The 50,091-nt window shown below is 49.3% G+C and carries 40 protein-coding genes and 3 tRNA genes; 13 read left to right on the top strand and 30 right to left on the bottom strand.

What is annotated here, in order from left to right; genetic code table 11:
- Positions 1-230: 230 nt before the first annotated feature.
- Positions 231-752, top strand: a complete 522-nt coding sequence (locus CHL74_RS08255) for a helix-turn-helix domain-containing protein (protein ID WP_094880692.1) — start codon at positions 231-233, stop codon at positions 750-752.
- Positions 753-1,015: 263 nt separating this feature from the next.
- Here CHL74_RS08255 and CHL74_RS08250 read toward each other — a convergent pair whose 3' ends face one another.
- Positions 1,016-1,819, bottom strand: a complete 804-nt coding sequence (locus tag CHL74_RS08250) for a hypothetical protein (RefSeq protein WP_094880691.1) — start codon at positions 1,817-1,819, stop codon at positions 1,016-1,018.
- A 189-nt stretch (positions 1,820-2,008) separates the two neighbouring features.
- Between CHL74_RS08250 and CHL74_RS08245 the strand changes: the two genes are divergently transcribed.
- The 3 genes from CHL74_RS08245 to CHL74_RS08235 are packed head-to-tail and all read left to right on the top strand — an operon-like array spanning position 2,009 to position 4,960.
- The gene (locus CHL74_RS08245) at positions 2,009-3,283 is read left to right on the top strand and encodes a replication-associated recombination protein A (RefSeq protein WP_094880690.1); all 1,275 of its coding nucleotides are present in this window, start codon (positions 2,009-2,011) and stop codon (positions 3,281-3,283) included.
- Positions 3,284-3,341: 58 nt separating this feature from the next.
- The gene (locus CHL74_RS08240; protein WP_094880689.1) at positions 3,342-4,298 is read left to right on the top strand and encodes a D-2-hydroxyacid dehydrogenase; all 957 of its coding nucleotides are present in this window, start codon (positions 3,342-3,344) and stop codon (positions 4,296-4,298) included.
- Positions 4,295-4,960, top strand: coding sequence for a trimeric intracellular cation channel family protein (locus CHL74_RS08235; RefSeq protein WP_094880688.1), 666 nt, complete (start codon positions 4,295-4,297; stop codon positions 4,958-4,960). The genes CHL74_RS08240 and CHL74_RS08235 overlap by 4 nt, the downstream gene beginning before the upstream one ends.
- Before the next feature lie 122 nt (positions 4,961-5,082).
- Here the strand turns inward: CHL74_RS08235 and htpG are convergent, their stop codons facing one another.
- Positions 5,083-7,140 (bottom strand): molecular chaperone HtpG, encoded by a 2,058-nt coding sequence (gene htpG / locus CHL74_RS08230; RefSeq protein ID WP_094880687.1) that lies wholly within the window; start codon positions 7,138-7,140, stop codon positions 5,083-5,085.
- 188 nt (positions 7,141-7,328) lie between these two features.
- On the opposite strand from htpG, the gene pflA reads away from it, so the two are divergent.
- Positions 7,329-8,051 (top strand): pyruvate formate-lyase-activating protein, encoded by a 723-nt coding sequence (gene pflA / locus CHL74_RS08225; protein WP_094880686.1) that lies wholly within the window; start codon positions 7,329-7,331, stop codon positions 8,049-8,051.
- Between the two features lie 35 nt (positions 8,052-8,086).
- Here the strand turns inward: pflA and CHL74_RS08220 are convergent, their stop codons facing one another.
- From CHL74_RS08220 to CHL74_RS08210, 3 genes are read right to left on the bottom strand one after another with little or no spacing between them, the layout of a single operon-like run.
- On the bottom strand, positions 8,087-8,485 hold the full coding sequence (locus tag CHL74_RS08220; RefSeq protein ID WP_094880685.1) for an FKBP-type peptidyl-prolyl cis-trans isomerase: 399 nt from the start codon (positions 8,483-8,485) through the stop codon (positions 8,087-8,089).
- A complete protein-coding gene (locus CHL74_RS08215; protein ID WP_094880684.1) occupies positions 8,482-9,216 on the bottom strand; it encodes a class I SAM-dependent methyltransferase in 735 nt (244 codons plus the stop codon). The genes CHL74_RS08220 and CHL74_RS08215 overlap by 4 nt, the downstream gene beginning before the upstream one ends.
- Positions 9,217-9,219: 3 nt before the next feature.
- Complete coding sequence (locus CHL74_RS08210) at positions 9,220-10,518, bottom strand: M18 family aminopeptidase (RefSeq protein ID WP_094880683.1); 1,299 nt, start codon at positions 10,516-10,518, stop codon at positions 9,220-9,222.
- Positions 10,519-10,724: 206 nt separating this feature from the next.
- On the opposite strand from CHL74_RS08210, the gene CHL74_RS08205 reads away from it, so the two are divergent.
- Positions 10,725-12,020, top strand: a complete 1,296-nt coding sequence (locus CHL74_RS08205; RefSeq protein WP_176452204.1) for a glycoside hydrolase family 28 protein — start codon at positions 10,725-10,727, stop codon at positions 12,018-12,020.
- A 124-nt stretch (positions 12,021-12,144) separates the two neighbouring features.
- Here CHL74_RS08205 and CHL74_RS08200 read toward each other — a convergent pair whose 3' ends face one another.
- From CHL74_RS08200 to CHL74_RS08120, 17 genes are all read right to left on the bottom strand, one after another.
- The gene (locus CHL74_RS08200; protein ID WP_094880681.1) at positions 12,145-13,785 is read right to left on the bottom strand and encodes a hemin receptor; all 1,641 of its coding nucleotides are present in this window, start codon (positions 13,783-13,785) and stop codon (positions 12,145-12,147) included.
- Positions 13,786-13,828: 43 nt separating this feature from the next.
- Positions 13,829-14,794, bottom strand: coding sequence for a hypothetical protein (locus CHL74_RS08195; protein ID WP_094880680.1), 966 nt, complete (start codon positions 14,792-14,794; stop codon positions 13,829-13,831).
- 205 nt (positions 14,795-14,999) lie between these two features.
- Positions 15,000-15,073: transfer RNA gene (locus CHL74_RS08190), tRNA-Arg, on the bottom strand.
- A gap of 32 nt (positions 15,074-15,105) precedes the next feature.
- Positions 15,106-15,182, bottom strand: a tRNA-His gene (locus tag CHL74_RS08185).
- A gap of 735 nt (positions 15,183-15,917) precedes the next feature.
- A tRNA-His gene (locus CHL74_RS08180) sits at positions 15,918-15,994 on the bottom strand.
- A 233-nt stretch (positions 15,995-16,227) separates the two neighbouring features.
- Positions 16,228-16,629, bottom strand: a complete 402-nt coding sequence (gene secG, locus CHL74_RS08175; protein ID WP_094880679.1) for a preprotein translocase subunit SecG — start codon at positions 16,627-16,629, stop codon at positions 16,228-16,230.
- A 27-nt stretch (positions 16,630-16,656) separates the two neighbouring features.
- Positions 16,657-17,481, bottom strand: a complete 825-nt coding sequence (locus tag CHL74_RS08170; RefSeq protein ID WP_094880678.1) for a hypothetical protein — start codon at positions 17,479-17,481, stop codon at positions 16,657-16,659.
- 40 nt (positions 17,482-17,521) lie between these two features.
- A complete protein-coding gene (locus CHL74_RS08165) occupies positions 17,522-17,986 on the bottom strand; it encodes an LptE family protein (protein ID WP_254923250.1) in 465 nt (154 codons plus the stop codon).
- Between the two features lie 62 nt (positions 17,987-18,048).
- The gene (locus tag CHL74_RS08160) at positions 18,049-19,335 is read right to left on the bottom strand and encodes a sigma-54 interaction domain-containing protein (protein ID WP_094880676.1); all 1,287 of its coding nucleotides are present in this window, start codon (positions 19,333-19,335) and stop codon (positions 18,049-18,051) included.
- Positions 19,336-19,396: 61 nt separating this feature from the next.
- The gene (locus CHL74_RS08155) at positions 19,397-20,392 is read right to left on the bottom strand and encodes a lysylphosphatidylglycerol synthase transmembrane domain-containing protein (RefSeq protein WP_094880675.1); all 996 of its coding nucleotides are present in this window, start codon (positions 20,390-20,392) and stop codon (positions 19,397-19,399) included.
- On the bottom strand, positions 20,382-21,620 hold the full coding sequence (locus tag CHL74_RS08150) for a PdxA family dehydrogenase (protein WP_094880674.1): 1,239 nt from the start codon (positions 21,618-21,620) through the stop codon (positions 20,382-20,384). Before CHL74_RS08150 ends, CHL74_RS08155 begins: the two co-directional genes overlap by 11 nt.
- 72 nt (positions 21,621-21,692) lie before the next feature.
- Positions 21,693-22,631, bottom strand: coding sequence for a DUF4837 family protein (locus CHL74_RS08145; protein ID WP_176452203.1), 939 nt, complete (start codon positions 22,629-22,631; stop codon positions 21,693-21,695).
- The gene (gene rlmN, locus CHL74_RS08140; RefSeq protein WP_094880672.1) at positions 22,618-23,673 is read right to left on the bottom strand and encodes a 23S rRNA (adenine(2503)-C(2))-methyltransferase RlmN; all 1,056 of its coding nucleotides are present in this window, start codon (positions 23,671-23,673) and stop codon (positions 22,618-22,620) included. Before rlmN ends, CHL74_RS08145 begins: the two co-directional genes overlap by 14 nt.
- A 127-nt stretch (positions 23,674-23,800) precedes the next feature.
- Positions 23,801-25,423 carry a hypothetical protein gene (locus CHL74_RS08135; RefSeq protein WP_094880671.1) on the bottom strand — a complete coding sequence of 541 codons (1,623 nt, stop codon included), beginning with the start codon at positions 25,421-25,423 and terminating at the stop codon, positions 23,801-23,803.
- A 38-nt stretch (positions 25,424-25,461) separates the two neighbouring features.
- Entirely contained in the window at positions 25,462-26,685 is a 1,224-nt protein-coding gene (locus CHL74_RS08130; protein WP_094880670.1) for an AAA family ATPase, read from the bottom strand.
- Positions 26,686-26,821: 136 nt separating this feature from the next.
- Entirely contained in the window at positions 26,822-27,733 is a 912-nt protein-coding gene (locus CHL74_RS08125) for a dihydroorotate dehydrogenase (protein ID WP_094880669.1), read from the bottom strand.
- Positions 27,721-28,497 (bottom strand): dihydroorotate dehydrogenase electron transfer subunit, encoded by a 777-nt coding sequence (locus tag CHL74_RS08120; protein ID WP_094880668.1) that lies wholly within the window; start codon positions 28,495-28,497, stop codon positions 27,721-27,723. Before CHL74_RS08120 ends, CHL74_RS08125 begins: the two co-directional genes overlap by 13 nt.
- A 195-nt stretch (positions 28,498-28,692) precedes the next feature.
- Here CHL74_RS08120 and CHL74_RS08115 point away from each other — a divergent pair, with 195 nt between their 5' ends.
- Positions 28,693-29,778, top strand: a complete 1,086-nt coding sequence (locus CHL74_RS08115) for an agmatine deiminase family protein (protein WP_094880667.1) — start codon at positions 28,693-28,695, stop codon at positions 29,776-29,778.
- Between the two features lie 44 nt (positions 29,779-29,822).
- Positions 29,823-30,710 carry a carbon-nitrogen hydrolase gene (locus CHL74_RS08110; RefSeq protein WP_094880666.1) on the top strand — a complete coding sequence of 296 codons (888 nt, stop codon included), beginning with the start codon at positions 29,823-29,825 and terminating at the stop codon, positions 30,708-30,710.
- 78 nt (positions 30,711-30,788) lie between these two features.
- Here CHL74_RS08110 and CHL74_RS08105 read toward each other — a convergent pair whose 3' ends face one another.
- Positions 30,789-31,391: a riboflavin synthase gene (locus tag CHL74_RS08105; RefSeq protein ID WP_094880665.1), complete on the bottom strand. Its 603-nt coding sequence runs from the start codon at positions 31,389-31,391 to the stop codon at positions 30,789-30,791.
- 453 nt (positions 31,392-31,844) lie between these two features.
- Here CHL74_RS08105 and CHL74_RS08095 point away from each other — a divergent pair, with 453 nt between their 5' ends.
- The 4 genes from CHL74_RS08095 (at position 31,845) to CHL74_RS08080 (ending at position 35,388) form a co-directional block, all read left to right on the top strand.
- Positions 31,845-32,060 (top strand): DUF4492 domain-containing protein, encoded by a 216-nt coding sequence (locus tag CHL74_RS08095; RefSeq protein WP_094880663.1) that lies wholly within the window; start codon positions 31,845-31,847, stop codon positions 32,058-32,060.
- 77 nt (positions 32,061-32,137) lie between these two features.
- The gene (locus CHL74_RS08090; RefSeq protein WP_094880662.1) at positions 32,138-33,700 is read left to right on the top strand and encodes a cytochrome ubiquinol oxidase subunit I; all 1,563 of its coding nucleotides are present in this window, start codon (positions 32,138-32,140) and stop codon (positions 33,698-33,700) included.
- A 50-nt stretch (positions 33,701-33,750) separates the two neighbouring features.
- The gene (locus tag CHL74_RS08085) at positions 33,751-34,854 is read left to right on the top strand and encodes a cytochrome d ubiquinol oxidase subunit II (protein ID WP_094880661.1); all 1,104 of its coding nucleotides are present in this window, start codon (positions 33,751-33,753) and stop codon (positions 34,852-34,854) included.
- 132 nt (positions 34,855-34,986) lie between these two features.
- Complete coding sequence (locus tag CHL74_RS08080; RefSeq protein WP_094880660.1) at positions 34,987-35,388, top strand: hypothetical protein; 402 nt, start codon at positions 34,987-34,989, stop codon at positions 35,386-35,388.
- A gap of 667 nt (positions 35,389-36,055) precedes the next feature.
- Here CHL74_RS08080 and CHL74_RS08075 read toward each other — a convergent pair.
- From CHL74_RS08075 to CHL74_RS08050, 5 genes are all read right to left on the bottom strand, one after another.
- On the bottom strand, positions 36,056-39,058 hold the full coding sequence (locus CHL74_RS08075) for a choice-of-anchor J domain-containing protein (RefSeq protein WP_094880659.1): 3,003 nt from the start codon (positions 39,056-39,058) through the stop codon (positions 36,056-36,058).
- A gap of 464 nt (positions 39,059-39,522) precedes the next feature.
- Complete coding sequence (gene thrC, locus CHL74_RS08070) at positions 39,523-40,824, bottom strand: threonine synthase (protein ID WP_094880658.1); 1,302 nt, start codon at positions 40,822-40,824, stop codon at positions 39,523-39,525.
- A gap of 35 nt (positions 40,825-40,859) precedes the next feature.
- Positions 40,860-42,083 (bottom strand): cofactor-independent phosphoglycerate mutase, encoded by a 1,224-nt coding sequence (locus CHL74_RS08065; protein ID WP_094880657.1) that lies wholly within the window; start codon positions 42,081-42,083, stop codon positions 40,860-40,862.
- 51 nt (positions 42,084-42,134) lie between these two features.
- Positions 42,135-44,570: a bifunctional aspartate kinase/homoserine dehydrogenase I gene (thrA, locus tag CHL74_RS08060; RefSeq protein ID WP_094880656.1), complete on the bottom strand. Its 2,436-nt coding sequence runs from the start codon at positions 44,568-44,570 to the stop codon at positions 42,135-42,137.
- Positions 44,571-44,854: 284 nt separating this feature from the next.
- Positions 44,855-46,090: an anaerobic sulfatase-maturation protein gene (locus CHL74_RS08050; protein WP_094880654.1), complete on the bottom strand. Its 1,236-nt coding sequence runs from the start codon at positions 46,088-46,090 to the stop codon at positions 44,855-44,857.
- Between the two features lie 151 nt (positions 46,091-46,241).
- Between CHL74_RS08050 and CHL74_RS08045 the strand changes: the two genes are divergently transcribed.
- Positions 46,242-47,816 (top strand): NAD(P)/FAD-dependent oxidoreductase, encoded by a 1,575-nt coding sequence (locus CHL74_RS08045; RefSeq protein WP_094880653.1) that lies wholly within the window; start codon positions 46,242-46,244, stop codon positions 47,814-47,816.
- A gap of 73 nt (positions 47,817-47,889) precedes the next feature.
- Here CHL74_RS08045 and CHL74_RS08040 read toward each other — a convergent pair whose 3' ends face one another.
- Together CHL74_RS08040 and CHL74_RS08035 are read right to left on the bottom strand one after the other, a co-directional pair.
- Entirely contained in the window at positions 47,890-48,993 is a 1,104-nt protein-coding gene (locus CHL74_RS08040; protein WP_094880652.1) for a putative glycoside hydrolase, read from the bottom strand.
- A 54-nt stretch (positions 48,994-49,047) separates the two neighbouring features.
- A complete protein-coding gene (locus CHL74_RS08035) occupies positions 49,048-49,980 on the bottom strand; it encodes a glucosaminidase domain-containing protein (RefSeq protein WP_094880651.1) in 933 nt (310 codons plus the stop codon).
- Between the last annotated feature and the right edge of the window lie 111 nt (positions 49,981-50,091).

Raw genomic sequence — 50,091 nt, 5'->3', positions numbered from 1 at the left:
CTTAAAAGAAGGGTTAAGCCGCATGACGGTCTAAAAGCCACTATTCTAAAACGAATCAATTCCTATGAATTTCTGAAACTAAACAATCCTAAATGATTTGACATTGCAAATTAATATTCGTAAATGTTGTGAGTTCTAATAAAAAGTTTTACCTTTGTAAATGTTGGCAAAAGTGCCTCTTCGGGCGCATTTTTGCCCCAAATCAATGAAGACGTAAAATCAAAGCAAAAATGAAGGATCGTATAAAGAAAATAATGGAGAGCCAGAAGATGACCCAACAGGAGTTTTCTGACTATATAAAAATTGCTCCTGCGACGCTCAGCAGCATATTCACCGGACGCACCCGCCCTTCCCTATCTGTAGTGGAAGCCATAAAGAATAGGTTCCGAGATATCTCTACTGACTGGCTCATGTTCGGTGTCGGACCGATGTTTAAGACTGTTGACGTAGCGGCTGATCAGCATGGTAATGAGTCGGCTAAGCGTGGTCAGGACAATGGCTTGACAGTCGATTTCTCGGATGCTCCGTCTGCTTCTTTGTATGGTAATGACGCTCCTCTCCCCTATGGGGCATCTGACGGATCAGACGATCAGATGACGAGTGATGAAGCAGGTATGGAGGCTAATGGCAGTAAGGAAGGTAAGGTTGTAGTGATAAAGAAATGTGACAAACCGCAACGCCGTATATCCGAAATCAGAATCTTTTATGACGACCAGACGTGGGAGACTTTTGTGCCGAAGGAACGTAGCTGAAGCGTAATGCTTTCCCTATAGTGGCGCTTTAGTTTCCCTATAGTGGCGCTTTAATTATCTAAAACATGCCCTATTGATAATTAAAACAAGCTCTATAGATGTTACATAACGCCGTTAGGCTTTATGTGAAAGGCTATATGATATAATTATTGCAAGTTCGGTATGATGATGATATAACAAAAACAAAAGCGGCAAGGACGTTCTTTCTTAGAGTTGTCCTTGCCGCTTTATTATTATAATGTAGATAATTTCTACCGTCAAAATTAGTTGTCGTCGTCGTCCGTTACGTCCTCAGCCTCCAGATAGAGGTCCTCGGGGTCTGTGTCGAAGGTGGTACGATAGCTTTCCTCGGTAAGCTTGTCCTCGTCGAAGTCGTCGTCATCCTCGTCGTCGCCATACTTGCTGTCGGGAAGGTCGTCTTCTTCTTCGTCATCCTCGTCGTCATAGTCTTTGTCGCGTAAATCGCTGTCCTCTTTGTGCATCTCAGGCTTCTCCATTTCGGGCTTTTCCTTGGCGAAGATGGCCTCAACCCATGCGCCCTTCGGAATCTCGAGCACCTCGAAACCGTCGTTTATCTTTTTCTCGTACATACCTCCTGGCTTGTGCAGGCGGTCCTTAGGCAATGTGGTTGTGCTGATGTCGAATCCGCTCTCGATGATGTCCTGAATGCTCTGCGACAGCGAGTCCCATCCGCCGCCGAAGTTGCGCTCCAGAACCTCGATGAGCGTAGTTGCTGAGATATGACGTATGTTCTCGTAAGTGAGGTCTGTCACACGCTTGATGGGGCGCTTCTTGATGGCCCATTTAGTGTGGTCGTTCTCGTCATTCTGGAGAATTCCAACCTTAAAGTCGCGTGCCTCGTACTTCTTAATGACCTCGGGGCGGTCTATCTTGACTTCCTCCATCTCGAAAGCACTGCGGACTACATCAAAATAGTGTCTTCTGTTGTCCTTGAAATCGGCGTCTTTGGATGCGGCTTCCCACATTCTGAAAATGTCGTTCTCTTGAACTTCCCATACGTTACTTTTTGTCAGCGTTTTGAGTGTTAAAGTTTTTTGTTGTCTCATATTATGATTTTGGTTATAATCTGGATAAATGTGGTGCAAAAGTAAATACTTTACTTCTAACTTACAAGTTTTTTATAGACAAAATACCAGGCTGTAATCAATTAATATTAATTCCGCCCTTTACTTTAATCTTATTTTAAGCCAATTCTTTTGGGGGTCTGCAAGATATTGTATAATTTTGTGTGGTATATGAGTGAACCTTTAGCAGAAAGATTAAGACCACGCACTCTCGACGAGTATGTCGGGCAGAAGCATTTGGTGGGCGAGGGAGCTGTCTTGCGTAAGATGATTGATGCGGGACGGATTTCCTCATTCATCCTGTGGGGACCTCCGGGCGTGGGAAAGACCACGTTGGCGCAGATCATAGCCAATAAGTTGCAGACTCCGTTCTATACGTTGAGCGCCGTGACGAGCGGCGTGAAAGACGTGCGCGACGTCATTGAGCGTGCCAAGAGCGGACGGTTCTTCAGCAGCAATTCTCCTATTCTCTTCATTGACGAAATCCATCGTTTCAGCAAGTCTCAGCAGGATTCGCTGCTTGGTGCTGTGGAACGTGGCGTGGTGACGCTTATTGGCGCCACTACGGAGAATCCGTCCTTTGAGGTCATACGTCCGCTCCTGTCAAGGTGTCAGGTGTATGTGCTCAAGCCGCTTGAGAAGGAAGACCTTGAGGAACTGCTCCATCGTGCTGTGTCGACGGACATCGAACTCAAGAAGCGCCATATAGAGCTTCGTCAGACTGACGCCATGCTCCGTTTTAGCGGTGGCGACGCGCGCAAGCTTCTCAACATCCTGGAGCTTGTGGTGGAGGCGGAGAGCGGCGATGATGTTGTTATAACGGACGATAAGGTTGTGGACAGGCTTCAGCAGAACCCTCTTGCCTACGACAAGGGTGGTGATATGCATTACGACATCATATCGGCTTTCATCAAGTCTATACGCGGTTCTGATCCTGACGCGGCTTTATACTGGATGGCTCGTATGATAGAGGCTGGCGAGGATCCGCAGTTCATAGCCCGACGTATTGTGATAAGTGCGGCTGAGGACATCGGACTTGCCAATCCTAATGCGCTTCTGTTGGCAAATGCCGCCTTTGACGCCGTAATGAAGATAGGATGGCCGGAAGGACGCATTCCGCTTGCTGAGGCTGTGGTCTATCTTGCCACAAGCCCGAAGAGCAATTCGGCTTATTGCGGCATTAACGACGCTTTGGCTCTGGTGCGCGAGACCGGCAATCAGCCCGTGCCGTTGCATCTGCGTAATGCTCCGACGTCGTTGATGAAAAATCTCGGTTATCATGACGGATATAAGTATTCGCATGACTATCCAGGCAACTTCGTGGAGCAGCAGTATATGCCCGACGCTCTGACAGACAGGCGTATATGGCATGCGCAGCACTCGCCTGTAGAGGAGAAGTCGTATCAGCAGATGCTCCGTTGTTGGGGCAAGAGGTTTGAGGAATAGCCCATTAAATGATATATAATACTAAAACAAACAGGATAAATAACCAATTAAAGAAAAGATGAAAATAGTAGTTTTAGATGGTCAGGGTGTCAATCCTGGTGACATCTCATGGAAACAGATAGAGCAGTTCGGTACGCTGACGGTATATCCGCGTACTGACAAGAATGACGTGCTCGCTCATGTAGGCGATGCCGAAATAGTGTTGACCAACAAGACGGTCTTTGATGCCTCTACGATAGACGCACTCACAAATACGCGCTATATAGGTGTGCTTGCTACTGGCTATAATGTTGTGGATATGGAGGCTGCGCGTCGTCGTGGCATCGTTGTTACCAATATTCCTGCTTACAGCACGGACAGCGTGGCGCAGATGGTTTTTGCACATATTCTTAATGTCACAAACCATGTCGACCATTATGCACGTGAGTCGAGAGATGGTGTTTGGGGACGTTGCCCTGACTTCTGTTATTGGAACACGCCGTTGGTGGAACTGGCTGGCAAGACCATCGGTATTGTGGGCTTGGGACATATCGGCATGAAGGTGGCTAAGCTTGCCATGGCTTTCGGCATGGATGTCTTCGCTGTTACAAGCAAGGGCTCGGCTTCTTTGCCCGCCGGCATTCAGAAGACCACAATGGACGGAATGTTCGGCGCGTGTGACATCATAACGCTGCATTGTCCGCTTACACCGTCCACACGTGAGATGATTAACAGTAAGAGCCTTTCACAGATGCATCATGGAGCTGTGCTCGTAAATACAGGACGTGGTCCGCTTGTCAACGAAGAGGACGTGGCAGCTGCGTTGGAGTCTGGTCAGCTGGGCGCATATTGTGCTGACGTGATGTGCAGCGAGCCGCCGTCAGTTGACAATCCGCTCTTCTCACAGCCCAACGCTTACATCACCCCGCACGTGGCATGGGCTACAAAAGAGGCTCGTCTCCGACTTATGGATATAGCGGAGAACAATATCCGTTCGTTCCTTAATGGCAATCCCGTAAACGTCGTAAATGTATGATGCCAACAGAGGATTTGTACGGACCTTTGCTTAATGTTATAGAATTTCTGGGTACGTTCGCTTTTGCCATCTCCGGCATTCGTCATGCTGCGGCAAAGCGATTCGACTGGTTTGGAGGATTCGTGTGTGGCGTGGCTGTCGCTATTGGTGGCGGTACGTTGCGCGACCTTCTGCTTGGCGTCACGCCATTCTGGATGACTTCGTCCATATATCTCGTGTGTACGTTTATGGCTCAGGTGTTCGTCATTGTGTTTGCCCGCTCGTTGAAGCGTCTTGACAATACGTGGTTCTTCTTCGATACGCTTGGCTTGGCGCTGTTCACGGTGGCTGGTTTGCAGAAGACCCTCGACTGCGGCTACCCATTCTGGGTGGCTATCATTATGGGTACGATGACCGGTTCGGCTGGCGGCGTGATACGTGACGTGCTGCTCAATAACGTCCCCGTAATATTCCAGAAGGAGATTTATGCCATGGCGAGCATCATCGGAGGCGCCGCATATTGGGGTCTTGTGGAGTGGGGTTGTGATATGACATTATCTGTAATTATAGCTTTCTTTTTAGTCGTTATAATACGCATTCTGGCTGTAAAGTATCATATCTCGCTGCCTGTCCTGCAAGGAGAGGACTTTGATGATACGCAACAAAAGCAGGACAAACAATAAGCTTAATAAAAACAAAAAGCCCTGTAAAGGCAAGGTGAAGAGTTTTTCTTCTTGTTCTTGCCTTTACAGGGCTTAATTGTTTATGTATGTCTCAATACATGTTCATGCGTTTGATAGCGCTTTTACTTAATCATGTCTACAGAGCGCTTGAGGAATGAGTCGAGCGCAGCACCCTTCAGCATGCCGTTCTGCAGCAAGGCAAGGTCGATGAGCTGATGGATGACGTTGTTGCCCTTTGCGTAAGAAGCGATGATGTCGTTCTTCTTGGTACGCTGCTCCTCGATGGACTGTTCGGTTGTCTTCACCTCATCCTTCTCCTCCTGAGTGATTTCCTCAGGCTTCTTGCCGTTCTGAGTCTGATGGAGAGCTGCAAGTCGTGCCTCGAGACCCTTGAGTTCAGATACAACCGGCTTGAGCTGGTCGGCGCATTCCTTGTTCTCGTTCTCGAGTACGTTCTTGATAAGCGGATGGTCGCTGTTGAGCACGAGGTTGTAAGCGTCCGGCATCTGAGCGTAGAATGACATGCCTGCCTGGAACTTGCTGGCTTCCTTCATACGGCGCATATACTCGCTCTGGGTTATAAGTACCGGCAGAGCCTGCTCGCCGAGAGCCTGAACGTCCACGTAGAACTCAGTCTTCTCCACCTTCGGCAGCTGTGAACGGAAAGCCTGTGAGAGGTTGTCCTGATCAGCCTTAGCCAGTTCGCTCTCCTTCTTGTCCTCCTTTACGATGAGGCGGTCCACGATGTCAGCGTCTACACGTGAGAAGCGGGTCTTCTCAAGCTTCTGCTCCAGCATTGATACCATAGGAGTGTCGAGCTGTCCGTCCAACAACAACACGCTGTAGCCCTTTGACTTGGCTGCTTCTATGTAGCTGTATTCTGCCTCCTTGTCGTTGGCGTAGAGATAGATGAGGTTGCCGTCCTTATCGGTCTGGTTGTCCTTGATAAGAGTCTGATACTCCTCGAATGTGAAGTACTTGCCGTCTACGTCCTTCAGCAGGGCGAAGTCCTTAGCACGGTCGTAGAAGTCTTCCTGCGAGAGCATACCGTAGTTGATGAATATCTTGAGATCGTCCCACTTCTCCTCATATTCCTTGCGGTTCTCCTTGAAGATGCTTGCCAGACGGTCTGCCACCTTCTTCGTGATATACTTAGATATCTTCTTCACGTTGGCGTCGCTCTGGAGATATGAGCGGCTTACGTTCAGAGGAATGTCCGGTGAGTCGATAACTCCGTGGAGGAGTGTAAGGAACTCAGGAACGATGCCCTCCACCTGGTCTGTTACGAACACCTGGTTGCAGTAGAGCTGTATCTTGTTGCGCTGCAGCTCAATGTTTGACTTGATGCGGGGGAAGTAGAGTATACCAGTAAGGTTGAACGGATAGTCTACATTAAGGTGTATCCAGAACAACGGCTCGTCCTGCATCGGATAGAGTGTTCTGTAGAAGTTCTTATAGTCCTCGTCCTTGAGAGTGCTTGGGGTCTTTGTCCAAAGCGGCTCCACGCTATTGATGATGTTGTCCTCATCAGTATCAACCTGCTTGCCGTCCTTCCATTCGGTCTTCTTGCCGAAAGCCACAGGCACAGCCATGAACTTGCAGTACTTGTTGAGCAGTTCCTGAATCTTCAGCTTATCAAGGAACTCCTTGCAGTCGTCATCGATGTAAAGGATGATGTCCGAACCGCGGTCTGCTCTCTCTGCGTCCGTAATCTCGAACTCTGGGCTTCCGTCGCAGCTCCACTTGATGGCCTTAGAGCCTTCCTTATAGCTGCGTGTCACGATCTCCACCTTCTTGCTCACCATGAACGAAGAGTAGAAGCCGAGACCAAAGTGGCCGATAATGGCATTGGCGTTGTCCTTATACTTGTCGAGGAAGTCTGTTACGCCAGAGAAGGCAATCTGGTTGATGTATTTGTTGATTTCTTCTTCTGTCATGCCGATACCACGGTCGCTGATGGTAAGCGTACCCTTGTCTGCATCGAGGCTTACGCGTACGGTAAGGTCGCCAAGCTCGCCTTTGAAGTCGCCGCGTTCAGCAAGAGTCTTCATCTTCTGTGTTGCGTCAACGGCGTTTGACACCATCTCACGCAGGAAAATCTCATGGTCAGAATAGAGAAATTTCTTTATAACTGGAAATATGTTCTCGGTTGTTACGCCGATATTACCTTTTTGTGCCATAATTGTTTTATGTGTATTTATTAGTTATTTATTTTTTGTTTATTCCGTTTTGTGCACGTGTAATCATGCATTCGAAGGTATGCAAAATGCGTGCCAAACGATATCGTATTGATTGTGTTGGTATGCCATGTCTTTTTAGTTTTGTCGGTTTCTTGTCAGAGTCGCCGTAATGTGTTAACTTTGCATCCATGATAGGACACATTCATTCTTTAGAGTCTTTTGGAACCGTTGACGGTCCCGGTGTGCGCTTTGTGGCGTTTATGCAGGGTTGCCCCTTGCGTTGTATGTATTGTCACAATCCCGATACATGGGATCCTAAAGGGACATGTCAGTATGAGATGACACCGCAGCAACTTGTGGATGAGGCTCTGCGTTACCGTTCGTTTATAAAGAACGGTGGCGTTACCGTATCTGGTGGCGAGCCTTTGATGCAGGCTGAGTTTGTGAGAGAGTATTTCCGTCTTTGCCATAAAGAAGGCTTGCATACAGCACTCGATACAAGTGGAGCTTTCTGTACGGAAGATGCCTTGCGCGTGCTTGACGAGACAGATCTTGTGTTGTTGGATGTCAAGACTATGGATACTGAGCTTTATCCTAAGCTGACAGGTATCAAACAGGACAATAACCTTGCTTTCTTGGACAAGCTTGAGGAGCGCGGCATAAGAACTTGGATACGCCACGTTGTTGTTCCCGGCGTTACGGATGACGACAATTGGCTCATCCGTCTTGGCGAACATGTAGGGCGTTACAAGTGTGTGGAAAAAATAGAAATCCTACCTTATCATACTCTCGGAACTTACAAGTATAAGAAGATGGGTATGCGTTATAGGTTGGATGGTGTGCCCGCCCTGTCGCTAGAGCGGGCTGTTGAGATTCGTAATATGCTGTCTAAGTTTAAACCTTGTCAATAGTTTAAACGTAACTAAACCTTGCTTAAAGGCTTGCGTCAGGCAATTCCGAGCAGTTCTATCTCGAATATCAGAGTGGAACCGCCGGGGATGCCTGGCTGCGAGAACTTGCCATATCCCATATCGGCAGGGATATACACTTCCCATTTGTCGCCGACGCACATCTGCTGCATTGCCACTATCCATCCTTCTATCAGGTCACACAGGCGGACAGCGAGTGGTGCCCCGCCACGACTTGAGTCGAATTTCTTTCCGTTTATGGTTCGTCCGGTATAGTGTGCCGTGACGATGCTGCGTGGGGTAGGGTGCTTGCCGTCATCGTTGCCTTTCGACAACACCTTATAGTATATTCCTCTTGGAAGAGCATTTACGCCCTCTTCCTTGGCTTTTTCTGCGAGCCAGTCAAGGTTCGCCTTTGCGTATTCTCGTTTGTTCATATTGCTAATGTTATCTTTGCGAGGTAGTCATAGTGGTCGCCTTTCTCTATTATTTCGCATTTCAGACCGCATTGTTCGCATACTGCTTTAAGCATAGTCGGGTCTGTATATAGCCAGTCGAAAGGTTCTCCCTTGACGTTACGATAAACCATCTGATAATCCACCTCTCCGTAATACGGTCCGTTAAGGTCGATGTCGAAGGCTCCGTCCTCGTCTTCGTATATATATTTAAGGTCAGAAGAGTCTATCAGAATCTGTCCGTCCTTACTCATTAGTTGTTTCAGGCGATTAAGGAGATTAGGCAGGTTGCTCAGTTTTCCGGCTATACCCGTGCCGTTCATCAGCAGCAAGATTGTGTCGAATTGTCCGATGAAAGTCGGGCAGAACACATTCGTGCATTCCACATCCTTCACTCCACGTTCCTTCATCACTTCGCAGCTAAGCGGCGATATGTCTATAGCCTTCACGCTTTTGCCTTGTTGTTGCAGTTCCAAAGCATGACATCCGGCACCAGCTCCGATGTCCAGCACGTTGCCGTAAGCTTCCTCCAAGGCACGCTGCTCGGTACGCGGCATGTCCTTGAAGGTTCTGAAAAGGTGAGCCACGGGCATCTCGTCCTCTTCGAACATAGAGGACAAGACGCGTAGCCTTCCTGCTTTCCCCGTCAAGTGAAAGTCGCGTATGGCAGCTCCCATCGGGTCTTGCGATATAGATAGTGTGTCTGTCTGCATTCTTTACTGGTTATAGAATTCTGTGAATGCCTTGACGCAGTATTCGTGGTCTTTCGTGCTTCCAGTCTCGCGGCAACTGTGCATGGCAAGTATGGCGTTGCCCATGTCCACTCCCTTCAATGGTATTGAGGAAGCAAGGATATTGCCGAGTGTGCTGCCTCCGGCTACGTCGCTATGGTTGACAAACTTCTGGCATGGCACTCCAGCCTTCTGGCATATACCGGCAAAGATGGCTGCCGATACGGCGTCGCTTGCATACTTCTGTGCAGCATTGAACTTGATGGCAGGACCACCGCCGAGAACGGGATGGTTTGTTGGATCGTATTTCTCAGGATAGTTGGGATGCCAAGCGTGGGCGTTGTCTGCCGAAATCATAAAGGCACGCTCCACAGCCTGATAGTAAGCCTCCTCCGTATTGCTCTGTGCCAAGGCTATGCGCTTAAGCATGAATGCGAGGAACGGGCTGGCAGCTCCTTGCTTGGTCTGTGAGCCGGTCTCCTCGTTGTCGAAGATGGCAAGCACCTGCGTAGTGTCGCTGTCTTTTGCGGCAAGCAGAGCCTCCAGTCCGGCGAAGCACATCGACAGGTCGTCCAGTCTGCCTGACGAAATCATCTCGTTGTGTACGCCGTATGTGCATGCTGGTGTGGCGTCAGCAAGATAAAGGTCGAAGTCGAGGATGTCCTCTTTGCTTACAGGACGCTCCTTGTTGAGCTCTTCGAGAATTATGTTCATGAGCAGATTGCCTGCTTCCAGCGTGTTGGTTATCTGTCCAAGCAGGGGCAGCATGTCCTTCTGCTTGCTCAGCTTCACGCCGTCGTTCACCTGACGGTTGAAGTGGATGGCGAGATTGGTTATCTGCAGCAATGGGCGCTTCACGTGGATGAGCATGGTCTCAGGAGCCATAACGTCTTCTCCACGTACTATCACGCGACCGGCAAGAGTCAACGGACGGTCCATCCATGTAGACATGATAGGTCCGCCATACACCTCTGTGTTAAGTCTTACCATGCCTCCCTCCGACAGCATCTCGGCGTTTGGCTTTACGCGGAATGTCGGCGAGTCGCTATGGGCGCATATCATGTGGAAGCCTTTATCGGCAATCGACTGTCTTCCGATGCGGAAGGCGTACACCGACGAGTCGTTCTTTGTGACGTAAAGCTTTTCGCCAGCCTTCAGCTCGGGCAATGGCATGCTTGGGTCAATACGGTGGTAGCCGTTAAGCTCCAGTTCGCTCACAATGTTCTTTACTGCCAGGAAATTCACGGGCGACTTGTCGAGAAAGTCTAAAAGACGTTTTATCATAATTTTGGTATTGATATGGTTTCTTGATTGTTTTTTTAGTTTCTGCAAATTTAATGAATTCTTCCTACATCACAAAGGAAGCCTCAGAGGATTTGCTGAAAAAACTGGTCATCGTACGGAATATCTCTACTTTTATATGTAATTTTGTTTTTGCATTATATAGTCATACAAAACAAATCATAAAACTTATAATAAACCTATATCGTATGAATTTTTTGTTAGCAATCGTGGTCAGCATCCTTTCTTATGGTGCTGTGCCGAATGACACAACTGTGAATAATGCCAAAGCAATAAACACAGCCATAAGCGACTGTGCTGACAAGGGCGGTGGAGTGGTGGAGGTGCCGAATGGAACCTTCACAACAGGTAGCGTATTCTTGCGCTCTGGCGTTACGTTGAGGCTGAACGAAGGAGCAGTATTGCTCGGCTCCAGCCGTTTGTCCGACTATTCGTCTCTGGTGACCGACCTCGATCTTTCGCGCTACGAGAGCGGACAGGGAACTGTCAATTATAATAGCGCTACGGATCCACAATGGTCGAAGGCTATGATTTTCGCTGTAGGATGTGTGGGTGCTGGCATTGAAGGTGCTGGCTGCATAGATGGTGGCGACGTGCGCAATCCGCTTGGCGAGGAGCACATGCGTGGTCCTCATACGGTTTTGATGGCAGGATGTCGAGACGTTAAGATGTGCGACTTTAAGGTCAGGCGTTCTGCCAATTATGCTTTCCTTGCTTATCGTCTTGACCGTTCGGCTTTCAGCAATCTCACTATAGAAGGTGGATGGGACGGCATACATATCCGTGGTAGTAAGGATGTCAGAATAGAGAAATGTCAGATCCATACCGGTGATGACGCCATTGCGGGAGGATATTGGGAGAAGATGAAGATAAGCAGATGCGTGCTCAATTCGTCCTGCAACTGCATTCGCATGATAATGCCTTCCACGGACCTTGAGATTGCCGACTGCAATATCTACGGACCGGGACAATACGAGCATATCACTTCGCATCGCACACGTTCTGAACACGCCATCAATCTTGAACCGGGCGCATGGGGAAAGGCTCCGGGACGCATGGATCGCATCTTCATCCGTCGCAACAAGGTGGAGAGTGTGCTCTCGCCGCTTTGCGTGACTCTTGGTGAGGACAACACCTGCGGAACCATCGTTGTGGAGAATCTGACTGCCCGTGACGTTACTCGTATGGCTCTTTCTGTGAAGAGTTGGGGAATGGCTCCTACGGACAAGGTGACATTAAAGCATTGTGATCTTGAGTTCGACGGAATTGACGACCCCGGACTTCCGGCATGGTTCGTTGACAGACCCACAAGCGAATGGCCCGTATTCCCATGTTGGGGAATGTTCTTCCGTAATGTTGGTGAGGTGGATGTGCGTGATGTCACTCTGCGCGTGAAGGGTGGAGAATACAGAAAGGCGTATATGTGTCAGAATGTAGGAAAAGAAAACCTTGCCAAAGGCGTGCGCTTGGCTGACCAGAAATAAGAACTTAGCCGTGCAGAAATAATAAATGCGCATAAAAACAAGAAAAGCCTTCGTCCTGTGTATGAAACCACAAGGGCGAAGGCTTTTCTTTATGTTAATTCAGTTATAAGACTGATGCCGTTTTTTAGAACTTATATCCCAATGTGAGCAGCAGCTGGTTGCGCTTGTTGCTTACCTTAACAGCGTCGCATACGTTGTTATATTCATGTCTGTCGTTGCTAATATTGCTCATGAAAGGATAAAAGTCGCCGTCGGTCTGGCTGTACTGGTAGGCGAGGTCTATTGTCCAGTTGCGGCAGCTGTAGCCTACGCCAGCCGTGATGCGGTTTGTGGCTTTCCAGTTGGTGTAGTCTGTCGTAGAGCTATAGTAAGTGCCGTACGAATTGATGGTGCCGTCCTTATAGCCTTCCTTGTTATACATCGGCGATACGTAGTTATATCCAAGACGTACAGCCCAGTTGCGCTCCGGCTTGAACTCCATACCGAGCTTCAGCGTATGTACGCCCTTCAGCGACTGCTTGATGTTCTGCTTCATAGCCTCATCGCTATGGCTCTCGTCATAATAGTTGCCCCAATAGTCAACGGTTCCTCCGTCGTTAATGCGGATGTCAGAGGTGGAGTAGTATGCATATTCGTACGTGGCGCCGAGTGCCAGATAGTTGCCGACGGTATGTCCGATGCTTGCGCCGAAACGCCAAGGAGTGTAGAACTTAAAGTCGTACGCCTCGTTGATGTCTCCGTAGTCGTGTGCTCCGTATTTCTCTTGGAGCTTGTTGTCCAGGCGTGTATAGTTCTTTGACGTAAGGTCGTACCATGTCGGAGTGTGTACGTAGAGACCTACACGGAACGGCGACTCCTCTACAGGACGGAAGATTATACCTGCCTTGACATCAAATCCAGAACCGGTAATCTTTCTTCTGTCACTTAAGGTTACGCTTCCGATGCTGTTGCTTCCGTCCACAAGGTTCTCGGAGTACTGTGTCGTTGCGTCATAATGCACGTCGTAGAGTCCGAAAGTAAAACCCCAATAGAAGCGGTCATTTGAGTTGCCGCTGATGTTGAAGTTGTATTCTCCGATATATCCTGACGATTCTCTGCCGAAGCTGTAGTCCGTGGCATTATAGAACGTAGGCGAAAAGCCGTCCTTACGGATAAGGAATCCGTCGGTATTGTCGCCAATCATATTGCCGTTCTTGTCAGCAAGGATGCTGTTGCCGTCGCCGAGAATGACGTTGCTGTACAGATAGTCCAGCTGGCTGCAGGTGGCGTCAGGGCTTGAGAGCGTACCGTTCTTGCTGCGAAGCTTATAGATTCCGTTATAGTTCTTCATGCCAGACAACTTGTTCTGCGAAGCTCCGTTCAAGCGTCCGGCTGCAGTAAGAATCTGGTTGAAGTCGCGGCTCTTGTTGTATGTGAAGCCGAAGTTGACGAACGAAGAGCGTCCTGAGCGCATCGAATAGACGAAGCCTGCCTGATCGAAGCTCATCTTGGTCTTGTCAGCGCCGTTAAACTCCTCTGCGTCCGACTGCGAACTGAATCCGAACGATCCGTTTATGACGCTGCGACGGAACATTCCGATACCGGCAGGGTTGGTGCCCATCGTTGAGATGTCGGCACCAAGAGCCTCCATAGCTCCACCCATACCCACGTAACGTGCCGTACCGTTAAGGTCTTTTTGTGCGAGCGGGGCGTTGTCGTATGTCTCTTGTGCCGTGGCTGCCGTAGTAAGCATGGCGGCTGCCATGAGCGAAAATATCTTTTTCATAATATAATATGTTCTTTATGTGTTGAGTGTGTGGTCTGACTGTTTATCTGCGACTGCCGAATCCTCCGCCACGGCTACCGCCGCCGAATCCTCCGCCGCCACCGAAGCTGCCGCGACTGCCACCGAAGCTGCCACGGCTACCTCCGAAGCTACCGCGATTGCTGCCGAATCCGCCTTGGTTGTTGTTGTAAGACGGGCGCTGTGTGGGCTGCTGGTTCTGGTAACGGTTGTTGTTGTCTTCGAAAGAAGAACGGCGCTGACCGAAGCCATTGCGTGAGCTGTTGTTGTTTCTGTTGCTGTTAAAGCTTGAGCGTTCGCCCTTCGATCCGAACGAGCTGCGGTTGCCATAGAAGCGTCCGCCACCGTTCGAGTGGTTGCGTGTGCCGGAAGGACCTTTGTAAGCATAGTGCCATGTCGGACCATACCATCCGCCGCCCCATCCGTAATAGGGGTATCCCCATCCGTAGTAACCATAGAACCACGGGTTGTGCCATCTGCCGTACCATCCGGTGTAATATGGTCCGTACCATGGGTCGTACCAAGGATCGTACCAGCCATAGTAACCGCGCCAATATGGAGAACCATAGTAGCTGCCGTAGAAAGCCGGATCCCAATAGAAGTCGTCAAATCGTCCCATGCGGCGAGAGTAGGCGAAGTCTGAGTCCTCGTCGTAATAGCGTTCCGAGCCGGGATAGATGGTTATGGTGGAGTCGAGGTCGGCAGTTCCGTACGTGCCGTCACCCTCATGAAACTCTATGACGTCGTTGCCGAGCGAGTCAGTACCTATCTTCTGATAATAGCTCTTCAGCTTTCCGCGTCTGTTGTATTCGTCTACGTTACGTGGGCTACCGCAATAGTAAGCCGGTCTGTCGTATACGTCTCTATCTATTTTTACGGGCGCATCCTTCGAACTCTTTTTCGGTGTGAAATAGAGGTCGTCGTCCTGGGCTGCCATCGTAAGAGGCATTGCGCCCATGAGGACCGAAAGAAATAAAAACCGTGTCGTCATAATCATTATAGTTTATGATTGTCTTTGTTTGTATCTATTTTATCAACTGCAAATTTAATGCTTATTCTATTGCAAAATTAGGGAAAAACCCTAAAACGCAGTAGGTTTTCCCCTAATTTTATATTTTTTACACAATTGGATTACGCTTTTGGCATAAATGCAAAAAAAAAGAGCTTTACGTAATGTAAAGCTCTTTTTAAACTTGTGACTCCGGCAGGATTCAAACCTGCAACCTTCTGATCCGTAGTCAGATGCTCTATTCAGTTGAGCTACGGAGCCTTAAAGTTTTGTTTATGCTGTATGCATTTTGTTGGGGTGGCAGGTGGGACTCGAACCCACGACATTCAGAACCACAATCTGACGCTCTAACCAACTGAACTACGGCCACCATGTTGTGCTTCGAGAACCATTCTTCCTTTGTTGAAAAGCTTTGTTCTTAAAAGCGAGTGCAAAGGTATAGCTTTTTCTTTAAACCTCCAAATGTTTTCGCAAGTTTTTTCGTTTTTATCGCTATTTTTTTTGTTTTAGCCCCTTTTTATCCAAATATACCAGTCTTCTTGCCTTAAAACATGTCCTTATATCTACCATGCAAATATTGTTCAAGTGGTAAAAACCTGTTACAAAATAAAAATTGATTATAGAGTCCTGGTTTGCTGTTTTTACGGTGTTCTGCTGTGCAAACTGCACCCGAGCTTAACGATAGCGCCACTTTTACACTCCAAAAGTGCCACTATTAGACAGTAAAAGAGGCTCTATTGCATGATAATAGTGGCACTATTGGAGTGTAAAAGTGGCGCTATTGCAGCAAAAAGTGGCTCATTTGCGGGTCTGATTTTATAACGTTTCGTCAGAAAACCGCATAACTTACTGTGTATAAACACATTGTCTCCAAACGCTCAAAACTCAAGAATTTCGCACCAAAGATTTTGTTGTGCGCTCAACTCATAGTATTGAGCATCAGAAATGCAAATATTGTCTTCGGCAGAACCTCTATATATGGCCAGATTACTAAATGATGTCAGTCTTTTATCGGGTGAACCCAATCATTCTTAGAATATGTTTGAGGAATTTATAGCAAAAAAATAAGCCTTGCAAGAGATGGGTCTTGCAAGGCTTGTATTGTTGGGGTGGCAGGTGGGACTCGAACCCACGACATTCAGAACCACAATCTGACGCTCTAACCAACTGAACTACGGCCACCATGTTATGTGTGGAATGACGAATGTTTCGTTTTGTACGGTGTTTCGTTATTTCCGAGTGCAAAGGTAATAATAAAATTTTAAATACTACGCTTTTTCTGCATTTTTTATTCAAAAAGTTCGCATTTTGTATGTCTGTATACGAAAAAACCTTTGCATACAGCTGCTTAGAGCATATGCAAAGGTTCTTTTTATCTCATGTTTCTCCCTTTGAAGGGGACGTTTTATGTCTGCTTACTGTGCAGGCTGTGCGGGTGTCTGCTGTGCGGGAGCCTGCTGAGCGCCCTGTGCTGGAGCCTGCTGTGCACCCTGTGCCGGCTGCTGGTTAGCGCCGAATCCCGGTGTGTTGTTAGGATTGGTGGTCTGGGTTTCTGTTGCAGCCTTTTCCATTACGCTTGTCTCTGATGTTGAAACAGGAGCGACGTATGCGCAGATGATGCTGAGCACAACCATAGCGGCAGCGAGTCCCCATGTTGCTTTTTCCACGAAGTCTGTAGTCTTGCGCACGCCCATGATGGCGTTTGAAGATGAGAAGTTAGATGCGAGACCGCCTCCCTTCGACTCCTGGATAAGGACGATGCCTATCATCAGGATAGAGGCTATCACGATGAAGATTACGAATAAGATGTAAACCATTTTTGTTATTTGTTTTTGTTTTTATTATTATTTTTCTTGCTCTCTGGAAGGGGTGTCTGTTGTTGCTTCTTGCGGCTTTTTGCCCTTTTCGTTGAGTATAAGTTTCCTTAAGAAACGAATTTGGTCTGCAAAGTAAGCATTTTTTTTTGGATAATTCAAATTTAATCGTTGAATAATTTCAAGTGCCTTTGAATATCTTCCTTGTTTTATGTATATTTTCGCCAATGTCTCCGTGAAATAGCCTTCGTCGTAGTCGTTTTGCTCGTTTTGCTTATCTTCTTCGTCTTCGGTTTCGGGCTTGTAGGTTGGCTTGTCCTGAAGTTGGATTTTTCCTCCGTTGTCGTTTATGAAACTGTCTATCAGGTCCTGACCCTTCATCTGCGGTCTGTCAGCTTCCGTTTCCTTGTCTTCCTGACTTTCCGTCTTGAGCAGGTAAGCCACGTAGTCCACGGCTGCGTCTGCCGGGGTAGGCTTCCGTCCTGTGTCGTCGTCTTCGTTCTGCGAGTCTTTAGGTGTCGACTCTAAGTATTCGTTGATGATTGACAGGGTTCGGTTGTTGCTTTGTTCGCTTCGTTGCGCCTCTCTTGCTTCCTCTTCCATCTTTTCTGCGGCTGTCTTGATATGGTAGTGTGACGCTTCCACAAGATTGAATAGAGTCTTTCTGTCTGTTATGTATATGGCTGCACGTCTTAGCTCGTCATCGAAGGACGTCTCGTGCAGCAGATACATGTTCTGCAGAAGGAGGAGACGGGCTGTCTGATAGTAAGGATAGAGCGCAACAAGGTTTCGGAGCTCGTAGAGAGTCTCCTTATTCATGAGTTCCGGATGTTCTATGAGGCGCACTAAGTCCACTTCTTCGTCTTTTTTATTTGTTACTTATATTATTAATGTATTACCAGTTTGCCACGGTGGCGTTGAATATCTGCTCTGTCAGATCCTTCACCATCTGCGTCACAAGTTCCTCCTGCACGGATGCGAGACTTTGTGTGGTTTCGTACGACTTGTTGGCTGTGAACTGTCGTTCGAAGTCCTCGCTGTGGTTGGCGTTGTTTGTGAAGCGTACGTTCACGGTTATGGATAGTTCTGTCTGGGCAGATCGTCCGTCAGCGGCCACTGATTTGTTGCGTTGTGAGTATTGCGTTATTTCGCCCTCAATCTTCAGGTCGCCGTTTCGCTTCACCTGGCTAAGCTTCGTGTGGCTGGCAAACATATCCTTGAGCTGATTGTTAAACATCGGACCCATAGGACCCCATACATAGCTGGAGCGTATGGGGAAATCGGCTATCTGTATGGTCTTGGTCTTCGTATAGTCGATGCTGGCACCGTTAAACTTATAGCTTACGGAGCACGATACCATAGCGAGAGCCACAACTGCAGTCAAGGACAGCAGCGCCGTTTTGGCGTATGTTAATATTCGTCTCATTCTTTGTCTTGTTTGTCAAGCCCGTATTGTTTTAATCTTCTGTAGAGCGTACGGTCAGAAATGCCGAGTTCTTGAGCGGCTTTCTTGCGGTTGCCGCCGTTGCGTTCAAGAGCTTTCTCCACCACCTGACGTCCGATGTCGCTAAGGTTCAGGCTTTCGCCGTTAGCGCTGTCGTTTTCTCTTATCTCCTCAGCTTCCACGTCCTGATAAGGGCTGAAGTGGGGTTGTTGAGTGGTGGGGTAGTGGTGAAGGGCGCTTATGTCCGTGGGTTGTGTGTTAGGCTCAGGCGCAGCTAACGACTGTATGCCTCTGGCGTTTGCGAAGCTGTTGAGCGTGTTGTTGTCGTCGATTTGCTTTCGCAGAGTGCTCATCTCGCGTCTGAGGTCGCCTACGTTTCCACGCAGTTCGTACAGAATCTTGTAGAGTATCTCTCTCTCGCTTTCGTAAGAGTGGGCGTCCGGAGTGGCTGTTGTTGTCAGCTCCGTGCTCTCCTGGTCGTGCGGGATGAACTTGCTGAGCGCTTCTGCGTCAATCTCACGCTTCTGACTAAGCACAGACATCTGTTCTGTAATGTTCTTCAGCTGTCTGACGTTGCCTGGCCACTTGTATTTCATCATCATCATCTTGGCATCTTCCGTAAGAGTGATGCGTGGTATGCGATATTTCTCAGCCATCTGCATCGTGAAGAGTCTGAACAGCAGCAGGATGTCCTCTCCGCGCTCACGCAGGGGTGGCATCTGGATGGGTATGGTGTTCAGGCGATAATAGAGGTCTTCGCGGAATCGTCCTTCCGTTATGGCCTTGTGCATATTCACGTTTGTAGCGGCTACGATACGCACGTCTGTCTTCATTATCTTCTGTCCTCCGACGCGGATGTATTCGCCTGTTTCCAGCACTCGCAGCAAGCGTGCCTGTGTGGCGATTGGCAGTTCGCCCACCTCGTCGAGGAATATGGTTCCCTTATTGGCTGTACCGAAATAGCCTTCGCTTTCGCCTATGGCTCCTGTGAACGACCCCTTTTCGTGTCCGAAGAGTTCGCTGTCGATGGTTCCTTCCGGTATAGATCCGCAGTTTATTGCAAAATATTTCTCTCTCTTTCGAGGCGAGTTGTCGTGAATGAGTCGTGGTATGATTTCCTTTCCCACTCCGCTTTCTCCCACGATAAGCACGCTGAGGTCTGTTGCCGCCACTTGTAGAGCGACGTCAAGGGCATGGTTAAGAGCATCGCAGTTGCCCACGATGTTATACCTTTGTTTTATTTTTTGCAGTTCTGATGTGTCCATTTGGCACAAAATTACATATAATAATTGAGAAAAGCGTTACTTTCGGGCCTTTTTTATGTTCTTAACAGCTGTTTCTTGGTCCGGACTTGCCTGCTTTAATGAGCAACAGCCCAATTCCTGTCCATATCAGTTCGCGCAGACGGATGATGAGAGCCACGAAGGCTCCGTCGCTGGCTTTCATTCCGAGTCCGGCTACGGACATGAGAAATCCTCCTTCGCGTCCTCCGAGTTGTAGGGGTATGAAGAAGAGGAGATTGGCGAAAAGCGAGGTGAAGGCAAGTATGAGTATGCAGTCAGCATAGTTGGCTTGCGGCATAAGTACGCGCAGGACGAAGTAGATTTCGGCTGCTGAGCAGATGCGGCATGTCAGCTCGCTAAGGACGGCTGTCACGAAGGTCCTTGTGTTCTGTTTGTGCAAAGAGGCTATCTGGCTGTCGATGGTGTCGAGCTGTTGCTGGTGTCTGGTGACAAAGCGCTTGGCCCATCCTTTGGCAAAGGGAATGTGGCGCAAGACGTTCATCGTGCGTACGGCAAGTCCTTTGCGATATCCGGCGATGAAGAACCACAGGCCGAGCAGGCAGAATATGCTTATGGCTCCTAATAATGTGACCATGAATGTCCCGACAGGATAAAGGACGAGATATAATATGATGGATATTGTCCAAAACCAAAAATGGCTGAAGATATGCGTCATGGCGAACAGTATGACGGATGACGAAGCCCGTTCGGTTCCGATAATAGGCGAGAGCGACATTATGCGGTAAGGCTCGCCTCCCATCAGTCCGCCCGGCGTAGCGTAGTTGAGCGCAAATCCTGATATGGTAATCTTATATAGCCACCAGAAGCTCACCTTTGTACGTCCTCCTGCGTTGATGATGATATACCATGAGAAAGTGTTGAAGACGTACAGGAATGCCCATATCGCTATAACGGCTACCGACCAATAGCCAGCGTGACACAACCCGTCCCACACCTGTATGAAGTCGAGTTGTGTCACCATTATGATAAGAACGGCCATTCCGAAGAGGAAGAAGCCGTTCTGATATTTATTGTTCATCCGCTACGTTTTCTTTTGCAGGGGCGCTTGCAGCAGGTTCCTTGGCGGCTGCAGGAGCATTAGCCGCATTGTCCTTAGCAGGATTAGCCTGACCATTAAATCGCTGTGCGTTGTGCTGAGACGGCTGTCTGTGGTCGTTGCGTGGATTCTCTCTCTTCTTGGGGATGGAGAAGCGCACCTTCTCGCTTTCGTCTCTCTTCTCGTGATAGAGCTTGGGAAGCGGATTGTCCAGAGGCTCGTCATATTCTGCACGGTTGCGGATGATGTCCGTGGCTGTATAAATGGCATGACGGAGAGCGTTCTCGTCAGCGATGCCTTTACCGGCGTTCTCAAAGTCAGGAGTAAGGGCCGGAGCTGTGCATACGAGGGGTAGAGATGTGATATAGAAGATGCCGTCGTTCTGCATCAGCGTCGTGAACGGAATCATGCCCTGGTCGTCATACATGGCAAGCGTAACGTCGAAAGCGTCGCACATATTCTGTCCGAAGAATTCCTCGGCAGGGTAGGGACCGTAAGCGTTGATGCCTTCCTCTTCCGCCTTTCTGATGGCAGGGATGAGCACTTCCTTCTCTTCCGTTCCGTCCGCGTTGGGATTGAGAGCCAGTACGGCGATTCTCGGGTTGGAGATACGGAAGTCGCGTTTCATGCTGTTGTGCAGCTTGCGCACTTTGTCGAGGATGTTGTCGATGGTAATGTTAGCCGCGATGTCCTTGATGGCAAGTCCGTCGGTAGCGAGAGCTATGCGTACCGACTCGTTTATCATCATCTTCACACCCTTGGCGCCCTCTCCGATGCTTGTCTCGGCATAGCTTTTCAGTCCCTTGTAGCTATAGTTGTCGGCATTCATGGTCTGTGCGTAGGCAGGGCAGGTTACCAGTACGTCGAAATGCTGGCTTCTGAAGTCGGTCATGGCCTTGTCGAGAGCCTTGAGTGCTGCGTCGCCCGACTCCTTTGTAGGTGTACCAAGCTCCACCTTCACTTCTCCGTCAATGCATGTCAGCATGTTTACGCGTCCGTCCTGTGCGTCCATAGCATTGTTGATGATGCTGAAGTTGGCCTGCAGGTCCATAGCCTTGCGATGGTATGCTGCTATTTTGGGGGAGCCATATATAATAGGTGTGCATAGTTCGAGCATCTCCGGTTCAGAGAATGCCTTGAATATCAGTTCGTATCCGATACCGTTAGTGTCGCCATGGGTAATGGCAACGCGTATTTTTCTGTCTTCCATATTTATTGTTTGAGTTGTTTCTGTTCTGTTTTTATCTATCAGGTCTTTTGGCGGTCGTCAGCTCTCGCTGTGTTATCGTCCTGCTACTTTCACAGTCATCAGCGACGCTTCCGTCCGCATGAGCGTATTGCGCTTCTTCGTTCCGGGCGCATAGACGAAGCATTCTATTGTCAGCGTCTTGTGTCCGGCGATGTCGTGCAAGGTGTGTGAGACGAACGGTCCGCCCATAGCGTCGCCCTTCATCTCCCAAAGTCCTCGCCTTACGGTCACCTGCCGGTCTTGCGTCTTGGCTATGGAGCTAATGACGCTTTCCTTGTTGGTGGTCATATACATGTTGTCGGTTTCGCCTTTTATGTTCTTCCGCATGACGCTGTCCCTGTTCTCTGAAGTATAGATGCAGATGTTGGTCATGGAAGTGGGCGAGTTGTTGGATATCCATACGAAGTCCTTGCCTTCCTTGTACGATTTCATGTCTGACGGGATTAGCATTTCTATGCCGAACATCCGCCTTACCGTTTCCTCCATCTTGGGGCTATGCTTATCTTTCAGCGTGGCAACCATGACGCCCATTTCTTGTCTTGTCAGCAAGTCGGTTATGATGCTTGATGTTGTCATGTCCTTACGTAGCTGTGAGACAGAAGGCGAACCAACGTATATCACTATCTGATTCTTCGCATAAACGTCCCTCTCGTATTTCACGGAGGTGCGGCTGAATGTCTTAGGGTTTATTGTGACAATGACGATGTTGCGCATGAGCAAGTCTGCCCCCTTCGGCTGTGAGTTCTTCGATATTGTCACGTCGAAAGAAGGCTCGGGCTGGGGCAAGGCGGGGATTGGACTGGTAAGCGAATGGTAAAGGACGCTGTCCTCGTCGCCATACACCACCACCTCAAACGGTCTTCCGCCACTCTTCGTCATCAACGACTTCCTTACTGTGCATGAACATAACAGTAGGCACAATGCCATGCTGATCCACGCGACCTTCCAATGCGTCCGTCTATTCCGACTCATGCTTGTGACGCTCCTCCTCAATCTTCTTCGCTGTGCTGAGCAGGCCGCAAGCGGCAAAGATGTCCTGTCCGCGGCTTGCCCTAATGGTTGTGAAGACGCCATGATTGGTAAGATAGTCGCGGAAGCTCTCGATGTGTTTGTCGTCTGTTCCCTGCAAGTCCACGTTAGGAATAGGGTGGAATCTGATAAGATTGAATCGGCAGTCCAGTCCCTTTACGAGTTTCACTATCTCGCGAGCATGTGTAGTGGTGTCGTTCAGTCCCTTGAACATGATGTATTCGAAGGAAAGTCGGCGCTGGTGAGAGAAGTCGTAGTTGCGGAGCAGTTCCACAACCTCCTCTATTGACATTCCTCTCTCGGCTGGCATCAGCATGGCTCTCTGCTCAGGAATGGGCGAGTGCATGCTTATAGCCACATGACATTCGCTCTCGTCCAGGAAGCGTTGCAGCTTCTTGCGCAGACCTACGCTACTTACTGTGATGCGCTTCGGGCTCCAGGCATAACCATAGTCGGCTGTAAGAATCTGCGTCACCTTCAGCACGTTGTCCAGATTGTCCATCGGTTCGCCTTGTCCCATAAACACGATGTTAGTGAGCTTATCGCGTTCCGGCAGGGCATAAATCTGATTGAGGATGTCTGCAGCCGTAAGGCTCTCCTCATAACCCTGCTTTCCTGTCTGGCAGAAGAGGCAGTTCATCTTACATCCCACCTGCGACGACACGCACAGCGTGGCACGGTCGTGGTCGGGGATGTATACTGTCTCGACGTGCTTGCCTGAGGCTGTAGGGAACAGATACTTGATGGTGCCGTCCTTCGACTTCTGGCAGTCAATGGGTTCCATGTAGCCGATGGTGTATTCGGCTGCGAGTTGTTCTCTGTTGGCTTTCGATATGTTTGTCATGTCGTCTATTTGGCTTACGTGCTGCGTGTAAAGCCACTTTGCCATCTGTCCGCCGGTGAAGGCAGGCATGCCGAGCTGCTTAGCCACTTCCTTAAGCTCGTAGAGCGAAAGACCCATGAGAGGTTTCTTGTTGTCTGTCATATATAATTGATACGTTCTTATTTTAGATGTAACTTTGCAAAGTTACGTAAAATTTCCTATTTAGTAGGGTTAAAGCACGTCGTTTCTTATGGATTGTGTGGCAATTTGACTGTATGAGGGCATTTTTTTAGTATCGTCGGACTATTTGATAGCCTATACGGAACATCTTGTCAAAGGCATTCTCCCACTTCGACTTGTCGCTGCCTTCGGGCATTATCTCCATCGCATAGAAGCGGGTTCCGGTAGAGCGGAAGTCCTTCATGCGCAACATATAGGAAGCCGGTGGTTCTGGAATAAGAAAGTCGGACATCCACAATACGTCAGCATTTACGTAGTTGGTGTCCTTCTCAAGCAGACAGAATAGTAGGTCCATCATGTTCTGCGCATCAGTTCCGCCACCTATAAACGGGATGTCGCCGATTTCGAAGTTATATTCTTTCGGGCTGAACCCCAGCTTTTCGTACTGCTGCATTCGGCTTCTCATCTTCAAGTCAATGGCTCGTGTGCTGACAGAGAAGTCGATGAGAAAGCAGTTGCGTCTTAGCCGTTCTGCCGTCGACTCTATCAACGACATGGCAGAGCGGATAATCCTTTGTGGCACGCCGAACATGCTTGCCGACGTATCCACGCATATTATCATGGGACCGCTTCTTGATGCGTGCTGAAAACTGAGCTTACGAATAGGCTTGGCGATATTCGATCGGTATCGGAAGGTTTGCAAGGATTGTCTGACATACTTATAGAGAAAGACATTCTCCATGTCGTCGTCCATATACATCGCCATCTCTGAAGGAAGCAATGAATGGATGTCCTTGCCCATTGTGATGCCCTCGATGTCGCTACCCGCAGAATGGTCAATCTTAAGTCCATGCTGACAGACCACTCCCATGCGGTCGCGTCCACCCGAATCAGGCACTCGTCCCATCAAGTTCACCACCTTAGACAGTTGTGGATAGCTGTCCTGAATCTTCACAATCCTCATCTGTCTCTCAAACTCGCTCTCTGACCAATGTCCGTCCATCATCTTCCATGCTTGCACGGCTCTTTCCTGGTCGATGTCGTTGCGCTTAAGGTAAGACGTTACGTCGTCAAATTGTTTTTTCAGCCGTTCTCCAAGTTGCGCGTTATTGGAGTTGATGTAACGCTCGTCCTCCTTGTTCACTTGTTCGTCAAGAGCTTTCGCCCAATCGTCCACCATCTTTTCCCACTTGTCCTTACGCAAGTCTTCCTCCGTTCTCACAGGGTCGGACTCGCCTTGGTGTGAGTCATTAAACTGATGTTTGTGGAAACTCCTGTCGAATCCGTCTTGGCTATGACGTGAGTCAATCTCCTGAAGCAGTGTTTGCCAAGCTTTATTAAAGTCTTCCTCTCCAGGATGCTCCACGTTCCATTGTGTAGCAGCTTCGCTTACCTTCTTTCTTTCCGTCCATTGTCTTTGAACGGAGAACTTGCGATGCTTTATGAAGTTGATGACAAATCGTCCTACGGAAGCATAGAATATATTGGCGCACATCTTGCTGGAAAGCACCTTGACTTTTATCTCCGGCTTGCTCATCAGCTGGGTCAGATACTTCATCAGAGGATCGTCATACTCAAGCCATGGCTTGTCCTCCGGCCAGATAACTCCACGTCCTGCCATTTCCCCCGTCTCGCAGAATATCTCGATGAGCTTCAGGTAAAGTGTAACGTCCATGCGCTCTGCCTTTGTCGTATGAAAACGCCAGTATTCGTCAGCATGTGTGTAGTCCATATAAATACGTGTAAGTCAATATTATACGTTTGCCAATCTTAGTCGTACAGCTTTATGATATCTTGTCTTGTAAAGGCTATTTCTTTCTTGAGAGGTTCAAGCAAAGATCTTAGTGCCATCTTGTCCTCCTCAGACACAAAGAGACTGTCCTTTATGCTGTGTTCCATATTGAGGATGCTGTCTGCAATCTCTTCTATCTCCGTCTGATAGTCCCTGCTTTCCATGCCTGCCGCAAGACTTGGCGTTCCGCTTCCGTCTGCAAGGCGTTGCGATGCGTTGTTGGCACGATGGCGTCTGATGTCTTCCTTCAGGCTTTTCTTAAATTCAGTAAGGCGTGACGCCAACGGAGAGAAGGCGGCATTGATGACAATGCTTCTTACACCGTCTCTTTCCTCCGGCTCCTGCCAAAGGCAATGGTAAGCGGGAATGACATCCGCCAGTTCCACCATGTGTCTGTCCTGTAGGTAGGCAGATGTCCTGATAAGACGTATTATCTTCTTCCATCTTCTGTCGCTGATGTATATGTCGCGTCTTTCGTCCGAGCCTTCCACATGCACGGCCCTGATGGAGTGTCTGATGCTATGAATACATTCGAGGATGGTCTTGCTGACAGCCACCTTATTAAGGTCGGCTTGCCAAAGGCTGTATTCCTCATCGCTTATCTGCAGTTCTTCGGAAGGCATTTCAGGACAATCACATGAATCGTCGAGCAACATCATGTCGAAGTTGGCTTCCTTCTTTATCCCCCTGCATTCCAGTCGGATTATGAAGCGGTCCCATAGTGCCTCCAGTCCGTCGCCTTGAGCCGGAAGCTCGTTGCTTGCCGCTATGAGCAGTTTCATCGGAATGCGTGTCTCTTTAGTGCCGTTACGAAACAGCTTTTCGTTTATGGCCGTCAGCAATGTGTTCTGTATGGCAGGGCCTGCTTTCCATATTTCGTCGAGGAATACAACGTCGGCTGTAGGCAGATAACCCTTTGTGGAGCGTACATATTCGTCATTGGTTTTCAGTCTGCTAATGCTTACGGGGCCGAATATCTCGTCCGGCGTAGAAAATCGGGACATCAGATATTCAAATGCAGAAGCATTCTTGAAAGCCAGCTTCAGCCGTCTTGCCACCATCGACTTTGCCACACCCGGTGCTCCGAGCAGTATGATGCTCTCGCCGGCAATTGCGGCAAGCAGAGAAAGGGCTGTCTCTGTTTCTTTCTCGTATAAGCCACGGTTTATGGCTTTAAGCAGATTGCCTATTCTTTCCTTCATATATTATATGTATATGATTTATTTAAAACTATAAAAAAACGACACCCTTTCAAGGAATGCGCTGTTTTTTTTGCATTAACCATGAAAAAGTGTCGTCTTTTCATTCTGTCTTGTTGATTAGGACGTGCTGTCCTTTTTATTTCTCCAAAGCTCCGATAATCTCGTTTACTGATGAGCATCCGTGACGGTCCAACCAGTCGTTGATGCCGTCGCGCACCTTTATCGTCACAGCCGGATCGAGGAAGTTGGCTGTACCAATCTCGATAGCTGTTGCTCCAGCCATGAGGAACTCAATGGCGTCTTCTGCTGTGCAGATGCCACCAAGTCCAACCACCGGAATCTTCACGGCCTTAGCCACCTGCCACACCATACGCAGCGCCACGGGCTTCACGGCAGGACCGCTGAGTCCGCCTGTGGAGATACTGAGCATCGGACGACGACGCTCGATGTCGATGGCCATACCCATAAGCGTATTGATAAGCGACACGCTGTCAGCGCCTTCCGCCTCCACAGCCTTGGCTATTTCGGTCACGTCCGTAACATTGGGCGAGAGCTTTACGATAAGCGTCTTGTTGTAACGCTGACGAACGGCACGCACCACGCTGGCTGCGCCATTGGCTGTAACGCCGAACGCCATGCCGCCCTGCTTTACGTTAGGGCAAGAGATGTTCAGCTCGATGGCAGGAATGTTTTCCAGCTCGTCTATGCGTGCTGCACATTCTGCATAATCATCAGGCGAAGAACCGCTGACGTTCACAATCATGTTGGTGTCGATGTCCTTTATCTGCGGATAGATGTTTCGGCAGAAATAGTCTACGCCCTTGTTCTGCAGACCCACACAGTTGAGCATTCCCGAAGCCGTTTCCGCCATGCGGGGATAGTCATTACCCTCACGAGGATTGAGCGTTGTGCCCTTCACTATGATGCCTCCGATGCCGTCCAGAGGCACGAAGTCAGCAAACTCCAGTCCATATCCGAATGTTCCCGAAGCAGTCATAACGGGATTCTTGAGTTTCAGACTGCCTATTTTTACGTTTAAATCTGCCATGACAATTCCTTTATGTTCATTACCGGACCATCCTTACATACACACTTGTTGCCTTCCGTGGTCTTCTCCACGCAGCACAGGCAGGCACCCACGCCGCAAGCCATCTTGTTCTCCAGCGAAACCTCACACTCTATGCCGTTCTTGTAGGCATAACGTGCCACAGCCATCATCATCGGCTTGGGGCCGCACGTGGATATGAGGTCGAAGTGTTCTGATGCCAGCACGGAGTGGTTGGTCACAAATCCGCGTTCGCCTTCAGAACCGTCCTCTGTGGTGATTAGCACGCGCCCAACCTCCTCGAAGAGGTTCTTCTCCAGCACGTCTTTGGCAGTACGTGCTCCGAGCAGGAATGTAGGCTTAATGCCCATCGCCTTGATTTTCTTGCCGAAGTAGAGTAGGGGAGCCACGCCCACGCCGCCACCTACGAGAAGCACCTTCTCCGATGCGTCCTTAGGCATGGTGAAGCTGTTGCCCAACGGCAGCATGCAGTTCAGACGGTCGCCCTTCTTGAGTTGTTGCAGGCGCTTTGTGCCGTCTCCGACAGCAGCCACGAGCAGCCACAACTCGTTATTGTCATAGTCTACGTTGTTGATGGATATGGGTCGGCGGAGGAATGTCGACGGCGAATTGTCGACGCGCACTTCCACGAATTGTCCCGGGAGCATCTCGGGCAGCGGTTTGTCATCTGTGAGCTTTATGAGCACATGCTTGTCGCTCAGCGCCTCTACAGAGTTGACCGTAAGGTCCAGTACGAATTTTTTCATGTATGATGTTATTGCTTATTGTCAAGTTTGATATTCCTGTATCGCTATTTTAGTGCAAAAGTAGGCAATTTTATTGAAATAACGGAAATCAAGTCTTGCTTTTTTGCTCCATAGTTCGTAACTTTGTCTTCTAAAAAACTGCTTCATACGAACAGTTCATTGTATTTTCATTGACATTACTTATATATTACGTATATGACATCAAACCACAAACGATATGTCCTGCCGGCAGAATGGCATCGTCAGGCATGTGTGCAACTCACTTGGCCTCACAAGGATACGGACTGGAGTCCTTATCTGGAGGACATCACCGAGACCTTCCTTCAGCTGTCCAAGGCCATAGCTCATTATGAGCCGCTCGTGATAGCCGCCAAGTATCCTGAAGAGGTGCGCGAGATGCTCAGCGACAACCTTAACGAAGAAGAGATGAACCGTGTGAGCATATACGAGTGTGACAATAACGACACTTGGGCACGCGACCATGCCTTCATCACCCTTATCCCTGCTGACGACGAGAACCCCACAACCGAAACGTCGGATACAGAAAGCACAGCTTGCCGCCTGCTCGACTTCCGCTTCAACGGCTGGGGCGAGAAGTTTGCAGCCGACAAGGACAATCTCATCAACCGTACGCTTTACAGTAAGGGAGTGTTCCGTGGCGAACGTGCCGATTATGACGACTTCGTCCTTGAAGGAGGATCCATTGAGAGCGACGGCAATGGCACCGTTCTCACCACAAGCATCTGCCTCATGGCTCCGCATCGCAATCAGCCGATGACCCTTGAAGAGGTGGAGCAAACCCTGAAGGAGCGTCTTTGCGCCCGCAAGGTGGTGTGGCTCAATCATGGACAACTCATCGGCGACGACACCGACGGACACATCGACACCATCGTACGTGTATGTCCTGACAACACCCTCCTATATGTGGGATGTGACGATGAGGCTGATCCGCAGTATGCTGACTTCCGCGCCCTTGAGGAGGAACTTCAGGCTGTTACGGATGCAGACGGACGTCCTTACCGTCTGCTGCGTCTGCCTATGCCGGAGCCGGTTTATGACGATGACGACCGCCTCCCTGCCACGTACGCCAACTTCCTCATCCTCAATGGCGCAGTAATTGTGCCTACATACTCACAGGAGGAGAAAGACGCCAAGGCTCTCTCTCTTGTAGCCGACGCTTTCCCCGGCTACGACATCATAGGAGTCGACTCACGTACCATCGTGCGTCAGCATGGCTCCATCCATTGCCTGACCATGCAGTATCCTGAGGGAGTAAGATAAAAAGAGAATAAAAATAAAAACTATATCAGAAGAATATCAAAATTATGAAGAAGCACTTAAAGATAGGATATCTGCAGCAACATAACATTGCTGACACCAAAACAAATATTCTCCGCCTTGCAGCGGGAATTAAGGATCTCGCTAATCGTGGCGCTGAACTGGTGGTGCTGCAGGAACTCCACAACTCGCTCTACTTCTGCCAAGTGGAAGATGTAGACAACTTCGACCTTGCAGAACCCATCCCCGGACCGTCCACCGACTTTTTCGGAGCTGTGGCTCGCGAGTGTAACGTAGTGATTGTCACTTCATTGTTCGAGAGACGTGCTCCCGGTCTTTATCACAACACGGCTGTCGTCATTGAGCGCGACGGAAGCATAGCCGGCAAATACCGCAAGATGCACATACCCGATGATCCTGCTTATTATGAGAAGTTCTATTTCACACCTGGCGACCTTGGTTTCCATCCCATTCAGACCAGCGTCGGCAAGCTCGGCGTGCTGGTATGTTGGGATCAATGGTATCCTGAGGCAGCACGTCTGATGGCATTGCAGGGAGCCGAAATCCTTATTTATCCCACAGCCATCGGTTATGCCGCAAGCGACACGGAGGACGAGCAGCAGCGCCAGCGTGAAGCATGGACGACGGTTCAGCGTGGTCATGCCGTAGCCAACGGACTGCCCGTAGTGTCAGTTAATCGTGTGGGATTCGAGCCTGATCCGAGCCGTCAGACTCCAGGCATCCAATTTTGGGGTTCTTCTATGGTGGTTGGTCCTCAGGGCGAACTGCTCTATCGTTCTTCCGATAATGAGGAAGAGAGCGTCATAGCTGAGGTGGATTTGGGACATAGCGAGGACGTACGCCGTTGGTGGCCCTTCCTTCGCGACCGCCGTATTGACGAATATGGCGAAATCGTCAAGCGCTATATAGATTAACTAAATTGAGAGTTGAGAGTTAAGAATTGAGAGTTCTCAAAACTTTCAACTCTCAATTCCCAACTCTCAATTAACTTTTTACTTCAGCTGCTGAAGTCTTGCAATATACTTTCCGAGAATATCGAATTCGATGTTCACGATGCTTCCTTCTTTTATATCACAGAAGTTTGTATTGTCATGTGTGTAAGGGATGATTGCCACGGTGAAAGCGTCTTCTGTAGGGTTGCATACGGTAAGCGATACGCCGTTAACGGTTACCGAACCTTTGTCCACCGTAAAGTAACCGCGCTCAGCCATTGCCTTGTCGAAAGCGTACTGGAAGGTGTAGTACGTTGATCCGTCAGCGTCACGCATCTCTATGCACTTCGCCGTGCCGTCCACATGTCCCTGAACGATGTGGCCGTCCAGTCTGCCGTTCATCAGCATCGAACGCTCCACATTCACCTTGTCACCCACCTTCAGCAGTCCAAGATTCGAACGCTCAAGGGTTTCTTTCATTGCCGTAACCGTGTACTTGTCGCCGTCAATATTGACAACCGTCAGGCACACTCCGTTATGCGACACGCTCTGGTCAATCTTCAGTTCGTTGGTGAATGAGCAGGTAAGCGTGAAGTCAACATTCTCTTTGTCATTTCTCAGGGCCACGAGTGTAGCCATCTCTTCTACTATGCCGGAAAACATTTTTCTATTTCTTTTTTATTTGGTTATTAATTAAAAAAAAGGCGCAACGAAACCTTATGTATCGTTGCACCGTTTATATTTAAAAACAGGTCGCCCAATGATGTGATGAAACTCCTGATGTACAAGATTTGAGACTTCTCCGCCTTTGTAATCCACCGGCTTTACAGCTTAGTCCACAAGGGTTTTATATGGCCCGCCATTGGCAAAAGATAGTATTCTCGGTTTCGATTTTTTATTGATGAGTATCCCGATCGAATTGGCACGACCCGTATTCTTTTTGGTCGTCTTATATTTTGGTTGTGCAAAGATAATATTTTCATTCCAATCAGCAAAGAGATTATTGTGAAAAAAAAATATCGGCAAAACATAAACAACTTATCAGATTATTTCATATCTTTGCAAAAGTTTACTGAAATGTAATAATTACAACAACTTAAAACCTTATAAACAAATATGTCTGACCGAAATGTTGCATATAGAATCTTAAAGTTTTACTGTGATGGATTTCGCAGTATGACCCTTGGCCGCACTTTGTGGACAATCATCATCATAAAGCTTGTCATCATCTTCGCAGTCCTCAAGGTGTTCTTCTTTCCCGACGTGCTCAGCCATAAGGCGAAGGGCAGCGACAAGGCTTCCTACGTGGCAGGCGAACTTATAAAGCGCTAAGACTGACAAGAAACCTTAATATATAATTAATGTATTAAACCTGACAATTAAAAAATAACAACTAATAACTAATAATTATGACAATCGACCCAACCCTTATTGACTGGTCTCGAGCCCAGTTTGCGCTTACTGCCATCTATCATTGGCTGTTCGTGCCCCTCACCCTCGGCCTTGCCGTAGTCATGGCCATCATGGAAACCATCTATTATCGTACAGGAAAGCCCTTCTGGAAAGAAGCTTCCAAGTTCTGGCAACGCCTCTTTGGAGTGAATTTCGCGATGGGCGTAGCCACAGGCATTATTCTTGAGTTCGAGTTCGGCACCAACTGGAGCAACTATTCCTGGTTCGTGGGCGACATCTTCGGCGCTCCGCTTGCCATCGAAGGCATCGTGGCGTTCTTCATGGAGAGCACCTTCGTGGCTGTTATGTTTTTCGGATGGGAGAAAGTGTCGCGCGGCTTCCATCTTGCTTCCACATGGCTGACCGGCATCGGCGCCACTCTCTCGGCATGGTGGATTCTCGTAGCCAATTCATGGATGCAGTATCCCGTAGGATGCGAGTTTAATCCTGACACAGTCCGCAACGAGATGACTGACTTCCTCTCTGTGGCGCTCTCGCCGATGGCTGTCAATAAGTTTTATCATACCGTCACGTCGTCATGGATAGTCGGAGCCGTCTTCGTATGTGCCGTCAGCTCTTGGTATTTGCTTCGTGGCAGAGAGAAGCAGCTGGCTCGTCAGAGCATCAAGGTGGCAAGCATCGTGGGCATCGTGGCTTCCCTGCTTGCAATGCATTCCGGCGACTCGTCTGCTGTGAAGGTGGCTGAGGTGCAGCCCATGAAGCTCGCTGCCATGGAAGCTCTCTATGATGGCGGGGAAGGCGTAGACCTTACAGCCGTGGCTGCCGTCAATCCCTTCTCGCAGCCTGACTATGCCAAGGGTGGCGAGGCTCCGCTCCGCATAGCCATTCCCAACGGACTCTCCGTGCTTGCCACGCACTCCCTCGACGGTTACGTGCCTGGCATCAACGACCTTCTCAACGGCTACGTACGTCCTGATGGCAAGCGTGAGCTTTCTGCCGAGGAGAAGATGGAGCGCGGACGCCGTGCCATCACGGCTCTTGCAGAATATCGTAAGCTGAAGGCTGCTGACGCCAATGACAAGCGCTTGCCTGAGCTTGCCGCACAGCTCCAGAAGGACATGCCTTACTTCGGTTACGGATATATTAAGGACCGTGCCGAGCTGGTGCCTTACATCCCCATCAACTTCTATGCTTTCCGCGTAATGGTGGGCGTGGGCACCCTCCTCATTCTCTTCTTCCTCGTCATCGGTCATGTGGCGTGGCGTCAGGACATCACCGTGCGTCGTCGTTGGCTGTGGCTGTGGGCGTTGCTGATGCTCCCGCTCACTTATCTGGCAAGCGAGGCAGGATGGATAGTGGCAGAGCTCGGTCGTCAGCCTTGGGCTATACAGGACATGCTCCCCACCATGGCAGCCGTTTCTGACATCAGCACATCCAGCGTTGCCACCACCTTCTTCATCTTCCTTATCCTCTTTACGGTTCTGCTGATAGCCGAAATAAGGATTATGTGCCGCGTGATAAAGAACTATAAGCCGGAGCAACTGTCAGATACTAAATAATAAATACTAAATACTAAATAATAAATACTAAATAATAAATACTAACTAATATGAGTTACGCATTTCTTCAACAATACTGGTGGTTCATTGTGTCGCTTCTCGGAGCGTTGCTCGTTTTCCTGCTCTTCGTTCAGGGCGCCAATTCCCTCGTCTTCAGCCTTGGCAGGACAGAGGAAGGTCAGCGTAAGGTTATAGAGTCAACGGGTCGCAAATGGGAGATAACCTTCACCACCCTCGTCACCTTCGGCGGCGCCTTCTTTGCTTCCTTTCCTCTCTTCTATAGCACCAGCTTCGGCGGCGCTTACTGGCTCTGGATGATTATTCTCTTCTCCTTCGTGCTGCAAGCCGTCAGCTATGAGTTTCAGCATCGTAAGGGCAATCTGCTCGGCACCCGCACTTACCGTTGGTTCCTTGTTCTTAACGGCATCGTCGGTCCATTGCTCCTTGGAGGCGCCGTCGCCACGTTCTTCAATGGCTCCAACTTCATCGTGGAGAAGGCATCGCTCACCAATCTTGGTGCTCCCGTCATCAGCAGTTGGGCCAATGCCTCCGCAGGACTTGACGCCCTGCTCGATCCCTGGAACCTCATCTTCGGCCTTGCCGTGATGTTTCTTGCCCGCATGCTTGGCATCCTCTACATCATCAACAACGTGCCTGACGAAGACATCCGCTCTCGCGGTTCGGTGCGACTCGTTGGTTGTACTGTACCCTTCCTCGTGCTCTTCCTCGCCTTCTTCGTGCGCACCCTGCTGAAGGACGGTTATGCCGTAGACCCTGCCACCGGAGCCGTATTCATGGAGCCGATGAAGTATCTCCACAACTATCTTCGTCTCTGGCCCCTTACCCTCATGACCGTAGTTGGCGTGGCTTTGCTCCTCTATGGTGTTCTGCGCACCATCCTCAGCTCGTCCTACGTCAAAGGCATCTGGCCCGCAGGCATCGGCGTGGTTCTCGTAGTATTGTCTCTGCTCCTCGTGGCAGGTCTCGCTGACACCGCCTATTATCCCTCCAACGTCTCCCTGCAAAGTTCCCTGACCATCACCAACAGCTGCAGCAGCGAGTTCACCCTCCGCACCATGTTCTACGTCTCCCTCCTCGTACCCTTTGTCTTCGGATACATAGCGTATGTGTGGCGAGTGATGGATAAGAAGTAAGGAATCTTAATAGAGGAAGTGTCAAAATCAAATAATTTAGGAGAAAAGGCGAATTGACCTTGTCCATTTTTGTGGTTTTTCGTACTTTTGCGAATACAAATATTCAATCAAACCCAATAACAATATTGAAATATGAATATGAAATCGCAACCTATCGAAATTAATAAAGGAGAACGATTATTGCTCGTAAACCTTAATAAAAGCTTTGATCAGAGTAAGGCAGAAGGAGTTTATAAGCGTTCTGAACCCCTTGAGGCAATAAGAAAATACTGGTATCTCAGCAAAAAAAGAGCTGACAAAGCAGACTTTGTCCTTGGTGTATATAAGGGTATTGTCAAGATTGTACTAAAACCGACAAGCGAGTGGCAGCCTGTTGATGTTAGTGATGATGGCACTAAATTTCCTAAGACAAGATACATGGTAGATGGAGAAATCCTTATAGATTCTCCATATCTTGGCAAATCTGTTGAAGCTTATCCGTTTGGTTTAGGTGGTGCTGTAACTTATATCCCTCGTGATATAAAACAATGGTAAGCCCTTAAGCCCAGATCGGTCATTAGAAAAGTCTTCTTGTCCACCATGCAAATATCGTACAAAGAGTAAAAACATGTTACAAAATAAAAATTGATTCTGGAGTTCTGGTTTGCTGTTTTTACGGTATTCTGCTGTGCAAACAGCAGCCGAGCATAACAATAACGCCACTTTTATCATGCAATAGTGCCACTATTAGAGTGTAAAAGTGGCGCTATTGCATGATAAAAGTGGCACTATTGGAGTGTAAAAGTGGCTCTATAGCAGAAGAAAACGGCTCATTTGCGAGTCTGATTTCATAACATTTTCTTGAAAAACCACATAATACACTGTGTATTAACAATATAGCCCAAAGCGCTCAAAACTCAAGAATTTCGCACCAAAGATTTTGTTGTGCGCTGAACGAGGAGTATTGAGCATCAGAAATGCAAATATTGTATTCGGCAGAACTACTGAAGAGTGCGAAAACATGTTTAACTCCAAGTCCTAATGACCGATTGGGGTTAAGCAATGTTATACAACTGATACGATAAAATAAAAACGAAACTATAACAATACATTAGTTGCCGTATTGCACATGTAATGGTACGGAATAGAGGAACATAAAAATAGGAGGTAAATGCCCTTGATTGGTATTTACCTCCTATTCATTTTTATATTTTGAATCTATTTATCTGTTGACGAGCTTCATTATCTTACCGTTGTATTTCACTATGTATGTGCCCTTGCCAAGCATTGTGCTGACGCGTTTGCTACCTTCTAAGCGGTCTACGAGTGTTCCGTCAATACCGTATACAGATACGGCACCTTCGTAAGCACCGTCAACCATGAGTCTGCCTCCGACGAACGAGAAGCTTGCGCCCTGCTTTTTGGCTGTGTTAATGCCTGTAGCCACGTTGTCAATCTCCGCTTCATTGCTGAAGTAAGACTCTCCAACTCCGTATACAGCGGTCACTTTGTAAATATGTTTTCCTACTGTTGCCGTCTCGTCGGTGTATGTGCAAGTCTCTACAGGCAGATCATTTATCTTCTTGTTGTCGCGATAGATGTTGTAGCCTAAAGGTGTTTCCTTCATCGGCTCTTTGTCTTTCTGCGCATATGTAATGTCGTCAATCATCAGAGCTGAGCCATCGAGCGTGATGTGTCTTATGGCGAAGTAGCGTGCCGTTGATGGGAGACGATAGTTGAACTCTGTCCAGTTGTATGGTATGAGTTCTTCTGCAAGGAGTTTAAAGTCTGAAACTGCCTTTCCCGTTTCTGAGTAGTATACCTCTGTTTTCTCCTTCTTATAGCCTCTTGACAATGTCTTAGCATAGAAGCTTATCGGTTTGTCTGCTGATACTTCTGACGAAATCAGCCAATCGTCGTTGGCTATAGTTGTGTCGTCATTGAAGAAGCTTATCAGATACTGTTTACCGCTGTGTGCTGCAAGAGCTTCCATCTCACTGCTTGTAAGTCCTGCTTCTTCCGTATTGAACACTTGGAATGCCATCGGCTCGTTAACGTGTTCGTATCGTATATACCAGTCGCCGGTCTTCTCCTTGTCTTCGTCCACGAGTGTCCATGGGTCAAGTCCGTCAATTGCAAATGCCGGGTAGCTTTCGAAGTCTTCCATTGCTTCCATGTAGTTATTGTATATGCCGGCATTGTCCCATGTCAACTCCACGTTGCCTCCCTTTGTCGTTGCCTTGAGGTTGGACGCCACGGGCAGTGACGGCATTACGATGTCCACGTCTGTTTCTTCCGATATGTCGTTGTTGGTCTTCTCGTCCTTCTCTGCCGATGTCTGTACGGAGTATACCACGGTTGTGCCTGCGGCGAAAACATCCTCTTCCACGCTGAATGTTACGTCCGTCTCCATTGCCGGTTCAAGCGCATTGATATTCTTTGTTTCCACCACTTCTCCATTGCGCAGCAACCTTACCTCTATGTTCTCCACTGTCTTGTTGCCCGAGTTCACGATGGTGGTTCTGACGGGGAATTGCGTGTTAATGGTTACGTCTTTGTCTATAACGGGTTTTGTAGGCATCACGTCGTAGCAATTGTCGATGAGAGCCAACTTGTCCACGTGTATGTTGTGGCCTCCTTCAGCATGTCCTTTCAGTCCGAGCTGTATGTACTTGCTGTCGAGCAGTTCGTCAAGCTCCACGTAGTATTCTTCCCATCCTTCATTTTCTGCTCCGAGTGTTACTGGGTTTCCGAAAGCCTTGAACTCTCCGCCGTCCTTTGCGAATTCAATAGTAAGATAGTCCTTGTCTGCTGCGTTGCTTGTGTGGTAAACGTGGTAGACGAATATCGGGTGTAACATTTCCGATATGTCGAAGAGCGGTGAGAGGAATTTCTCTTGTGTTTCCTTGGGTGCTGAATAGGAACGGAAGAGGAGGAGTCCGGCGTCATCGTCCATGGCGTATGTCTGTGGGCTGAATCCGTATGTCCTCACATCCCAATATTTTTCCTTTTCGCTGTATGTATTTTCGGAATACCATGGATAGAGGGATGTGGAAGCGTAGGCGAATGACTCGTCAAACGGTGCCATGTATGGTTCGCCTGAAATCACAAGGTTAGATTTCGCGCCTTCATTTTCTACTTCGTTGTTAATAGCTTTTATGGTGTAGAGGTTCAGCTCCTGCTGTGCATAGTTGTAGTCTATTTTGTCATCGACGAACTCCGTGCCTTTTACTGTGGCTAACGGTGTTTCTGTGTTTGCTCTCGTAATGGAGTACTGCAGATTTTGCGTGTCAATGTATCCTCCGTGTATTCCTTCCGTAGGTGCAGTCCATTTGATTTTCACTTTGTTGCCGTCGGCAACAGCCTTGATATCGGCTATTTCTATTGGCACGTCATAGCCAACGTATGTTTCCTCGGTAACTGTCTCTCCATTTCCGCCTTCGTTGTTAACGGTTATCTTGTATGTGTATATGCCCGATTTGTTAACTGTATCGGTAAAACTCAGTTTCTCGCCCGGTGTAGGGTTTGTAAAAGTTTTCACGTTACCCTTTAGGTCTTCACGGTATACGTTGATACTGCTAATCTTTGCCAGCGGAGCTCCATTGGCGTCAAGCGAGGGTGCAGTGAATGAGATATCAACACTCTTTTCGCCCTTTTCTGCCGGTTTAAGGCTTGTGTCGCTCACGATTCCAGGCACTGCCACGTTTACAACTTCTGATACCTTTATATCGTCGAGCAGCAGGAAATATTTGGCTGCCGCGCTGATTTCATGAAAAGCAAGATTATAGTCTCCGCTTTCTTCCACTGTGAACTTGTATTCGGTTTCTTTCGGTGAAGGCCATACCACGGACAGTTTGTCGGCTATTGGCTTCTGTTCGTCTACCTCTGCCTTTGCTCCGATTGTCACTTCTACGGTTTCTATTGCCGCCGCTGAGCGGCATTGCGTGGTGAATGAAATTCTATACTCCTTGTCTTTCTCGAAGTGTATTGCCGGGAGAAAGAGCCAGTCGTCGCCTGCTTTGTAGTCGTTGTAGTCGTATCGCACGAGGCGCTGCTCCTTGTCGTATCTCCACGTCACTCCATCTTTATTGGCGTCGATTACGACAAACTTGTTCATTGACTCTTCCGTATCAAACGTTTCTACGAAAGGCAAGCTTGATTGTGCCGTTGCGCTCAGTGATAGCGCAAGGCATCCTGCAAGTTGTATAATTCTCTTGTTTCTCATAATAGAAATATTAAATTGTGAATATAGAATTATCAACGTTTCATCTTAAGCCCTTATGCAATAAGTATTGCACTATAGACATAAAACCTTTAACATTCGCAAATGTAGCAATAAAAATATTAACAAAGAAGAAATATAGACATTTTTTTATAATAAACCTTTTTTACTTCCTTTTTGTCGAATTAACCCGTAAAAAGGAATGTACTTTCAGTGTTCGTTCTTTTCTTGCATACACATCCGTGCTTATCTATGACACCTGTTGGAGATTCTCACGCACCCTAATATCACTCTACTTTCTACGTATGCGAAGAAAGCGTCTTTATGTATGCGAAGAAAGCGTCTTTATGTGAGAGGGAGCGTGAGATAGAAGCTTGTAAAGGGTGGGTGTGTGGCTACGGCGAGACACCATAGCCTTCTATGTCAGCCTTGTAAGCCATGTTAATATAAAGGCACCATCTGTGAGGTCATTCTGCCATCAGCAGCTGCTTGAAGTCGCTGAACTTCTTGGACATGCTGACGCTTTGCTTCTTGCCTTTCATGAAGGCGGCGAGGCGTTCGGGGATGTCGATCTCTGCGTTGATGGCAGACTCTACTGTTTCCTTGAACTTTGCGGGATGTGCTGTCTCGCCGAATACGCCGACCTCGTCGTCCGCCAACAGGTCTTTAAGAGCTTGGTAAGCGCAGGCTCCGTGAGGGTCGAGGACGTAGTGGTTGGCTTCGTAGCAATGGCGCATGGTGTGGCGAATCTGCTCGTCTGTGTAGGCGGCGCCACTCATCAGGCTGCGTATCTGCTGCCAGTCGGCATGGAAGAGGTCGGAGATGCGGGCGAAGTTGCTCGGGTCGCCCACGTCCATGGCGTTGGCAATGGTCTGGACGCTTGGGCGCGGGGCGTAATTGCCAGTCTGCAGATATTGGCATACTACGTCGTTGGCGTTGTTGGCGGCAATGAATCGCTTAATGGGGAGCCCCATCTGGCGTGCGAAGATGGCTGCCGTGATGTTTCCGAAATTGCCGCTTGGCACGCAGACCACGAAGTTGTCTGCCATGCCCATGCGCTTGAGCTGTGCGTAGGCATGGAAGTAATAGAACGCCTGTGGGAGGAAGCGTGCCACATTGATGGAGTTGGCAGAGGTGAGCTTCATGTGGTGGCAGAGGTCGTCGTCCAGGAACGCCTGCTTGACGAGCGCCTGGCAGTCATCGAACACGCCGTCCACCTCTATGGCTGTGATGTTCTGTCCGAGCGTGGTGAACTGGCTCTCCTGAATGGCGCTGACCTTTCCCTTGGGATAGAGGACGAAGACGCGGATGCCGTCAACACCGAGGAATCCGTTGGCTACGGCAGATCCCGTGTCGCCGCTTGTGGCAACGAGCACGTTTACTTCCTTCGTGCCTTCCTCGTGTATGAAGTACTGGAGCATGCGTGCCATGAAGCGTGCTCCAACGTCCTTGAAGGCAAGGGTGGGACCATGAAAGAGCTCGAGCGAGAAGATGCGGTCTTCTACAGGCTTTACAGGACAAGGGAAGGAGAGTGTGTCATAAACTATCTGCTTGAGTCTGTCTGCGGGGATGTCCTCTCCGAAGAATGCATCAGCCACGTGGTAGGCAATCTCCTGAAAGGACATGCTGTCTATGTGGTCGAAAAACTCTGCTGGCAACTTACGGATGCGCTCTGGCATGTAAAGTCCACGGTCGGGGGCAAGACCTCTTACGACTGCCTCATGAAGGAAGGCAAGAGGGGCGGTATGGTTGGTGCTGTAGTATTTCATATTTATTGTTTTTATTTATTATTTGGAGTGGACTTTTACTTTATGCTCATAAACTTCTGCATAAATTCTGTTAGGCGCAGCATGCCGTAGCTGCCGTTTACGCAGCTTACTTCGCTGTAAGTCTGTACGTTGTCGGGGATGATGCCGGGATACCACAGGGCGAAGGGTACGGGCTCTTTTACGTGGGTGCGAATCTCTACGGGTGTGGGATGGTCAGGCATTACGGCTATGCATACAGGCTCGCTCCAGCTGCTTATCTCCTTGAAGATGGGGCCCACGATGCGTCGGTCAAGGTTTTCGATGGTCTGCAGCTTCAGCTGCAGGTCGCCGTCGTGTCCTGCTTCGTCGCTGGCTTCCACGTGGAGGAATACGAAGTCGTCCTTGCGGAGGGCTTCGAGGGCAGCACGTGCCTTGCCTTCATAGTCGGTATTGGCAAGTCCGGTGGCACCTGGGAGGACGATGTTATGTAGCCCGGCGTAATGTCCGATGCCACGTATGAGGTCGACAGCCGAAATGACGTCGCCGTGCTGTATATCAGGATACATCTGCTGAAGTGTGAGCATCTTGGGACGATAGCCTCCTCCCCATGGCCAAATGCTGTTGGCCTCGTCATAGCCTTCACGTAGGCGTGCCACGTTGAGCGGAGCTTCGGCAAGCACCTCCTGTGACTTTATGATAAGGTCGTTGATAAGGTCGGCTGTGGGCTGCGCCTCTTCCTCATAGCCTTCCTCGGGACGTACGAGAAGTGACGCCCAAGGTTCGTTGGGATGGTCGTGTGGCGGGGCGCAGACGATGTGCTTGTTGCCTCCACGGATGACGAGCAGATGACGATACTGTATGCCTTTTATGAAGGTGACGTCCGGCGAACCGAGGCGTTCGTTGAGGAGGCTGATAAGCTCTTCGCTGTCTTCGGTGGTGAGATGTCCGCCGTGATGATTGCGTATGACGCCGTCAGCAAGGCAGATTATGTTGCATCTGAGGGCAAGGTCGTCATCGCGCATGTCGTAGCCTATGGAGGCTGCCTCAAGCGGGCCGCGTCCTTCATACACTTTGTGCATGTCGTAACCGAGGATGGTGGCGTTTGCCACTTCGCTTCCTGGGAGGAAGCCGTCAGGAACTGTGATGAGACGTCCGGTACGTCCGAGGCGGGCGATGGCGTCCATGTTGGGAGTGGCGGCATACTCAAGGAGAGTCTTGCCACCAAGCCGGTGGACGGCATGGTCAGCCATGCCGTCACCAAGAATGATGATGTGTTTCATAGGCGAAACAATATTAAGGGAAAAATACGCTTCCTAATTGTTTGCGATGCCTTAGATGTTTGCTATGGACATGATGTTGGCAAACACTCCGGCAGCTGTAACGCTCGCTCCTGCTCCGTAGCCTTGGATGAGCATGGGATATTCGCGATAACGCTCGGTGGTGAGGGAAACGACGTTGTTGCTGCCCTCAAGATTATAGAAGGGATGGTTGCAGTCTACCTCCTTTAGAGCCACGGAAGTGTGGCCATGATCGAAGGTGGCAACGAAGCGCCAGCGCTTGCCTTCTGCCTCCAGCTGTCGGCGGCGATCTTCGAAGTCGGCGTCAAGGCTGGGCAGGTCTTTCCAGAAGTCGTCAATGCTTCCTTCGAAGAAGTGGTCAGGAATGAATAGATGTTTCTCCACGTCCGTCTTCTCCACCTTATATCCTGCCTCACGTGCGAGGATTACGAGCTTGCGGATGACGTCCTTTCCTGAGAGGTCGATGCGTGGGTCGGGCTCGCTGTAACCCATTTCCTTGGCACGGCGAACGGCTTCGGAGAAGCTGACGTCAGCGGATAGTTCGTTGAAGATGAAGTTGAGCGTACCGCTAAGTACCGCCTCAATCTTGAGTATGCTGTCGCCCGAATTGCGTAGGTCGTTGATGGTGCCGATGATGGGGAGTCCGGCTCCCACGTTGGTCTCGTAACGGAAAAGCACGCCACGTGCAAGGGCAGTCTCCTTCAGTCGGATGTAGTTGTCGTAAGACGATGACGCGGCTATCTTGTTGGCGGCTATCACGGAGATGTTGTGTGAGAGAAACTCCTGATAGAGCTGAGCCACGTCCTTGCTGGCGGTACAGTCCACGAACACGCTATTGAAGATGTTCATGCCGATTATTTCGTCGCTCAGCTGCTTGTCCGTGCTGATAGGAGCCTCGTCAAGGAGCTGCTTATAACAGGTGAGGTCGATGCCGTCACGGTCGAAGATGGCTTTCTTGGATGTGGCTATTCCTACTACGTTGAGCTTCAGACGCTTGGTGCGCTTCAGTTCCTCATACTGGTCGTGAATCTGCTGGAGGAGTTGTCCGCCGACGGTTCCTACGCCGCATACGAAGAGATTGAGCACCTTATATTCGGAAAGGAAGAACGAGTCGTGTATGGCGTTGAGCGCCTTGCGCAGATACTTGCTGTCTACGACAAAAGATATGTTGGTCTCCGAAGCACCCTGCGCACAGGCTATGACGCTGATGCCGCTACGTCCGAGTGTGCCGAAGAGCTTTCCTGCAATGCCCGGCGTATGCTTCATGTTCTCTCCCACGACGGCTATTGTGGCAAGGCCCTTTTCGGCGTGCATGGGGAACATGGCTCCTGTCTCAATCTCCTTGGCAAACTCGCCGTTGAGCACTTCCACGGCAGCTGCTTCGTCCTGATCGCGGACACCAATGGACGTGGAGTTCTCAGAGGAAGCCTGCGACACCATGAAGCAGCTGATGCCGTTGTCGGCAAGCGCTGTGAAGATACGACGGTTGACACCGATGACGCCCACCATGGAGAGTCCTGTTACGGTGATGAGGGTGGTGCCGCTGATGCTGGAGATGCCCTTGATGGGCTTGTCATCGTTGGCTATCTTCGCCTTTATGATGGTGCCCTTGGCGTCAGGATTGAATGTGTTCTTGACGCGGATGGGGATGTTCTTCACGCAGACGGGATAGATGGTAGGGGGATAGATGACCTTTGCGCCGAAATTGCAAAGCTCCATCGCCTCTATATAGCTAAGTTCGTTTATGGTGTAGGCAGTCTTGATGACACGAGGATCGGCGGTCATGAATCCGTCTACGTCTGTCCAGATCTCAAGAATGTCTGCATCGAGGGCTGCAGCAATGATGGCAGCCGTATAGTCAGATCCGCCACGTCCGAGATTTGTGGTCTCGTTGGTGTCGCGGTCCATGCTTATAAAACCTGGAACGAGAGAAATGCGTGGAAGGTCGCTGAACGTGCGCTTCACCAGTCGGCAAGTAAGGTCTGAGTCGAGCGTATTCTTATGGTTCTTCTGCATGGTCTTGATAAATTCCCTTGAGTCGAACCACTTGGCACCTTTTACGAGTGTGGCAACGATGTTGGAACTGAGGCGTTCGCCGTAGCTGACGATGGCGTCCTGCGTTTTCTTGGAAAGGTCGTGCACGAGGAACACTCCGAAATAGATGGAGCGTAGCTGCTCGAATAGCGAGTCGACGACATTGAATAGCGTCTCACGCTTTTTGGGGTCTGTAATGATGGTGTCGATCATCTTATGATGACGGTCTACCATGGCCTGAAACTCGTCTTTCCATGCCTCGTCTCCCTTTACGGCGAGCTGCGAGGTGGCAAGGAGCTTGTCAGTTATACCTCCAAGTGCGCTTACTACGATGATTACCGGCTGCTGCTGAGCCTCTTTCTCTACGATAGCCTTAAGGCTAAGGATGCTCTCGACGGAACCTACTGAGGTTCCGCCAAACTTCATTACTTTCATTTTCTCTTGTTCTATGGTTAATGCCTCCATACAAGGGAGGCGGTTATGTTTCGGCGCTGTGGCTAGCGGGTGCAGCCAGACTGGCTTCTTCCCAATCCTCATTACGGGAGAGGCATGGGAGGGATACCTCGGTCTGCTTGTTAATACTGCACGGCAGCGGGGCGATACAGCGCCGTGTCGTAACATAAAGTTGGATAAAGTGTCGGCAAATTTACGAAAAATATATTTTATGCAAATAAAAATCTAAGAAAAAGTGAACTTTTGTCAATAAAAAAACCTCACGGTTACTTTCTGCTGTCTTCTATTTCCTGGATGTGCTGCATGACGTTAGAGGGTGGTCGCTGATTCATATATTCCTTCTTCATGAAGTCCATGTATGGGGCTATGTGACGGAAGAACATGCGGTAACCCTCGCAGAGATAGTTTTTGCCGGGATTGCCGTAGACGTCCTTTATGAAGCGGGTTCTGGGGCATTCGCCGTGGCAGGCAAACTCCCATTCACACTCCTTGCATTCCTTTGGCAGCGACTGGCTCTTGAGACGGCTGAACTGCTGTTGCTGTTCGCCGTAGAGCATTTCCGTGATGGTCTTCTCGCGGATGTTGCCGAGGCGGTATTCGGGGAAGACGAAGTGGTCGCAGGAATAGACGTCGCCGTTGAATTCCATAATGCCGGCATGGCCGCATTCCTTGGCATAGACGCAGATGCCCGGCGTGACGCCCACCCAGTTGGCAAGGATGCAGTCGAAGAGCTCGACGTAAGTCTGGCCTACATCATTACGCACCCACTCATCGAAGATGGCGCAGAGGAAACGTCCCCATTGCTCCGGCGTAACAGAGAAATCGGTAACGGGAGCTGTGGCGTCGTCAGTAAGGGTGGCAAGGTGTCTGCCGTCGGCATGATTGACCATGCGCTCCACAACGGGCGTAATCTGAATGAATCGGCATCCCATTTCCTTGAAGAAATGATAAAAGTCGAGAGGGTAGTCGGCATTGAAGTCGTTGACCACCGCCATGGCGTTCCATTCCACGTTGTGCTTGTTGAGCAGCCGTATGCCACGCATCACCTTTGCCCACGAAGGACCTCCGCTTGCCGTACGGCGATACTCGTCATGAAACTCCTGCGGACCGTCTATGGATACGCCCACAAGCCAGTTGTTTTCATGCAGGAATCGGCACCATTCGTCGGTAAGCAGCGTGCCGTTGGTCTGGATGACGTTAGAGATGTTGCGTCCGCGACCGTACTTCTTCTGAAGCTCCAAGGCCTTGCGATAGAAGGAGAGGGGACGCATGAGAGGTTCGCCGCCGTGCCACGTGAAGAGGACGTCGTTCATGGTCTGAGTCTCGATGTATTCCTTAGTGAACTGATCGAGCATTTCCTCGCTCAGCACACGCTTGGATGAGTCCTTATAAAGGCAGGCTTTTTCAAGGTAATAACAGTAATGGCATCGTAGGTTGCAGGCGGCGCCAACGGGCTTGAGCATCACGTATAGCGGACGCGAAAACGGATTTATGGTGTTCATGTTGATTTGTTTTGTTATTGTTAAGAGTCAGTAAATCTACGAATAATAAACGTATCTTACAAATTTTAGGTTGTAAATTCAAGTATAATTGTCTGAATTTGCGTAATTTTGCGCTACGAATTATAATAACAGGAAACATAATCAAAGAAGAATGATACAGGAAATACAGGTACGTGTCCTTCCCGTGGTGGCCTCAAGCGAGCAGAACATCAAGCGTTTTGTGGCTGAAGACCGCGGCATAGACGTACGTACGATAAACGCAGTACGCGTGCTGAAACGAAGCATAGACGCCAGACAACGCAAGATATTCATCAACCTCACGGTAAGGCTCTACATCAACGAAATGCCGGAGGACGACGCTTATGTGGTTACGGAATATGGCGACGTGAGCAGCAAGCCGGCTGTCATAGTGGTGGGCGAGGGCCCTGGCGGACTGTTCGCTTCGCTTCGCCTTATAGAGTTGGGACTGCGCCCGATAGTCTTGGAGCGTGGAAAGAACGTGAGAGACCGTAAGGTCGACCTTGCCAATATAAAGAAAAACCAGTCTGTGGACGCAGAGAGCAATTATTGCTTCGGAGAAGGTGGAGCCGGCGCTTATTCGGACGGCAAGCTCTATACACGATCAAAGAAGCGTGGCAGCACGGAGAAAATCCTTAACGTATTCTGCCAGCACGGGGCCTCCACGGCTATCCTTGCCGACGCTCATCCACATATCGGCACGGACAAACTGCCGAAGGTGATAGAGAATATGAGAGAAACAATATTGAGATGCGGAGGAGAGGTGCACTTCCAGACCAAGATGACGCGAATGCTGATAGAAGGCGACAAGGTGACAGGCGTGGAAGCCGTAAACCTTGTGAACGGCGCGGAAGAGACTTATCGCGGTCCGGTGATATTGGCAACGGGGCATTCCGCACGTGACGTCTATCGCTATCTGGCAGAAGCAAAGGTGGAGATAGAGGCGAAGGGCATAGCCGTGGGTGTACGACTGGAACATCCCTCGCATCTTATTGACCAGATACAATATCACTCGAAGGAGGGTAGGGGCAAATACCTGCCTGCTGCCGAATACAGCTTCGTGACGCAGGTGGAAGGACGTGGTGTCTACTCATTCTGTATGTGCCCTGGAGGATTTGTCATCCCTGCCGCTACGGACAAGGAGCAGATCGTGGTGAACGGCATGAGCCCGAGCAATCGCGGCACACAATGGTCGAACAGCGGAATGGTGGTGGAGACACGACCGGAAGACGTGGTAGGAGACGAGGCTGACCCGCTGCGCGTAATGCATTTCCAGGAACAGCTGGAGCGCAACTGCTGGCAGCAGGGCAACATGAAGCAGACGGCTCCGGCGCAACGTATGGCAGACTTCGTGAACGGACGCCTGTCGTATGACCTGCCGAAGTCGAGCTATGCTCCCGGACTTGTGTCGTCGCCCTTGCATTTCTGGTTGCCAAAGCAGGTGGGCAAGCGCCTTCAGGAAGGATTCAGGAAGTTTGGCAAGATGTCGCACGGCTTCCTTACCAACGACGCCCTTCTGATAGCCACCGAGACCCGTACTTCGTCGCCGGTACGCATTGTCCGCGACAAGGATACGCTGCAGCATGTACGAATAAGCGGACTCTTCCCTTGCGGAGAAGGAGCAGGCTATGCTGGAGGCATCGTGTCGGCAGGAGTGGACGGCGAGAGATGCGCTGAAATGTGTGCGGAGTATATGAACTCGCTTTAGATTCAATACTATAATAAAAAAGCGGAGGTCACTTTGATGAGTGAGACCTCCGCTTTTTTATAGTTTCATGTTATTATTTCTGAAGCTTCTTCAGTACCTTCGCCAGCTCAGCCCAATGCTCTTCTGTCATGTCGTTGGGAGTGAAGATGCTGATACCGTTAGCTCCGGCTTCCATAGATGACTCTACAGCCTCTGCTATTTCGGAAGGAAGCAATCCTGAGTTCTCGGGATCCACCACCTTGTCCTTGTGGCGCCAGTCATGGCAGATGAAGATACCACTATATAATAATGTGTTCTTGCCCTTGATGGCTTCAGCCTCTTCCTTCGTCACCTTGCCAACCCAAGCAGCAGGCTCCATGTAGAAGTCGTTATAGTTCATGGGGAAGACAGCGTCCAGATTCCACCTATCCCACTGCTGGCGAACCATCCATTCTGCATAGCTCTTCGGTCCGGGGAAAACGTCGGCGCTTATCTTCTTGCCCTTTGCGTGTACGGCGTCAGAGATGCTGTTGACAAGAGCCGTAACAGCGTCGCAACGGAACTGTGCCCACTCCTTTATCTTCGACGGATCGCAAACCTTTGTGATGTCTATGCCGCTCTGCTTCTTGAAAGCCTCCACGCAATCGTGGCAGTAGCAATAGTCAGCTTTGGCATATTCGCCGTTCATGTTAAGACCATACTTGTCCCAAAGACCGCGAGCAAGGATGACGTCAGCATAACGGATATAGTCGAGCTGAACATAGTCGACGCCAGGGATGGTGGCAATCTCTTCGAACTTCTCGACGAGGAAACGCTTCACGTCTTCGTTGCGGGGGTCGAGAGTTGTGTAGTAAGGCACGTAAGCCTGATCGTCATAAGCCGACTGGCCGAGACGGTTTACAGTATACCAGCTCTTCGGCTTGCCGCCCTGAACCATAGTGGGCACCCAAGCATGATATTCCAGACCCACCTTCTGAGCCACCTTTGCAGCCGTACGGATCTTCTCTGTGTCCATTCCAGCATTGATGCATACACCTGTGACGCCATGCTTCTTCCAAGTCTTGAAGTCAGCAGTAAGCGATTTCTCAGTAGTGTTCTCTCCCCATCCCGACCATGCGAATACAGGGATGTTCTGACCTTTGGCGCTTGCGCAAAGCGTGGTAAGCACGAGTGCCAATGTTGTTAAGATTTTCTTCATATTGATTTGTTTTTTTATTGATTGTATTGTTTCTGAAAGTTTTCCTTATATACATTAATATACCAGAAGCTTGTCGCCCACATTTATCTGATAGTACGGTGGAAGATTGTTCTTGTCATAGAGGCTCTTCAGACGTATGCCGTATTTCTGAGATATGGTGTACATGCTTTCGTTAGCCTTAACCACGTGGAATTTGTCCTTGTAGTTCTTTGTGGCTTTCTTGCGCTTCTTCTTGAGGTAGATGATGTCGCCGGCTTCCAGACGGTCTTTGCGAGAGCGTTCGTTATACTTTGCCAGTTTTCGGACGGAAATGCCAAGCTCCTTGCTTAACGACTTGAACGTGTCGCCGTCCTTTGCAATCACATAATAGTTCTTGTTGTAATACTTGATTATATGATATGTTCCGTCAGGTCCGGGTCGGTCCTCAGCCGAGTGGTGCGCCATGAAGCGGTCGTAGCTGGTGGCTTTGTCATACAGATTGAGCCTGTATACCTCTATTATCTGAATGAGCTGTGAGGCATAATTCGGATTAGTGGCATATCCACAATGCTTGAGTCCCTTAGCCCAACCTTTATAATCTGTACGCGAGAGGGCGAACAGACGCGAGTAGCGCTGCTGCGTGCTGAGAAACTTGCTGTGGTCCTCGTAGCTCTGCTTGGCGTTGTCGTAAGCGCGGAAGCATTCGCCCGCTGCGTCGTCGTCATGATAAGTTCGTCTGCCTTTCCATCCATGACACTTTATGCCGAAATGATTGTTGCCGGAACGTGTCAGCTGGCTGCGTCCTGCGCCACTCTCCAGCAAGCCCTGTGCTAAGGTGATGCTTGCAGGAATGTTATAACGCAGCATCTGCTCTATGGCAAGGTCTTTGTATTGGTCGATATAGTTCTGGTAAACCGAGTTCCACTTAGGCTGTGCGCTCAAATTAGGGGTGGAAACGAGTGAACTAAAAGCCAATATTAATAATATAAGTAATATTCTATTTCTCATTATTCGCTATTTTAGCGCAAAGGTAATTAAAATAGTGGATAAAGTTTAGCTTTTATGCGCGATTTTCACTACCTTTGCAAAGAAGAAACATATATTATAATTATAAAAGAA

It is taken from the genome of Prevotella sp. 885, assembly GCF_002265625.1.
Taxonomy (GTDB): domain Bacteria; phylum Bacteroidota; class Bacteroidia; order Bacteroidales; family Bacteroidaceae; genus Prevotella.
The sequence above is the reverse complement of the archived record's forward strand: the minus strand, read 5'-3'. Positions and strand labels throughout refer to the sequence as shown.

Coding starts and splice junctions, on each gene's coding strand:
- CHL74_RS08085 (WP_094880661.1), top strand. CDS start 33,751: ATGAGTTACGCATTTCTTCAACAATACTGGTGGTTCATTGTGTCGCTT.
- CHL74_RS08150 (WP_094880674.1), bottom strand. CDS start 21,620: ATGGAAGACAGAAAAATACGCGTTGCCATTACCCATGGCGACACTAAC.
- CHL74_RS08065 (WP_094880657.1), bottom strand. CDS start 42,083: ATGAAACACATCATCATTCTTGGTGACGGCATGGCTGACCATGCCGTC.
- CHL74_RS08205 (WP_176452204.1), top strand. CDS start 10,725: ATGAATTTTTTGTTAGCAATCGTGGTCAGCATCCTTTCTTATGGTGCT.
- CHL74_RS08200 (WP_094880681.1), bottom strand. CDS start 13,785: ATGAAAAAGATATTTTCGCTCATGGCAGCCGCCATGCTTACTACGGCA.
- CHL74_RS08105 (WP_094880665.1), bottom strand. CDS start 31,391: ATGTTTTCCGGCATAGTAGAAGAGATGGCTACACTCGTGGCCCTGAGA.
- pflA (WP_094880686.1), top strand. CDS start 7,329: ATGATAGGACACATTCATTCTTTAGAGTCTTTTGGAACCGTTGACGGT.
- CHL74_RS08215 (WP_094880684.1), bottom strand. CDS start 9,216: ATGCAGACAGACACACTATCTATATCGCAAGACCCGATGGGAGCTGCC.
- CHL74_RS08095 (WP_094880663.1), top strand. CDS start 31,845: ATGTCTGACCGAAATGTTGCATATAGAATCTTAAAGTTTTACTGTGAT.
- CHL74_RS08255 (WP_094880692.1), top strand. CDS start 231: ATGAAGGATCGTATAAAGAAAATAATGGAGAGCCAGAAGATGACCCAA.
- thrA (WP_094880656.1), bottom strand. CDS start 44,570: ATGAAAGTAATGAAGTTTGGCGGAACCTCAGTAGGTTCCGTCGAGAGC.
- CHL74_RS08220 (WP_094880685.1), bottom strand. CDS start 8,485: ATGAACAAACGAGAATACGCAAAGGCGAACCTTGACTGGCTCGCAGAA.
- CHL74_RS08040 (WP_094880652.1), bottom strand. CDS start 48,993: ATGAAGAAAATCTTAACAACATTGGCACTCGTGCTTACCACGCTTTGC.
- CHL74_RS08210 (WP_094880683.1), bottom strand. CDS start 10,518: ATGATAAAACGTCTTTTAGACTTTCTCGACAAGTCGCCCGTGAATTTC.
- CHL74_RS08120 (WP_094880668.1), bottom strand. CDS start 28,497: ATGAAAAAATTCGTACTGGACCTTACGGTCAACTCTGTAGAGGCGCTG.
- CHL74_RS08155 (WP_094880675.1), bottom strand. CDS start 20,392: ATGAACAATAAATATCAGAACGGCTTCTTCCTCTTCGGAATGGCCGTT.
- CHL74_RS08235 (WP_094880688.1), top strand. CDS start 4,295: ATGATGCCAACAGAGGATTTGTACGGACCTTTGCTTAATGTTATAGAA.
- CHL74_RS08145 (WP_176452203.1), bottom strand. CDS start 22,631: ATGAGTCGGAATAGACGGACGCATTGGAAGGTCGCGTGGATCAGCATG.
- CHL74_RS08080 (WP_094880660.1), top strand. CDS start 34,987: ATGAATATGAAATCGCAACCTATCGAAATTAATAAAGGAGAACGATTA.
- CHL74_RS08245 (WP_094880690.1), top strand. CDS start 2,009: ATGAGTGAACCTTTAGCAGAAAGATTAAGACCACGCACTCTCGACGAG.
- CHL74_RS08090 (WP_094880662.1), top strand. CDS start 32,138: ATGACAATCGACCCAACCCTTATTGACTGGTCTCGAGCCCAGTTTGCG.
- CHL74_RS08075 (WP_094880659.1), bottom strand. CDS start 39,058: ATGAGAAACAAGAGAATTATACAACTTGCAGGATGCCTTGCGCTATCA.
- CHL74_RS08160 (WP_094880676.1), bottom strand. CDS start 19,335: ATGGACACATCAGAACTGCAAAAAATAAAACAAAGGTATAACATCGTG.
- CHL74_RS08050 (WP_094880654.1), bottom strand. CDS start 46,090: ATGAACACCATAAATCCGTTTTCGCGTCCGCTATACGTGATGCTCAAG.
- CHL74_RS08045 (WP_094880653.1), top strand. CDS start 46,242: ATGATACAGGAAATACAGGTACGTGTCCTTCCCGTGGTGGCCTCAAGC.
- rlmN (WP_094880672.1), bottom strand. CDS start 23,673: ATGACAGACAACAAGAAACCTCTCATGGGTCTTTCGCTCTACGAGCTT.
- CHL74_RS08195 (WP_094880680.1), bottom strand. CDS start 14,794: ATGACGACACGGTTTTTATTTCTTTCGGTCCTCATGGGCGCAATGCCT.
- CHL74_RS08135 (WP_094880671.1), bottom strand. CDS start 25,423: ATGGACTACACACATGCTGACGAATACTGGCGTTTTCATACGACAAAG.
- CHL74_RS08240 (WP_094880689.1), top strand. CDS start 3,342: ATGAAAATAGTAGTTTTAGATGGTCAGGGTGTCAATCCTGGTGACATC.
- CHL74_RS08035 (WP_094880651.1), bottom strand. CDS start 49,980: ATGAGAAATAGAATATTACTTATATTATTAATATTGGCTTTTAGTTCA.
- CHL74_RS08125 (WP_094880669.1), bottom strand. CDS start 27,733: ATGGCAGATTTAAACGTAAAAATAGGCAGTCTGAAACTCAAGAATCCC.
- CHL74_RS08130 (WP_094880670.1), bottom strand. CDS start 26,685: ATGAAGGAAAGAATAGGCAATCTGCTTAAAGCCATAAACCGTGGCTTA.
- htpG (WP_094880687.1), bottom strand. CDS start 7,140: ATGGCACAAAAAGGTAATATCGGCGTAACAACCGAGAACATATTTCCA.
- thrC (WP_094880658.1), bottom strand. CDS start 40,824: ATGAAATACTACAGCACCAACCATACCGCCCCTCTTGCCTTCCTTCAT.
- secG (WP_094880679.1), bottom strand. CDS start 16,629: ATGGTTTACATCTTATTCGTAATCTTCATCGTGATAGCCTCTATCCTG.
- CHL74_RS08115 (WP_094880667.1), top strand. CDS start 28,693: ATGACATCAAACCACAAACGATATGTCCTGCCGGCAGAATGGCATCGT.
- CHL74_RS08250 (WP_094880691.1), bottom strand. CDS start 1,819: ATGAGACAACAAAAAACTTTAACACTCAAAACGCTGACAAAAAGTAAC.
- CHL74_RS08165 (WP_254923250.1), bottom strand. CDS start 17,986: ATGGTATCGTGCTCCGTAAGCTATAAGTTTAACGGTGCCAGCATCGAC.
- CHL74_RS08110 (WP_094880666.1), top strand. CDS start 29,823: ATGAAGAAGCACTTAAAGATAGGATATCTGCAGCAACATAACATTGCT.